The sequence below is a fragment of the Streptomyces sp. NPDC051180 genome, assembly GCF_040689545.1.
GTDB lineage: Bacteria > Actinomycetota > Actinomycetes > Streptomycetales > Streptomycetaceae > Streptomyces.
On the sequence record NZ_JBFBBC010000001.1, the window covers coordinates 618381 to 676051 of the forward strand.

Sequence of the window (57671 nt, forward strand, 5' to 3'; positions counted from 1 at the left end):
TCCCTTGCCCCGGCCCGGCTTCACGGCGGTGACCGCGGGGAGCGCCACGGACGGCGCGGCGGCCGGGGGCAGGGCGGTGGCCTGGGACATGTGGGGCTCCGGTTTCTGTCGGTCGTGCGGCGGTCGGGTGGAGCGGTCCGGGGCGGTCGGCGACGCTCGGCTCCGGTGGTGGTCCGGCGGTCGGATTCGGTGGTGGTCCGGACGTCGGCGCCCACCGAAAACGTACGGATCGGTGATCGCCCGGGGCCATGGCGTCACCACCCGTCCCCGGCAGGGGGTGGCCCGGGGGTCCGGGGTGGGGCCAGCCCCACCCCGGAACCCGTGAGGCGGATCACGGAGACTGATGGCACGTCAACCTTGTGGGGTGAGGTATCCTCGGCCGCTCGGTCCCCCGGTAGTCAAATTTGAGGAATGCGTTGTCGCTGTCGCACGGACCCGATGACTCGGCCCGCGAACCCGCTCCCCCGTCCGTTCGAGAACCCGCACCCGACGCCGCACCCGAACCCGGGTTCTCCCCCGCACTCGCACGCCACGCCGCCGTCTTCCTTCCCGCGGACCCGCCCCGGGCCGGCCGGATCGCCTTCTGGTCTCCGGACGGAGAGGCCCTGCCCGACGGCGGCCCCGCCGGTGACCCCGCCCCGCAGACCACCCCCGCCGCCGCGCCGCTCCACGGCGAGGGGTCGCCGCACGTCGAGATCACGGTCGTGGACGGGGACAGCCTCCAGCCCGTGACCGTGCCCGCCTACGCCGTCCCCGTGCGGGACGCGCTCGCGCTGCTCGCCCGCGCGCGGTTCTCGGAATCCGCCTCCCCCGCGGCGGCGTTCTGGGGCGCCGCGTCGCTCCTCGCGCTCGACCTCGTCTCACGCGGGCTCCTCCTGCCCGGCCTCACCGCCGGAGACCACGACGCATGGCGGGTCGGCCCCCTCGGACCGGAGGAGGTGGCGGAGCTGCGCACGCTCGCCGCGTCCATGCCGCCCGTGGCCCACGCCGTGCCGCTCTCACCGGCCGAGCCGCTCCTGCTGCCCGATCCCGAGGCGCTGCTCCGTGCCTTCGCCGACGCGGTCGCGGACACCCTTCCCCGTACCCCGGCGGCTCCTCTCGCGGCCGGGGGCCCCGCTTTCGCCGCCGACGAACCGCGGCTGCTTCCCGAGCAGCGCGCGTGGGCCGCCGATGTGGCCGCCGTGCACGACGCCGGCGTCCGGCTGTCGCTCCGGCTCGAACTGCCCGGCTTCACCGCCGAGTCCGAGGACGCGCCGGCCTTCCGCGCCGTGCTCCAGCTGCACGGCGTCGCCGACCCGACCCTGGTCGCGGACGCGGCGGAGGTGTGGGCGGGCTCGGGACCGACGGGAGCGGCCTTCGGCCCGAGGGCCCGCATGGACGCCCTGCTCGCGCTGCGGCGCGCCGCGCGCGCGTGGCCGCCCCTGGCACCCCTGCTCGCCTCGGCCGTCCCCGACACCGTCGAACTGGCCGACGAGGAGGTCGCCGAGCTCCTGGGCCCGGCCGCCCGCGCCCTCGCGGCGACCGGCGTGCAGATCCACTGGCCGCGCGAGCTGTCGGACCGGCTGACGGCCCGCGCGGCGATCGGACCCGTCGGCACGGAGCCGGGCGGCATCGGCGCGGACCCGGACGGTATCGGCGGGGAACCCGGTGGCATCGGTGCGGAACCGGCTGGAATCGGTTCCGCGCCCGACGCTGACGGTGAGGGCCCGGCTTCCGGCGCGTCCGCATCGGGGCTGCCCTCCTTCGTCTCCGCCGACGCCCTGCTCGCGTTCCACTGGCGCTTCGCCGTCGGCGACCACGAGCTGACTCGGGCCGAGCTCGACGCGCTCGCCGAGGCGGGCCGGCCGCTGGTCCGGCTGCGCGACCGGTGGGTCCTCGTCGACCCGGCCGAGGTGCGCGCGGCGACCGCCCGGCAGGACCACAAGGTGACGCCCGTGGACGCCCTCGCGGCCGTGCTCACCGGCACGACCGAGGTCGGCGGGCGCACCGTCGAGGTGGCGGCGACAGGCTGGTTGGAGCGGCTGCGCGAGCGGCTGGCCGACCCCGAGGGAGGCCGGCCGGAGATCGGCCCGCCCGCCGCGCTCACCGCGACCCTGCGCGACTACCAGCTGCGCGGACTCGACTGGCTGCACCGCATGACCTCGCTCGGACTCGGCGGCTGTCTCGCCGACGACATGGGGCTCGGCAAGACGATCACCGCGATCGCCCTCCACCTGCACCGTCAGACCGACCCGGCCGCCGCCGGCCCCACGCTGGTCGTGTGCCCCACCTCCCTGATGGGCAACTGGCAGCGGGAGATCGAGAAGTTCGCGCCCGGCACACCGGTGCGGCGCTTCCACGGCGCGACGCGCGACCTGGACGATCTGCCCGGGAGCGGCTTCGTCCTCACCACGTACGGCACCATGCGACTCGACGCCGAGCGGCTCGCCGCACGGAACTGGGGACTCGTCGTCGCGGACGAGGCCCAGCACGTCAAGAACCCGTACTCGGCGACGGCCCGGCAGCTGCGGACCATCGGGGCACGCGCACGCGTGGCCCTGTCCGGCACACCGGTCGAGAACAACCTCTCGGAGCTGTGGGCGATCCTCGACTGGACCACGCCGGGGCTGCTCGGCAGCCTGGGCGCCTTCCGGACCCGGTTCGCCGCCGCCGTCGAGGGCGGTACGGACCCGGCCGCCGCCGAGCGGCTGGCCACCCTCGTCCGCCCGTTCCTGCTGCGCCGCCGCAAGTCCGACCCCGGCATCGCACCCGAACTGCCGTCGAAGACCGAGACCGACCGGGCCGTCTCCCTGACGCCGGAACAGGCAGGTCTCTACGAAGCGGTGGTACGGGAGACGCTGGCCGCGATCGCCGACGCCGACGGCATGGAGCGCCGGGGGCTCGTCATGCAGCTCCTGACGGCCCTCAAGCAGATCTGCAACCACCCCGCCCAGTACCTCAAGGAGGACCGGCCCCGCATCGGGGGCCGGTCGGGGAAGCTCGAACTGCTCGACGAACTCCTCGACACCATCCTCGCCGAGGGCGCGCGCACGCTCGTCTTCACCCAGTACGTGGCGATGGCCCGGCTCCTGGAGGCGCACCTGGCGGCGCGTGGGGTGCGGACGCAGTTCCTGCACGGCGGCACGCCCGTCGCCGAGCGCGAGGCGATGGTCGCCCGCTTCCAGGACGGGGAGGTGCCCGTCTTCCTGCTCTCCCTCAAGGCCGCCGGGACGGGGCTCAACCTGACCCGGGCCGAGCACGTCGTCCACTACGACCGCTGGTGGAACCCGGCCGTCGAGGCTCAGGCCACCGACCGTGCCTACCGGATCGGACAGGACCGGCCGGTACAGGTTCACCGGCTGATCGCCGAGGGCACGGTCGAGGACCGGATCGCGGCCATGCTCGACCGCAAGAAGGAGCTCGCGGACAGTGTGCTCGGGACCGGAGCGGACGCTCCGCGGGAGCTGACCGAACTGACCGACGCCGAACTGGCGGAGCTGGTGCGACTGCAAGGGGACGGACGATGAGCGGGACCGGACGAGGTCACGGGTACGGCGACGGGACCCCGGGCGGCCACGGGCGAACGACGGGCGGCGGTCACGGCGGTGACGAGCGGACGTTCGCGGCGCTGCCGCCGGCGAAGGGCACGGCGTTCGCCCGGACCTGGTGGGGCAGGGCCTGGCTCAAGGCCCTGGAGGACACCGCACTGGACAACGTGCAGCTCAAGGCCGGACGCCGGCACGCGCGCGCGGGCGCGGTGGGCGCCGTGACCGTGCGGCCCGGCCGGCTCACGGCGATCGTCAAGGACCGCGACGGGACGGCGTACCGCAGCGACGTCCTCGTGCGGGAGCTCTCGGAGGACGAGTGGGAGCGGCTGCTCGACCTCGCCGTGGACAGCGCGGGGCACATCGCGGCGCTTCTCGACCGCGAGATGCCGCCCCACCTGGTGGAGGACGCGGCGGCCGTCGGCCTCGATCTGCTGCCGGGCGTCGGCGACCTCGACCCCGAGTGCGGCTGTGACGCCTGGGACCACTGCCCGCACACGTCGGCGCTCTGCTACCAGGTGGCGCGCCTGCTCGACGAGGACCCTTTCGTCCTGCTGCTGATGCGGGGACGCGGCGAGCGGGCCCTGTTGGACCAGCTCCAGGCGCGCAGCGCCGCGCGCGCCTCCGCGCCCGAGGCACGTGGAGGGCGGGGCGGCGACGGCTCGCCGGATGCGGACGCCCCGGTGGGCGTCGGCGGCATGCCGGGAGTGCCGGCCGCCGAGGCGTACTCCGAGGGGTTCCTGCTGCCGCCGTTGCCGGCGCCTCCGACCGCTCTCCCGGCTCCGGGGTACTCGCCCTCCCTGGACACGGAGACGGACCCGGAGCCCGGCGTCGACCCGACGGCGCTGGAGTTCCTGGCGACGGATGCGGCGGCCCGCGCCCATCGCATGCTCGTGACGGCACTCGGTGGTCCCACGGGTCCCCGCCCGGCACCGGGCGTGGCGGGCGCGCGCGATTCCTCGGCCGTGCACGACACGTGGTCCGCGCGTGCCTCCGCCGTGGGCGCTCTCCCCGAAGGGGACGTGGCCGGACCGCGGCTGACGGCCGCCCAGGACGCCGTACGGCTCGCCGTGGACTCCCCCGTGCCGTGGATCACGGCACGGCTCGCCTCCGGCTCCGGCCGCACGCCGACGGAGCTGGACCGTGCCACGCGCGCGTGGCGGCTGGGCGGCGCCGCCGCCCTGTCCGTACTGGAGGACGAGTGGGACCCCGATGCGGAGACCCTGACCCGGGCGGGCGCCCGGCTGTCCGAGGCATGGGAGGACGACGAGCGGCCCGAGCTGCGGCGGTCCGGCTCCCGGTGGTCGGCCGAGGGCACGCGTGCCCAGCTCCGGCTCGGCCCCGACGGTCGCTGGTGGCCGTACGCCGGAGCGGGTGCGGACTGGTCCCCGGCGGGGCCGGCTGACCGGGACCCGGCGGTGGCCCTGGCGACGGCCCTGACGGCCGGTGGCGCGGGCGAGGGCGCGTAGGAAGGCCGGGGCCGGTCCACCAGGCGTCGGGAGGTCCCGCCTCCGGCCTGCCCGACCTGCTAGACCTCCCGGCCTCCGCCTCCCCGGTCCGGACGGGTCGAGCAGACCAGGCGGGGAGGGCGGGTCGGGCGGGGGCGCAGGTGGGGCCGGTGCCGCCGGCGCAGCCGACGCGACTGGCCCCGCCGAACAAGCGCTACAGGCCGAGCTGGCGCTCCGCGCCCTCCACCGTCTGGGCGAGGAGGACGGCGATGGTCATGGGGCCGACGCCGCCCGGCACGGGGGTGATGAGGGAGGCGCGCTCGGCGGCCGAGGCGAAGTCGACGTCGCCGACGTTGCCCGGGTTGTAGCCGGCGTCGATGACGACGGCGCCCGGCTTGATGTCCTCGCCCTTGATGAAGTTCGGCTTGCCGACGGCCGCCACGAGGATGTCGGCCTCGCGGACGACGGAGGAGAGGTCCTTGGTGCGCGAGTGGCAGTAGGTGACGGTGGCGTCCCGGCCGAGGAGCAGCAGCCCCGCGGGCTTGCCCAGGATCGCGCTGCGGCCGACCACGACGGCCCGCTTGCCGCTGAGCTCGACGTCGTACGCGTCGAGGAGGCGCATGATGCCGCCGGGCGTGCAGGAGACGAACCCGGGCAGTCCGAAGCCCATGGCGGCGAAGGACGCCATGGTCACGCCGTCGACGTCCTTCTCGGGGGCGATGGCCTCGAAGGCGGCGCGCTCGTCGATGTGCGGGCCGACCGGGTGCTGCAGGAGGATGCCGTGGACCTCGGGGTCCTCGGACAGGGCCGTGATCGCGGCCACGAGTTCCTCGGTGGTCGTCTCGGCGGGCAGCTCGACGTGCCGGGAGCGGATTCCGGCCTTCGCGCAGCGGTTCTGCTTCATCTTCACGTACGTGACGGAGGCGGGGTCCGCGCCGACGAGGACGGTCGCGAGACACGGGGTGACGCCCGTGCGGCGGGTGACCTCGGCGGCTCGCGCGGCGGTCTCCTCGACCGTACGGCGGGCGAGGGCCGTGCCGTCCATGAGGGTGGCGGTGCTGGTGGACATGGCAACTCCTGGGCGTCGTCTGTGACAGGTGTCTCGCCCAGGCGCACGGCATCGGCGGCACCGCGCCCTCACGACGCGGCCCACCGGGCCGCTCCCCGGTGGTGATCCACCTCAAGCGCCAGTCACGGCCCGAGCCCCACTCTACGTGAGCGGTTCGGGGCGCGTCCCGGACAGGGTGCGCGGACGACGGCGTCCGGCTGCTTGTCGACGGCCCGCGCGGCCACCACGATGGGCCGGACGGGCCGTGACGACCTCGACGAGGAGGCCGAGTTGAGCGACGGATGGGTGACCGGCGGAGCGGGACCGGCGTGGGAGCGGGACGCACGCTTCGGTGCGGACCCGAGCCCCGGACCAGGCCCGGAGACCGGCCGGGACCAGCACCACGAACCGAGCCGGGTCCCCCGGGAGACCCGCCCGGCCGGCGGGGACGCGCGGCCGCTGGTCGCCGCCTCCTGGCGGCGCTCCGCACGCGCGCGCGTGAACCAGGACGGAGCGGCCCGGGTCGAACTCGACGAGGACGAACTCGCCGCCTACCGCGACGGCCATCCGATGGCGGCGGCGATGCCGGTGATCCGCGAGCTGATGGGGGCGTACGCGACGGACGGGGAGCATCTGCTCGCCGTCTGCGACGCGGCGGGCAGGATGCTGTGGGTCGAGGGACACCCGGCCACGTTGCGCAAGGCCCGGGGCATGAACTTCGTGGCCGGGGCCCGCTGGTCGGAGTCGGCCGCGGGAACCAACGCGCCGGGCACCGCCCTCGCCGTCGACCGGCCGGTGCAGGTCGTCGCCGCCGAGCACTTCCGGCACACCGTCCGCGCGTGGACCTGCGCCGCCGCCCCCGTCCACGACCCGCGCACCGGACGCGTCCTCGGCGCGGTCGACATCACGGGCGGCGCCCCACTGGCGCACCCGCACAGCCTTGCTTTCGTGCAGGCCGTGGCGCGGGCCGCCGAGTCCCAGCTGGCGCTGCTCGCACCGGCCCCCCAGCCGGGGCGGATCACGCTGTCGGCGCTCGGGCGTGACGAGGCCGTCCTGTCGGTCGGCGGGCGGCGGGTGCGGCTCAGCCGCCGGCACAGCGAGATCCTGGTGCTCCTCGCGCACCGGCCGGACGGCGTGAGCGGCGACGAACTGCTCACCCTGCTCTACGAAGACGAGTCGGTCACCCCCGTGACCCTGCGCGCGGAACTCTCCCGGCTGCGCTCCCTGCTCGGTCCCGAGGTCCTGGCGTCCCGCCCCTACCGGCTCGCGGACAGCGTGGACGCGGACTTCGCCGCCGTGGACCGGCGACTGGCCTCCGGGGCAGTCGCGGCGGCGGCCGGGGAGTACCCGGGCCCGCTGCTCCCCTCGTCGACGGCTCCGGGGGTCGTACGGCTCAGGGAGCGCCTCGCGGGGCGGCTGCGGGCGGCCCTGGTCGACCGGGGCGATCCCGGACTGCTCGCCGACTGGGCGTACAGCACCTGGGGCGAGGACGACGTGGTGGTCTGGCGGGCCCTGTGCGCCGCGGTTCCGGCGTCCCAGCTGCCCCCCGTACGCGCCCGGCTGCACGCGCTGGAGGCGGAACTGTCCTCCGGTGCAACGGGGTTGCAACGTACAGGTCGCCACACTCGCCGGTGAGCGCCGGCCAGGGACGGCCGGCGCGTCCCAGGGAGGCCAGCCCATGACCCGTTACGCCGCACCCGGTACCGAGGGCGCGCTCATGTCGTACCAGGCCCGCTACGACCACTGGATCGGAGGCGAGTACGTCGCTCCGGCCGGCGGGGGTTACTTCGAGAACCCGAGCCCCGTCGACGGCCGCCCCTTCACGGAGATCGCCCGCGGCACCGCCGAGGACGTGGAGCGCGCCCTGGACGCGGCGCACGCCGCGGCCCCCGCGTGGGGCCGCACGGCACCGGCGGAGCGCGCCGCCGTCCTGCTGCGGATCGCGGACCGCATGGAGAGCAACCTGGAGGCGCTCGCGGTCGCCGAGACGTGGGACAACGGCAAGCCGGTCCGCGAGACCCTCGCCGCGGACATCCCCCTCGCCGTCGACCACTTCCGCTACTTCGCGGGCGCGCTGCGGGCCCAGGAGGGCGCCCTCAGCGAGATCGACGACGACACCGTCGCGTACCACTTCCACGAGCCGCTCGGCGTCGTCGCGCAGATCATCCCCTGGAACTTCCCGATCCTCATGGCGGTCTGGAAGCTGGCGCCGGCGCTGGCCGCCGGCAACGCCGTCGTCCTCAAGCCCGCCGAACAGACACCGGCCTCCGTCCACTTCTGGCTGAGCCTCGTCGCCGACCTCCTCCCGCCGGGCGTCCTCAACGTCGTCAACGGCTTCGGCGAGGAGGCCGGGAAGCCCCTCGCCTCCTCCCCGCGCGTCGCCAAGATCGCCTTCACGGGCGAGACGAGCACGGGCCGCCTGATCATGGGGTACGCCTCCGAGAACCTGAAGCCGGTGACCCTCGAACTCGGCGGCAAGTCGCCGAACATCTTCTTCGACGACGTCTGGGCCGCCGACGACGACTTCCGCGACAAGGCCCTCGAAGGCTTCACCATGTTCGCCCTCAACCAGGGCGAGGTCTGCACCTGCCCCTCCCGAGCCCTCGTCCAGCGCGGCCACTACACCGACTTCCTCGCGGCGGCCGTCGCCCGCACCGAGAAGATCGTCCCCGGCCACCCCCTGGACACCGACACCATGATCGGCGCCCAGGCATCCGCCGACCAGCTCAAGAAGATCCTCTCCTACCTGGAGATCGGCCAGAACGAAGGGGCCAAGATCCTCACGGGCGGCCGGATCGTCGAGCACGGCGGCGACCTCGCCGGCGGCTACTACGTCCAGCCCACCATCTTCGAGGGCGACAACCGCATGCGCGTCTTCCAGGAGGAGATCTTCGGCCCCGTCGTCGCCGTCACCTCCTTCACCGACTTCGACGACGCCGTCCGCACCGCCAACGACACCCTCTACGGCCTCGGCGCCGGCGTCTGGACCCGCGACACCAACACCGCCTACCGCGCCGGCCGCGCCATCCAGGCCGGCCGCGTCTGGACCAACTGCTACCACGCCTACCCCGCCCACGCCGCCTTCGGCGGCTACAAGCAGTCCGGCATCGGCCGCGAGACCCACCGCATGATGCTCGACCACTACCAGCAGACGAAGAACCTGCTGGTGAGCTACTCGCCGAAGAAGCTCGGCTTCTTCTAGGGGCCCGAAAGAAGGCACCTGACCTGTGGTTTTCCCGGGTCAGGTGCCTCTTCGCAAGCAGCGTCGGCCTCCACGGAGGCGCCGGAGAGCAGACCGGTGTCGCTGTCCTGTCCACCCGACTCGGTGTCCGTCGCGCCGCCTCCGTGTCCGTAGCCGCTCGGATGTGTGTCGGCCACCGCGCGGTGGTGTATCAGGCGGGTATCAGCGCAGGTCGGAGGCGTGCCGGCAGGCTTCCGGCGGGGCCGGGGGTAAGTGCGGGTGAGGCATGATGGAGGGCCTGCCCTGTCCCGTGCCCGAGAGATGTTCATGTCTGATTCCGTGTCGGCGCCCGCGCCCGCGCCTGTGACCGTCCTGCTCGTCGAGGACGACGAGGTGATCCGGCGGTCCGTCGCGATGGTCCTGGAGCGCTACGGCTACCGAGTGCTCGTCGCGGCCGACGGACTGACCGGGCTCGAACTGTTCCGGGAGGGGCGGCACGACCTGGTGCTGCTCGACGTGATGCTGCCGAGCCTGGACGGCATCGGGCTGTGCCGGCGCATCCGGGAGACGGCCACGGACCCGATCCTGATGATGTCGGCGCGCGGCGACGCCCTCGACGTGGTGTCCGGCCTGGAGGCCGGGGCCGACGACTACGTGGTGAAGCCCGTCGACACCGCCGTCCTGGTGGCGCGCATTCGTTCGCTGCTGCGCCGGGCCGCCTTCGTGTCCCCGGCGCCCGAACCCGCCGGCCCCGCGGGGCAGGCCGGACCGCTGCTCTTCGGCGACCTCTCCCTCGACCCCGCGGCCCTGGAGGTCCGCAGGGGCGGGGAGCGGATCGCGCTCGCCCCGACCGAGCTGCGGCTGCTGCTCCAGTTCGCCGCGCACCCCGGGATCGTGCTGGACCGTCAGACCCTGCTGCGCGAAGTGTGGGACTACGGCTGGGAGGGCGACACCCGGGTCGTCGACCTGTGCGTGCAGCGACTGCGCAAGAAGATCGGCGCCGAGCGCGTCGAGACCGTCCGGGGCTTCGGCTACAAGTGGAAGCGGTGAGCCGGGGTCCCCGGCGAGCAGTCACGGGCCTCGTACCGCACTCCCGCTCGCTGCGCTGGAAGATCGTCCTCCTGGTGGCGCTCGCCTGTGCCTCGATGGCGCTGACGGTCGGCGTGCTGGTGCACGACTCGGTGCTGCGGCGCTCCATGCACGAGGGCGCGGGCAGGGCCCACACGGCGCTGGCGACGGCCTTGGAGGATGCCTCGGCCGCAGGTGGGGAAGGGCCTCGCGTGTCCCCCGGAGAGCTGCCCGAGGCCCTGCTGAGGCAGGTCGAGCACGGCGGCGAGGCCACCCACTACGAGAACGGGCCCCCGGCCCCCGTCTTCTGGGCGGCCCGTCGGGAGGGTGGGACGTTGTACGCGGTCGAGGTCGACATGACCGCCGACCTGCTGACCCGGCAGGCCCTGGACCGTCACATGTGGAAGTACTCCCTGCTGACCCTGGGCTTCGTCGTCCCCGCCACGGCCCTGGCGACGGAACTGCCCGCCCGGCGCCTGCGCCGGGTGGCCCGCACGGCCCGGCGCATCACGGCGGGCGACCTCGATGCCCGGACGGGAACGGTCCGCGGGGGCGACGAGGTCGCCGAGATCTCGGCCGTGGTCGACTCCATGGCCGACAGCCTCCAGCAGCGGATCGACACCGAGCAGCGCTTCACCGCCGACGTCGCACACGAGCTGCGCACCCCGCTGATGGGCCTGGTCACCTCGGCGGAACTGCTGCCCGAGGGCGAGGTGACGGACATGGTCCAGAGCCGGGTGCGGGTGCTGCGCGACCTGGTGGAGGACCTCCTGGAGATCTCCCGGCTCGACGCGGGCGCCGAGACGTCCCAGCAGGGACCGGTCGACCTGGCCGCCCTCGTCCGCGGCTCCGTGGCGCGGACGGGCCTCGCGGCGCGGGTGACCGAACGGGAGGCGGCGGTGGTCGAGTCGGATCCCCGGCGCCTGGACCGTATCGTCTCCAACCTCGTCGTCAACGCCCACCGGCACGGCGCAGGCCGGGTGGAAGTCGCCGTCGTCGGCCGGACGGTGACCGTCCGGGACCACGGCCCCGGCTTCCCGGCCGACCTGCTGACCCACGGCCCCCAGCGGTTCCGGACGGGCTCGGCCGAGCGGGGGCACGGGCACGGCCTGGGCCTGACGATCGCGTCCGGCCAGGCGAGGGTGATCGGGGCGACCCTGGACCTCGCCAACGCCCGGGACGGAGGGGCGGTCGCGACCCTGAGCCTGCCCCAGGACGAGCCGCCGTCCGAGGTGTGACCCCGTCCCTGTGACGGCCCGCCGGCAGGTGGCCCGGCTGTACCGGGACGGCCTGCCCGCCGGCGCACGACCCTCGCCGTCCAGGGACGGTCGGCGGTCGGCGGTCGGTACGCCCTGCCCCGCGCGGGCACTCCCTCCGCGTCGCTCGGCCGGGCCCCGCACCGCCCGCCCATGCGTCGCACGCGCCGGCCGACGCCCGTCCGCTCGCCGCCACCCCTCTGATACACGACCGATGGGTTCCCGAGCGCGGGCCGCGCTCTCCCGACCGTGGGGCGGAGACCTCCTCCCCGGAGTCTTGCTGCCGTACCGATCCCGTACCGCAGCCCCTGGAGGCGGCCCGTGCCCCTGCCCCGTACCCCCCGTCGCCGCCTCGTCGGCGGTGCCCTGTCCCTGACCCTGCTGACGGCCCTCGGCATCGCCGTCGCCTCGCCCTCCGGCGCGCCTCCGATGACGGGAGACGAGCGACCGCCGGTTTCCGACATCGGCCCGCTCCCGTGGCCGCAGGACGGCCAGAGCGCCGTCGATCTCGAAGGGACCGGTTCGCTGGGCGAGCGGGGCGGGCGGCGGCCTGTGCCGATCGCGAGCCTGACGAAGGTGATGACCGCCTACGTCATCCTCCGGGAGCACCCGCTGCGGCCTGACGAGGAAGGCCCCCTGATCACGGTGGATCCGACGGCCGCGCATGAAGCGGGGGTCGGCGGCGAGTCGACCGTCCCCGTACGGCCTGGCGAGCGCTACTCCCAGCGCCGGCTCCTGGAACTGCTCCTCATCCCCTCCGGCAACAACGTCGCCCGTCTGCTGGCCCGCTGGGACTCCGGCAGCCAGGCGGCCTTCGTGACGAAGATGCGGCGCGCCGCCGGACGGCTCGGCATGAAGGACACGGTCTACACGGGGGCGAGCGGCATCGAACCGACGACCACGAGCACCGCGGCCGACCAGGTGCGGCTGACGCGGGCCGCGATGGAGGACCCGGTCTTCCGGGCGGTCGTGGCCACCCGCGAGACCATCGTCCCCGGCCTCGGGACGATCACCAACACCAATCCCCTGCTGGACACCCCGGGCGTCCTCGGCGTGAAGACCGGCTCCAGCACCCCTGCGGGCGGGAACCTCCTGTGGGCCTGCGAGGTGCGCGTCGGCGGTAAGCCCCGGCTGCTGGTGGGCGCCGTCCTGCACCAGCGGGCGAACACGACGCCCGCCGACGGGCTCCGGGCCGCCGTCGACGCCAGCCGCGGCCTGCTCACGGCCGTACGCGAGCGGCTGGCCGCCGCCGGAACGGAGGGCGGGGAACGATGACGGCGACGACCAGCCCGGACCCCACCGCGGCGCCGGACGGCACGGCGGCACAGACCATGCCTTCCCCCGCGGAGGGCAACACGGCGGTCGGCCCGGACCGCGCTCCCGGAGCCTCGGACACCGGGTCGCGCCGGTGGTGGCGGCGGCGCGGGGCGGCGGTCACGGGCTGCTCCGTCCTCCTCGCGGTCAGCGTCGCGGGCCACGGGCTGCTCCCCGGACTGCCGGGACGGATGAGCAGTCTGGCCGAGACCCTGCTGCCCTGGAGCGCGCTGGCCGTGCCCGTGCTGGTGGCCGCAGCCCTGCTTCGGCGGGCGACGACGGCAGCGGCGGTGGCCCTGGTGGTGCCGGCGGTGGCCTGGGTGGCGGTCTTCGGCGGAGCCCTGGCCGACAAGACGTCCCCCGGTGGGGACCTCACGCTGGTCACTCACAACGTCAACCAGGCCAACCCCGACCCCGACGGCACCGTGCGGAGCCTGCTCGCCGCCGGAGCGGACGTACTGGCGCTGGAGGAGCTGAGCCCGGCCACGGCGCCCGCCTACGAGCAGGCCCTGGCGGAGACCTACCCGTACCACTTCTACCAGGGCACCGTGGGCCTGTGGAGCGTCCATCCGCTGGGCGACGCGCGGGCCGTGCCGATCATGCCGTGGACGCGGGCGATGCGGGCCACGGTGGACGCACCCGGCGGGCCACTGGCCGTGTACGTCGCCCACCTGCCGTCCGTCCGCGTGGGCCCGCGCGGATTCACCGCCGGGGCGCGCGACGACGCGCTGGGCCTGCTGGCGGCGGAGGTGCGGGCGGAGCCCGTCCGGCGCGTCGTCGTCCTGGGCGACCTCAACGGCTCCACCGACGACCGCGGACTCCGGCCCCTCACCGACCGTCTCGTCTCCGCGCAGGCCGCGGCGGGCGCGGGTTTCGGCTTCACCTGGCCGGCGCGCCTGCCGGTCGTCCGGATCGACCAGATCCTTCTCGGGGGCGTCCGGGCCGCTTCGGCATGGACCCTCCCCGCGACGGCCAGCGACCACCTTCCGGTGGCGGCCCGGATCCACCTTTCCCCGGACCCCGCTCCGTGATGACGGGTGGGTGGTCGTCGGGTGCGATGTGGGGCGAAGCGGCGACCGCCCTTGCCCTCGCCGAGCGCGGGGATCCGCCGCGTTCAGAGCCGATGAGATGCGGACGCTGCCCCCTCCGGGCAGAGTGGGAGGGACCTGTTCGTACCGAGGTGGTCCCCTGCGGGCCCGCGGGCTGGAGACCGGGACGAAGTGATGCGAGGGTTCTCGTGACGTCGGAGTGAGCGATGTTCCGCAGACGGCCGGCCGACAACAGCGAGGACCTTCTGGTCCGGCTCGGGTCGCTGACCGCCAGGGCGCGGGAGCTGGCCGAGACACAGCGTTCCCGTGTCGAGCTCGCCGTCGCCCTGCAGCGCGGCATGCTGCCCGCGGAGCTGCCCAGTTTTCCGGGCGCCCGGCTGGCCGTCCGCTACGAGCCCGCCAACCACGGCCTCAACGTCGGCGGTGACTGGTACGACGCCTTCTCCCTGCCCGGCGGGCGGATCGGCATGTCCATCGGTGACGTGCAGGGACACAACATCGAGGCCGCCGCCTTCATGGGACAGGTCCGCGTGGCACTGCGCGCGCTGGCCTCCGTCTCCGGAGACCCGGGAGAGCTGCTCGGGCGCACCAACGACCTGCTCGTCTCTCTGGGCGCCGACCTCTTCGCCACCTGCACCTTTCTGCGGCTGGACCCCGCTGCCGGCACCCTGGAGTGCGCCCGGGCCGGTCACATCCCCCATATCTGGGCCACCGCCGACGGCCGCTCCGGCATCGACGACAGTGAGGGCGGGCCTCCTCTGGGTGTGCTGCGCGATGTCGACTACCCGGCCACGCGCCACCGGCTCACCGCCGACGGCGTCTTCGTCCTCCTGACCGACGGGGTGGTGGAGGGGCCCTCGCTCCACATCGACGAGGGTCTGGACCGGGTGACGAGGCTCGCGGGGATCACCGCCGTCGCCGGACTGGACGTCGACGCGCTCGCCACCGCCGTCATGAAGCTGGCGGCCACGGTGGGGCACGAGGACGACGCGGCCGTCCTGGTCGTCGGCCATGACGGCGGACCGGCCCTGCCGACGGCCGAGGAGTAAGGGGAGAACGGTCACCTCGGGCCGGGTCGGTCCTCGACCCGCACGGGCCCGTGCCGGACGGCGGTGCCCGACACGCAGGGGCCTTGCCCGGTCGTGGCGGCCCGGCCGGTGTCTGATGGCTGACGTGTTGGATACTCGGCAGTTCCGGTCCTCCACGGAGGCGGCTGTGATGTCGCTGGCCGTGGCCGTGTGCTACTACGCGGCCGGACGACTCGGCCTGTTGGGACGCCTCGTCGTCGAAGGCGTGGTGGTCACCCCCATCTGGCCTCCCACCGGCGTCGCCGTCGCGGCCCTGCTGCTGCTCGGCACGCGGGTCTGGCCTGGGATCGCCCTCGGTTCCTTCCTCGTCATCGCCTCCCTCACCACTCCGGGCCCCACCACGGTGGTCACCGTGGTCAGCAACACCGTCGCGCCGCTCTGCGCCTTCCTGCTGCTGAGACGGGCCGGTTTCCGGCGCGACATGGCGCGACTGCGGGACGGACTCTCGCTGGTCTTCCTCGGCGGGTTCGGTGCCATGATGATCAGCGCGACCGCGGGCGTCGGACTGCAGGTGGCGAAGGGTTCCCTGGACAAGAGCGAGTTCTGGCCCGTCTGGCTGGCCTGGTGGGTGGGCGACACGATGGGGGTGCTGCTCGTCGCCCCGCTCGTACTCGCCCTCGCGGGGCCGGCCGGACGGCTCCGGCTGCGGCGCTGGAAGGAGGCGGTCTTTCTGGGGCTGGCGGCCCTGATCCTCATGCCGATGGTCGTACTCAGCTCGATGAGCATGCTCTTCCTCGTCTTCCCCCTGCTGATCTGGGCAGCGCTCCGCTTCCAGCTCGCCGGAAGCATGCTGTGCGCGCTCTTCGCCTCCGTACTCACCACCTTCGAGGCGACCTCCGGGCGGGGCGCCTTCCTCCACCTCACGGACGTCGAGATCATGGCCAAGCTCCAGGCGTTCAACGGTTCCGCCGCCCTGACCGCCCTGCTTCTCGCCTCCGTCATCACCGAGCAGCGTGCGACCCGCCGGTCGGTGCGCCGCGCCTGCCAGGAACTGGCGGAGGTCCTGGAGCACCTCGCGGCGGGCGAGCCCTCACCGGCTCCACCCGGCACCTCCGAGAGTCTGGCGGCCCCACCCGGCGGGCCCCGGAATCCGTGATCCCGCGCCGGAGCCGGCGCGGGGATCGGGAGCCGTACAACGACGACTCGAGCCCCCCCTTTCCGGCGGACCGGGTCCGGCGCTTCACGTGACATGAGGCGTGCCGACGGCGGGTCATAACACGGGTCTTATGCCGACAGGGATGGCTCTCGTTTGCCATGTCCACATCCATAATCGGCGGCGACGAAACCCGACCCCCACGATCGGAGTGGACGTTGAAGCCCACCAGATGGACGGCGGCAGTGGCAACACTGGCGCTGTCCGCGAGCCTCGTCGGCGCCATCGACGGAACGGCATCGGCGGCGCAGCCGGCGACGGCCCAGAAGGACAGCCCCGTGACCCGCGCGGTCGCGGCCGCGGACCTGGCAGTCGACAGCGGTCTCGACACGTTGGTCAACTCGGCCCAGGAACAGTACGAGAGACGCCTCGTCACCCCCTGGGTGAAGGACCTCTACTCGGTGTCGTACGAGCGCAGCTACCGCGGCCTGCCGGTCGTGGGTGGTGATGCCGTCGTACTCGCCGACGGTTCCGGGAGGATCCGCGCCCTCCAGTCCGCCTCCTCCGTACGCATCGACGTGGCGACCCGGCCGTCGGTCACCGCGAAGAAGGCCGAGACGGCCTCGCGAAGGAAGCTGGCGTCGGTCGACAGGGTCGAGAGCAGCCGGCTCGTCGTCCGTCTCAAGGACGACAAGCCGGTGCTGGCCTGGGAGACCGTGCTGCACGGCCGTACGAAGAGCGCGCCCAGCAAGCTGCACGTCTTCGTCGACGCCCGTTCCGGTGCCGTCGTCGACAGCTACGACGACGTGGTGGCGGGCACCGGCAACAGCAAGTGGAACGGGCCCGGCCCCGTCACCATCGACACCACCGCCTCGGGCTCCACCTACTCCCTCCGCGACCCGAACCGGACCGGCCTGAGCTGCGCCGACTACAGCACCGGCGCGGTCTTCTCGAAGTCCTCCGACTCCTGGGGCACCGGCAACCCCACGAGCAAGGAGACCGGCTGCGTCGACCTGATGTTCGCCGCGCAGAAACAGTGGGACATGCTCGGCCAGTGGCTGGGCCGCAACGGCGTCAACGGCAACGGCCGCAGCTTCCCCGCCAAGGTCGGGCTCGGCGAACTCAACGCCTACTGGGACGGCAGCGCGGTGACCATCGGGCGCAACAGCGCCAACGAGTGGATAGCCGGCGTGGACGTGGTGGCCCACGAGTACGGACACGCCATCGACTCCAACACCCCCGGAGGCACCAGCGGTCAGGAGGCAGGGCTCGGCGAGGGCACCGGTGACATATTCGGCGCCCTGACCGAGGCGTACATCAACCAGCCGGCCCCCTACGACGTCCCCGACTACACGGTCGGCGAGGTCATCAACCTCCAGGGGCGCGGCCCGATCCGCAACATGTACAACCCGCCGGCCGTGAACAACGACCCGGCCTGCTACAGCTCGGCGATCCCCGGCACCGAGGTGCACGCCGCAGCGGGCCCGCTGAACCACTGGTTCTACCTGCTGGCCGAGGGCACCAACCCCGGCGGCGGCAAGCCCAGCAGCAGCACCTGTAACCAGAGCACCCTGACGGGCGTGGGGATACAGACCGCCGGCAAGATCTTCTACGGTGGCATGCTGCTCAAGACCAGCAGCATGAGCTACAAGAAGTACCGCACGGCGACGCTCAGCTCCGCCAAGTCGCTCGACGCGACCTGCGGCCTCTTCACGAGGACGAAGGCGGCGTGGGACGCGATCACCGTGCCCGCCCAGTCGGCCGACCCGACCTGCACCCCGAGCGGCCAGAACGACGACTTCTCGATGTCGCTCAACCCCTCGTCCGGCACCGCCCAGCAGGGCGGCTCGGTGACCACCACCGTCGGCACCGCCGTCACGACCGGCGCCGCCCAGTCGGTGACGCTGACCGCCACCGGCCTGCCCGCCGGGGTGACCGCCTCCTTCAACCCCTCGACGGTCCAGTCCGGCCAGTCCTCGGTGCTGACCCTGACCGCCACCGCCAACGCGGCTCCCGGCACGTCCGCGATCGTCGTCAAGGGCCAGGGCACCACGCTGTCGCACACCGCCGACTACACGCTCAACGTCGGCGGGACCCAGCCCGGCAACGACCCGCCGGACGTCGACGTCGCCAAGGTGCAGGCACACCTGACCCAGTTCAACACGATCGCGAGCCAGAACGGCGGCAACCGCCGGGCGGGCAGCGCCGGTCACACCCAGTCCCTGGCGTACGTGAAGGGCAAGCTGCAGGCCGCCGGATACACGGTGACCGAGCAGAACTGCACCTCGTGCACCTACCCGTCGAACAACCTGATCGCCGACTGGCCGGGCGGCCCCGCCGACCAGGTCGTCATGTTCGGTGCGCACCTGGACGGCGTCTCGGCCGGCCCCGGCATCAACGACAACGGGTCGGGCTCCGCGACCCTGCTGGAGAACGCCCTCGTTCTCGCCCAGAAGAACCCGACGATGACCAAGCACGTGCGCTTCGCCTGGTGGACCGACGAGGAGCAGGGCCTCAACGGCTCGGCCTTCTACGTCAACCGGCTCACCGGCGCCCAGCGCGCGACCATCAAGGCGTACTACAACTTCGACATGGTCGGCTCCACCAACGGCGGCTACTTCGTCAACAACCTCAACTCCACCGCCGCCGCGCCCCTCAAGGCGTACTGGACCTCCCTGAACCTGGCGCCCGAGGAGAACACCGAGGGCCAGGGCCGCAGCGACGACTACTCCTTCCAGCAGGGTGGGATCCCGACCTCCGGATACGCGGCCGGCGCGAGCGCCCGCAAGACCACGGCCCAGGCGCAGAAGTGGGGCGGATCCGCCAACACCGCCTATGACTCCTGCTACCACAGCGCCTGTGACACCACGAGCAACGTCAGCGCGACGGTACTGAACCGCAGCGCCGACGGGGTCGCCTACGCCCTCTGGAAGCAAGCCGTCGGCGGCACCACCCCGGCGCAGGACTTCTCGGTCGGCGTGAGCCCGTCCGCGGGCAGCGCGGCCCCCGGCGGGTCCGTCTCGGCGACGGTGAACACCGCCACCGTGAGCGGCGCCGCCCAGACCGTGGGTCTCTCCGTCTCCGGCGCGCCGGCCGGCGTGACCGCCACGCTCACCCCGACGTCGGTCCAGTCCGGCGACTCCTCGTCCCTGTCCGTCCAGGTCGGCGCGAGCACCACGCCCGGCACCTACACCCTCACGGTCACCGGCACGGGCACCACGAGCCACACCACCACCTACTCCCTGACGGTCACGGGCGGCGGCTCCTGCACGCCGCGCCAGCTCGTGGTCAACGGCGGCTTCGAGAACGGCAGCAGCCCGTGGAGCGCGAGCGCCGGCGTGATCACCAACGACTCGCGGCAGGCCGCGCACGCAGGCAGCTACAAGGCGTGGCTGGGCGGACGGGGGTCCAGCTACACCGAGAAGGCCGCGCAGTCCCTGTCCATCCCCTCGGGCTGCGCCTCGTACCGCCTCTCGTTCTTCGTCCACATCGACACGGACGAGACCGAGAGCGTGGCCTACGACGTGGCCACGGTCAAGGTGGGCGGCAGCCAACTGGCGTCCTACTCCAACCTGGACGCGGCCACGGGCTACGTCGAGAAGTCGTACGACCTCTCGTCCTTCGCCGGCCAGACCGTCACCCTCGACTTCACGTCGGTGGAGGACCAGTCCCTGCAGACGTCGTTCGTCCTTGACGACGTCTCGCTCCAGGTGAGCTGACGCCCGGCACCCCTGCACACCGAGGAACACGGCCCGGCCCCGGCATCCCGGGGCCGGGCCTCCGGCGGGGGAAGAGGCTCCCGCGGATCAGTGCCGGGCCGGACCTCAGGCCGACGGCCGGTCGGCCGTCCTCCGAGCGGGTGCGGGGGGTCGTTCGGCGTCGTCGTCCAGGACGTCGTCGCCGTAGAGGGCGCGTACCCAGTTGGACTGGTAGACGGTGTCGAGATAGCGCTCTCCGAGGTCCGGGGAGATCGCCACGCAGGTGAGGTCCTCGTCGTCGTGGCCGTCGAGCCAGTCCGCGGCGCCGCTGACGACGGTTCCGGTGGATCCGCCGAAGAGGAACCCGCGTGTGGCCATGGCGCGGCAGGTACGGATGGTGTCGGACTCGTCGACCCGTACCACTTCGTCGACGTAGGCCCGGTCGAGGAGGGGCGGTCGCATGCTCATGCCGAGTCCGGGGATCATCCGGCGCCCCGGTCGGTCGCCGAAGATCGCGGATCCCGCGGTGTCCACGGCGACGATGCGTACCGGCCGGTTCCAGGTCCGGAAGTAGCGGGCGCAGCCCATCAGGGTGCCGGTGGTTCCGACGCCGACGAACAGGACGTCGATGCGGGGGAACGCCTGGGCGATCGCGGGGGCCGTCAGGTGGTAGTGGGCCTTCCAGTTGTCCGGATTGGAGTACTGGCTCAGCCAGGTGTAGCGGGGGTCCGAGGCGCAGAGGCCACGGACGGTGTTCAGTCTGGCGGCCAGCAGGTTGCTGTCGCCACCGTCCGATACGACGATCACCCGGGCACCGAGTGCTTCCATCATGAGCCGCGTCGTGAGGTTGCACCGTGCGTCGGTGACGCAGACGAACGCGTACCCCTTGCTCGCGGCGATGACGCTGAGTGCCACGCCCAGGTTGCCGGAGGAGGACTCGACCAGGATGGAGTCCGAGGTGAGCACGCCCCTCCGCTCGGCCGATTCGACCATCTCCGCGGCGGCCTTGACCTTGATGGAGCCCGCGAAGTTGAAGCCTTCGCACTTCAGGAAGAGCGGCCGGCCGAGCGTCGGCATCAGGTCGACGTAGAGATCGTCCTCGTTGAAGTCGTGAGGTGCGGTGATGACGGGCACGGTGCTCTCCTCTCGGGCTCGGCGGCCGGTCGGCTTGGCCTCGGGCCTGTCTCAGCCGTAGCGCCCGAGCTCGTCGAAGAAGTCGTCGACGATGACGAGTTCTCCGGAACCCGCCAAGGTGTCGTAGACGTACTTGCCGACGGCGAGGTCGAGGACGCCGAGACCGAACGGCGAGAAGATCGCGGTCCGGTCCGGTGGCACCGATACCCGGCCTGACATCACGTCGGCCAGGGTGCCGTGGACGAAGTCCCTGTTGCCCGTCAGCTTCTCGGTGAGGTGAGGAGACGTCTGGGCACGCAGGCAGTGGTCCGGGTCGTCGACGATGTTCGTGGCGGACAGCAGGACCCGGGGGGCCAGGTCGCGCAGGGAGATGTGGAGGATCACCGGGTGGTGGTCGAACCACGAGGGGTCGCTGATGTGCGGCGTGGCCGCCACGGTGGCGAAGACCAGCAGGTCGCTGTTGCGGACGAGTTGTTCGGGGTCGGTGTGCACGGTGACGCGCCCCTCGGCACCGGACTGCTCCAGATAGAGCCGGAAGCCCGCGGCGCTCTCCGCCGAGCGGTCGTGGACGCCGATGTCGGTGAAGGACCAGCCGGTGCCCCGGAGGTAGGTGTGGACGTAGCGTGCGATGAGGCCCGTCCCGATGAATCCCACGCGCGTCGCCCGTGGTCTCCCCCGGCTGAGCCGGTCGGCGGCGGACGCGGCGGAGGCCGCCGTCCTGACGGCGCTGATGACGGAGCTCTCCATGCAGGCGAAGGGGTAGCCGGTCAGGGGGTCGTTGAGGATGAGGACCGCGGATGCCCGCGGGATGCCCGACCTGACGTTCGCCGGGAAGCTGGAGATCCACTTGAGCCCGTCGACACGGGACGCGCCGGAGAGGGAGGCCGGCAGGGCGATGATGCGCGCGGTCGCCCGGTCGGGGAACCGGAGGAAGGTCGACGCGGGGTTCACCGTCCGCCCTGCGGCATGCAGGTGGTAGGCGGCTTCGACGATGTCCTTCACGGTGGTCTCCGCGCCGTCGAGAACCTGCTTCACCTGGCGCCCGGGGACGACGGCGAAGGGCGGGGCCGAGACGTCCTCCTGCGGCGGGGACTGTTCGGACACGGGGTGCAGGGCGTTCATGTCGCTGCGCTCCCTGTCCGCTCGGCGGGTGTCGTCTGCCGCTTCGGGTCCGCCATCGCGACGACGACCCTGCGGGGGCCCTCGTAGGCTTCTCGGCTGTGTGCGGTGCGGACGTTGTCGACGAGCATCAGGTCGCCCTCCCGCCACGGCCGGCGGACGGTGTGGGCCTCGTACACCTTGTTGATCAGCTCGACGGTGTCGGCCGGGACGGGGTCGCCGTTGCCGTAGCGGGTGTCGAACGGCAGTCCTTCGGGGCCGTACTCGTCGATGAGGAACCGGCGCACCTCGGGGTCCATCGTCCCCTGGTTGAGAAACGCGATCTGGTTGAACCAGCAGCGTCGTCCTGTGTCCGGGTGGGGTACGACGGCTCTGCGGTGCTGCCGGGTGCGCAGAGAACCGTCGGGTTGCCAGTCCGCCTCGATGCCGTTGGCGTGGCAGTAGGTGTCGATCGCGGTGGGGTCATCGGTGCCGAATGCCTGGGAGAGGGGGGTGCCGATCTCCTCGTGGTAGGCCCGGGTGAGGATCCAGCCCTCTTGTTCGAAGCGTCGAACCTCGTCCTCGGGAAGGGCTTCCAGGACGGCGGCGGCGTCGGCCAGTGCGGTCGCGCCGCCCGTGGTCGGGGCCTCGAGGCAGGCGAAGCACAGCAGACCGGGGAATCGTCCGGCGTAGCTCAGCTCGTGGTGCATGCACATGGGGCGCTGGGGCGGCCAGGCGGCCGAGGAGTAGAGGCCGTCGGCGTACGGGGTACGGGGCGCGAAGCCTTCGGTCTCCCTGGCCGGGCTCAGTTGCAGCGTCGCGAGGACGGCGACGACGTCGGAGACCGTGCGGAGACCGAGGCCCGTCACGACGGCCGCTCCGTGTTCGGCGACGACGCCGAGCACGTCGGCGTGGTGCTCCTCCGCCCATGCGGCCGCTCCCGTGGCTCCCGCGGAGCTCTCGATCTGCGGTGTCGCCGTCGGTCCCGGTGCGCGGTGTCCTCGGAACAGTGCGGTCCTCATGTCGCGCTCCTCGTTCGTGTCGTGCCTTCAGGTGGTCTTCGCCTCCATGCGGTCGTCGGCGGAGCGGTCACCCCCCTCATGTGCGTCGATGAGCGTGGCCTGAGCGGCGAGGGTCGGTGATGCCGCCAGATCGCGCAGGGACACGATCCTGTCCAGCGCCACGACGAGCTGGACGGCGGTGAGGGAGGTTCCGCCGAGGTCGAAGAACGAGTCACCCCGCCTGATCGTGGAAGGGTCCGTGCCGAGGACCGCCGCCCACGCCTCGGCCAGCCGTTCCTCCGTCCCCGGGCGGGGGGTGTCACCCTGCGTGTCACCGCGGAGGATCGTTTCGGCGAGGGCGCCGAGCGCCTTGCGGTCGATCTTGCCGTTGGGGGTCAGCGGGAGTCCGTCCCGGTGGTGGCACAGGGTCGGAACCATGAAGGCGGGCAGCATGTCGGCCAGCAGGTGTCGGAGGCGGTCGGAGCCGAGTGCCGGGTCGCCGCTGTGGAACGCGACGAGGTGACGTCCGTGCCCTTCCGCGCCGGTGACCACGACCGCCCCTTCGCGTACCCCTGGTACGCGCAGGAGAGCGGCTTCGACGTCGCCGATCTCCACCCGGAACCCTCGGATCTTGACCTGGGAGTCGCGGCGCCCCAGGAACTCGAGGCGTCCGTCGGGCAGCCAGCGGCCGACGTCCCCGCCCAGGTAGAGGCGCTCTCCGGGGCGGAGGGGGTCGGACCGGTAGCACGCGGCGGTGCGCTCCGGGTCGTTGACGTAGCCGCGGCCCACGCAGACGCCGGAGAAGGCGATGGTGCCGGGGGCCCCGAGCGGGACGGGATTCCGGTTGTCGTCCAGGACGTGGACGCGCGCGTTGCGGATCGGTCGTCCGAGGGGGACGCGGTCCTGTGGGGGCGCGCCGTGCATGACCTCGTGGTTGGTGTCGTCGGACGTCTCGGTCAGCCCGTACGCGTTGACGAGGCTGCTGCCGGGCCTGACGCGGAACCAGCGTCGGACCAGGTCGGCCCGGAGCGCCTCACCGGTCACCGAGACGCATGCGAGGTCGGGCAGTGTGCGGGGGGCCCGCTCCAGGGACGAGGCCAGGACGTCGAGGTAGGAGGGGACGACCTGGAGCACGCCGACCCGCTCTTCGGTGATCAGGTCGAGGAACCGGTGGACGTCCAGGACCGCGTCCTGTTCCACGAGCAGTGTCCGGCCGCCCACCAGGGTGGCGGCGAGCAGCTGCCACAGCGAGATGTCGAAGCACTGCGAGGCCGTCTGTGCCACGACGGATCCCGACCGGACGCCGAGGTCCTCGGTCTTGGCCAGGAGGTGGTTGAGCATGCCCGCGTGCTCGACCATCGCGCCCTTGGGTTCGCCGGTCGACCCGGAGGTGAAGAAGATGTAGGCGAGGGCGTCGGCCGGTACGGGGATGCCGAGGTCGTCGTCGCCGCTGCCGCTCTCCGCGACGGAGGGGGTGTCGATCACGTCCGGGGCCGTCCGTGTGGCGAGTGCCCGGTCGAGGTGTGCGGCGCTGCCCGGTGCGGTGAGCACGACGCGGCATGCGGCGCGTCGCAGCATGGTGGCGATGCGCTCGGGCGGATAGTCCGGATCCACCGGCAGATAGGTGCCGCCGGCCTTGAAGACGGCGAGGACGCCGGCCATCCAGTGCAGGTCACGTGGGAGCACGACGGCGACCGTGTCCTCGCGGCGCAGGCCACGGGCCAGGAGGGCGTGGGCGAGGCGGTTGGCCCGGACGTTGAGGTCGCGGTACGTCCATTCTCGCCCGCGGTGCACGGCGGCGACGGTGTCCGGGTGCCGGTGTGCGCGGTCCTCGAACAGTTCGTGGAACCGCCGGTCCGGCAGGGGCTTTCGCGGTCCGGCGAGGTCGTCCGTCTGGAATCGGATCTCTGCGGGTGAGAGGAGGCATTGGCGGTCGTGGCGGGCTTCCGGGTCGGTCAGGATGCCTCGGAGTGCCTGGAGGTGGTACCCGGCGATCCGCGCGCCGGCGTCGTCGTCCAGTGCGTCCGTGCGGAACCGCAGCTTCAGGGCCGGCCGGCCGGCGTCCTCCGTCACGCCGAGGCACAGGACCGCGTCGGTGGGGAGGTCTGGTGCGTGCCCGTCCGGATCGAAAACGGCCTCGGGGTGGCTCTTCCGGCTCGGAGCGGGAAGGTCGGGGGGCCAGGCCGCTTCCTCGTCGCCCAGCAGCTCTTCCGCGTGAGCGGCGATGCCTACGAGGTCGCGCCACGTGCCCGGCGCGACGGTCACCCGGCACGGCACGTACCGTCCCGGCGCGGTCAGCCGGGCGAGTGCCACAGTCGACTCCCCGGAGAGTGCCGCGAGGACCTTGCTGTACGCAGCCAGGTGGAGCGCCGAGAGGGGCACACCGAGGTCTGCGGCGCGTTCCCGCAGAAGGGTGGACGTGTTGTTCGGTAGGGCAATCGTCCTCTCCGCCCAGCCCCTTACGGGCGTCGTGGTCCAAGGCGGAACCAGCGTCCATGCGGTCGTGGTCGACGTCTCGTCGGTCGGTGCGTCAAGTGCGGCGGTCATCGGAGCTCGCCTCCTTCGTCCAGGTGGTCGGCCGGGTGGGCGGGATTGCCGGCCCACCGGCCGCCGTCCGGCACGGTCTCGCCCTTCATCAGGAAGGAGTCGGTCTCCAGGAGGGCACGAGCCCCGATCTCCACGCCGTAGTGGACGAAGGCACCGACGCCGAGCGTGGTGTCCGGGCCCAGCACGCTCGGTTCCGACTTGAAGGCGCCGTCCTCCTGCGAGTGGCATTGCACGACACTGCCCGCGTTGAGCGTGGACCCGGCGCCGATGGTCACCATCGACCGCTCGGGGAGGCTGCAGCCGTCGTCGAAGACTCCCTTCCCGACGCGGACTCCCAGCATCCGCCAGACCGCGGACTTGAACGGCGTGCCGTTCAGGACACGGAGATACGCCTCGGCGGGGACCTTCCAGTACCGTTCCCGCCTCCAGAACCGCACGTCGTAGATCGAGCAGAACAGCGGCCCGAGCGGACCGAACAGGGTGACGACCCGCTCGACGAGGACGCCGTAGGCGATGGTGCACGGGAGCAGGACCGCATTGGCCAGAGCGAACACCCACAGACCGGCCTGCTGGTACAGGTCCGCGGCGCCGGCGAAGAGCAGGGTGAGGAGGAAGAGGTAGAACCACGTGGTGAGCAGGTACCAGGCCATGGTCAGGGCGTTGTGCCGGCTCTTCGCGGCGAGGCGGCGCGCCAGCTCGTCTTCGGTGCGGACCTCGTCGAACGAATGGTCGCGGAGCACCGAGCGCGGGATCTCGAAGCTGGGGGAGCCCAGCAGGCCGACGTTCTCCCGGATCTTGCCGTCCACGGGCACCATGACCTTGGTGGCGAGGAGGCAGTTGTCTCCGGTCCTCGCTCGCGCGGGGTAGGCGATCAGGTTGCCGAGGAAGCTGTGGGCCCCGATGCGGGTGGGCGACACGCGGAACGAGGTGCTGGAGTAGTCCGCGTTCATGAGGGAGAGGCCGTCGGCGATCATCGTTCCCCTGCCGACGCGGCTCATCAGGGGGCTCTCGTGCTTGACGACGGTCCCGAAGTTCGAGCCCGTCTGCTCCACACGGGAGAGGTCGTATCCGATCCAGCGCAGGTAGTGCACGACGGCGGCACTGTCGCCGAAGAGCCGGGTCAGGCTCCGTCGGTTGGTCAGGACCGTCGCCAGGCGGTGGACCGCGTGGTGGAATCCGTAGAGCGGATAGATCCGACCGGGGACGACGATCCGACCGGCCAGTCGCGACACCACGGGCAGAAGCAGCAGGGCGATCAGGAGCCCGCCGAGGAGCACGAGGGCGGTGAACGCCAGCAGGTCCCCGTAGAAGCCCGGGTCCGAGAGGGCGGCCGGCCCGGGTTCCAGTACGGCCGCCAGCTGCGGGGTCTTGGACAGCAGGACGTCCAGCCCGCCGACCGCCAGGGGCGCGACGACGGCCGTGGCGACGAGGACCTGCCCCACCCCGTGGACGGCTCGGCGTACGGAGCCGCAGGGGGCGGCATCGACGCCCTGGAAGTCGCTGTCGCAGGGCTGTGCGGGCGACCCGTGCCAGTGCTCTCCTCGGGGGACGGACTGCCCGGCATGGAGCGACGAGGCGTGACCGAGCTGGGAGCCGTCGGCCATCACGGTCCCGATGTCGAGCACCGTCGACTCGCTGACGACGACGCCGCGGCCGAGGGTCACGGGGCCGGTCTCGATCACGGAGCCGCGGGCGCGGTAGCAGCTGATCCGGGAGTCCTTGCGGACCACCGTGTGGTCCCCGACGGACAGCAGGTCGGTGCAGACGGGCACGGTCCGGGACAGGACGGTGACGCCGCGGCCCAGGTGGGCGCCGAGTGCGCGCAGGTAGAACGAGTACAGCGGCGTCCCCACCGTCAGGACCAGCGGATTCGCCCGGACCAGCGTCTTGACCAGCCAGAACCGCATGTAGCCGAAGCTCCAGATCCGGATGCGTCCCGGCTTCCACCGTCCGATGAGCAGCCACTTCGCGAGGATCGGCAGGGCGCACAGGATCAGGAGTGCCGCGGCGCCGAAGGCCACGGACCGCAGGTAGTCGTCGAGTGGACCGTCGCCCGCTGCGATCCATGCGTATCCCCCGGTGACGAGGGCGGCGAGGAGGAGCGAGTAGACGAGATAGGTCAGGAGTTGCACCGCACCGCAGACGAGTACGCGGGGGCGGCCGAGAGCTGCGGGCGGCGCCTCGTGCGCGTCGCCCGCAGGTGGGACGGCGGTCGTCTCGTGCGGCACCCTCGGGCGGTCGGGCGGATGCGTGACGGGCGATGCCGTCAGGGCGATGCTCAGGCCGCGGATGGTCGGATGCCGGTAGACGTCCCTCATGGAGAGCGACGGCAGCCCGCTCTGCTTCCTCACCCGCGCGCAGAAGTGCGCCATGAGGAGCGAGTCGGCCCCCAGATCCTGGAAGAAGTCGCTTTCCGGCGCCACGGATTCCAGACCGGCGACCTCGGCCAGCAGACGGCCGAGCAGCTCCTCCACGCCCGTCGCGTCGATCATCCGGTCGCCATGTGCCGGGGCGACGGTGCCGGGGGGCGTCGCCGTCTCCAACGGGTTGCCTCGCATAAGGGCTCTCCCTGACGGGTGTCTGTCGAACGCCGGCGTGCACGGTCGACGTGGACCGCACCGACGCCCCTGCCGGTGGGGTGGGGCTGGTGATCGGTGGACCGTGGCTCGCGGCCGCAGGCTCGTACAGCTGATTCGAGGCCGGGACGCGCCGGGATGTACCGAGGGCACGATTGCCCGGAATCCGCCGGGAGGCCGTGCGCCCCGCATCCCGCCGGGAGGCGGGAAGCGGGAAGAAAGGAGACAGGCGGGGCATGGCGGTCGGCCAGGGCAGGCCCTGCCGACGTGCACGGACGTACGATGAGGTGCGTCCCCACCGGTTTCCCTCAGAGACCCGCAGAGGGCACCATGACCGACCCGGCAGGCTTTCTCCGCATACCGCGGCGACCCGCGCCGTCCAGGCCCGCCGGCGAGCGCGTCGGAGACTGGGACGAGGTGCACACGGGCCAGCCGCTGCTGCCGGTGGTCTCCGCCCAGGCACGACGATGCATGGACTGCGGCGTGCCCTTCTGCCACGGCGGTTGCCCGCTCGGCAACCTCATCCCGGAATGGAACGTGTACGCCGCCCACGGGGACTGGGCCACGGCCTCGGAACGGCTGCACGCCACGAACAACTTCCCTGACTTCACCGGCCGGCTCTGCCCGGCGCCCTGCGAGGACGCCTGTGTCCTCGCGCTGACCGACGACCCCGTGACGATCAAGAACGTCGAGCAGGCCGTGGCCGACCAGGCGTGGGCTCGCGGGTTCGTCGCTCCTCTGCGGCCCACCAAGCCCTCGGGCCGCTCGGTCGCGGTCGTGGGATCCGGGCCGGCCGGACTCGCCGCGGCCCAGCAGCTCACCCGCGCCGGGCACGCCGTCACGGTCTACGAGAGAGCCGACCGCATCGGCGGGCTCCTTCGCTACGGCATCCCCGACTTCAAGATGTCCAAGGAACGGCTGGACTGGAGACTCGCGCAGATGGAGCAGGAGGGCACGCGGTTCCGCCCCGGCTCCGACGTCGGCGGCCCCGTGGACGCGGCTCTGATGAAGGTCGAGTTCGACGCGGTGGTGGTCGCCACCGGCGCGACCGTACCGAGGGAAATGCGCTGTCAGGGACGGCAGTTGGGCGGGATCCATCACGCCATGGAGTACCTGACGGCGGCCAACCGCTCCACGGCGTCCGATCCCGTGCCTGCGTCGCTGTCCGCACAGGGCAAGGACGTCGTCATCATCGGTGGAGGTGACACGGGATCCGACTGCCTCGGGACCGCGCTGCGCCAGGAGGCGAGGTCCGTCGTGCAGATGGACGTCCACCCACGGCCGGATCGCGGCCGCGCGTCCGACGAACCGTGGCCGCTCGTGCATCCGAGGGTCTTCCGGGTGTCCCACGCCCACGAGGAGGCGTGGGCCCGCGACGGCTGCGACCCCCGGGCCTTCTCCTCCGTCGCCGTCCGCTTCGACGGTGACCCGTCGGGCCGAGTCAGGGCTCTGGTGCTCGGCGCGGTGGAATCCGGCGGCAGGGACCCACTGCCGGGCACGACCCGTGTACTCCCCGCTCAGCTCGTCCTGCTCGCCCTCGGGTTCCGGGGCCCCGGCCAGGATCCGGGACTGGTCGGCCCGCTCGGCCTTTCGGTCGGCGCCGAGGGCACCTTCGCCCGGACTCCGGACTTCGCGGCACTGCCGCCTGCCGCCACGCCACCGCTGGAGGAGGGCGCGTCCCCCGGCCGTGCAGTGCAGGCACCGTTCGGCAGTGCCGCCGAGGAGGCGTCCACCGGCGTCTTCGTCGCGGGTGACGCCGGACGAGGTCCTTCCCTCGTGGTCTGGGCCATTGCCGAGGGCAGGGCGGCTGCAGCCGCGACGGACCGCTATCTGCGGGGAGCCACCGAGCTCCCCTCGCCGATCAGGGCCACGGACCGGCCGCTGGTCTGATCCGTCCGAGCCTCAGGACGAGGCAGCACGGCAGGTGCCCGGTGCCGGCCGGCGGCTCGGATCGGCCCACCAGCGAGCCGCTCTGCGTCTCTTCCCTGAAGGAGTGGCCGTGAACGGGATGCGTGCATCCCGCTCCCGCGGAGGAGCAGGTGGCCCCGCGCTCTCCGGCGAGGAAGGGTACGGGGCCACCGGCGGTTCCAGGGTCCTCGGGCAGCCGCTACTTCGGCATCAGGACGGTGTCGATGATGTAGACGTTGGCGTTGGCGGTCTTGACGTTGCCGCAGACCACGCTCGCGGTGTCGTTGACCTTGTAGGACTCGCCCGAGCCGGACGTGGTGATCTTGCCCTTCTCCAGGGTCTCGAAGGAGCCGTTCTCCAGCTGCTTCGGCGTCAGCTTCTGCCCCACGACGTGGTAGGTGAGGATCTTGGTGAGCGTCGCCTTGTCGGCGAGGACCTTGTCCAGGTCGGCCTTCGGGATCTTCGCGAATGCCTCGTTCGTCGGCGCGAAGACCGTGATGTCCTTGGCGTTGTTCAGCGTGTCCACGAGCCCGGCCTTCTTCACCGCGGTGACCAGGGTGGACAGGGCCGGATTGTTCGAAGCGGCCGTGGCCACCGGGTCCTTGGCCATGCCGTCGAACGAACCGGCACCCTCCTTGGGGACACCGGCACAGGCCGGGCCGAAGGGCTGGTCGTCGGTCATGGCGTCGTCCGACGGGGTGGCCGTGGCCGTCTTCGCCTGGTCTCCCGCGGCGGCGCTGGGGGCGGACTTGGTGTCGCCGTCGGAGTCGGAGCACGCGGCCAGGGAGAAGGGCAGCAGGGCTGCGGCGGCGACGGCGATCGCGGTGCGGCGGATCTTTGCGCTGTTCATGATCTTCTACTCCTTGGGAACTGCTGGTGAGGGTGGGGTACCGCGGTGGTGCTTCCGGGGCCGGCGCCCTGGCCGGTCCGGGGGTCTAGGGGACGGTGACGAAGACGCTGTGCCAGCCGCTCGCCCCGTCCGGGATGGTGCGGGTCCGCTGTTCGGTCTGCACCTGGCCGGTGCCGTCGGTGGCGCGGACGGTGAGTGTGTGGCCGCCGGGTGTGGCGTTCCAGCGGTAGGACCACTGGCGCCAGGTGTCGACGGTGTCCTGGGCGGCGAGGTCCGCGTCCCGCCACGGCCCGTCGTCGACTCGGATCTCGACACGGGTGACGCCGCGGTGCTGGGCCCAGGCGACGCCCGCCACGGTCACGATGCCGGCGGCGGGGCGGGCGAAGGGCTTGGGTGTGTCGATGCGGGCCTGCGTCTTGATCGGCGCGCGACGGGCCCACTTTCGCTTGACCCAGTACGGGTCGTAGGCGTCGAAGGTGGTGAGTTCGAGTGACTCGATCCACTTGCAGGCCGAGACATAGCCGTAGAGGCCGGGCACGAGCATGCGGACCGGGAACCCGTGGTCGAAAGGCAGCGGTTCGCCGTTCATGCCGACGGCGAGCATCGCGTCGCGTCCGTCCATCACGTCCTCGACGGGTGAGCCGAGCGTCATGCCGTCCACCGAGCGGGCGACGAGCTGGTCCGCCGTACCGCCCTGGGACGGGGGGCGGACGCCGACGTCCTGGAGGAGGTCACGGAGGGGGACGCCGAGCCAGCGGGCGTTCCCGACGTAGGGGCCGCCGACTTCGTTCGAGACGCACGTCAGCGTGATGTCCCGTTCGATGAGCGGGCGGGCCAGCAGCTGGTCGAGGGTGTAGGTGCGGGGCCGGGCGACTCCTGCGCCGTGGATCCGCAGCCGCCACGTCCCGGCATCGACCTTGGGCACCGTGAGGGCGGTGTCGACGCGGTAGAAGTCGCGGTTCGGGGTGGTGAAAGCGCTGATACCGGGCACCTTCAGCCGCGCGCCGACCGGTACGGCCTGCGCCGGTGAGGCGGGCGCGGGCAGGACCAGGTTCTCCCGCGAGGCGATGGCGCCCTGTCCCTTTCGGCCCGCCAGGTAGCGCCCCAGCACGCCCGCGGACGTCGCCGCGACGGCGGTGAGGCCCGCCGCCGCGAGGAACCCGCGCCTGCCCCACGCCCCCTGACCCTCTTCTCTCTCCGGGGAAGAGGGCGTCAGGGTCGCCCTGCCGGCCAGAACGAAGAGAGTGACGGATCCCGCGAGTGCTCCGACGATCGAAGGGAGCACGTCACCGGCGCCCGTGGAATCGGGGCGGCTCAGCGCGGCTGCGGCGCCGATGACGCCGAACAGCAGCACGCCGGCGGCGCCGAGCCTGCGATGCCGCAGCGCGACGAGGCCCAGGCCGATGGCGATGAGGACGAGGAGTACGAGGATGCCGAGCTGCAGCACGGTCTTGTCGTTCTGGCCGAACTGCCGGATCGCGAAGTCCTTCACAGCGGCCGGCGTCCGGTCGATGACCGCGCCTCCCACCACGGTCACGGGCCCTGCGGCGGGCCGCACGAGCCCGGCGACCAACTCGGCCACGGCAAGCGCCGCGAAGGCGGCGAGAAGCCCGGCCAGGGCGCCCCGTGCGGCGCTGGAGAGGGTGTTGCGGAAGCTGGTCACACTCGGCATTCGGCAGCCTCTGCCCAGCGGATTGGTGCTTCCCCCGGACGAGTGAACTCGACGGCTGATGTTGCCTCATGTGTCCTGACCGCTCACGCCGGATGGACAGAGGTGTGACCAGGGGGCGGGCTCGCCCGTCAACCGGTCGCGCGCGCCACCGTCGGGCCTGTGGTCGCGGAGGGGCAGCGGCCCTCTCAACTGGTGGGCGGTTGCCGCGGGTGGCTGGACCGACAGCCACCCGCGGCCCGACCCGCCCGGCCTGCCTCACCGGCGGGCACCCGGGCCTTCCCGGAGCATCCGCGCGCCCGCGCCGGGTCAGGTCACCGGTCCGCGCCGCCTCGTCGCGCGGCGGACCGGTGGCTCTGGCGGTGCGTCAGGCGTTGACGCAGGTGTTGCCGAACGCCGGGTTCAGCAGCCCGATGACACTGACGGTGTTGCCACAGGCGTTCACCGGGATGTGGAGGGGAACCTGGACGAGGTTGCCCGATCCCACTCCCGGCGAGTACGCGGCCACACCCTGCGCCCCGGCATCAGCCGAAGCCATCGCCCCGCCGCCCATCACGACGGCACCGGCCACGACCGCCACCGCGAGACCACGTCGTACACGAACCATCTCGACTACCTCCTCTGGAGATCCGAGACCGGGCGGGGAATCCGCTCGGCCCGCGGGGAACCCCAGATCCTCAGGCGGTTCCCTCACGCCTGCCTTCGCCGCGGGTCACTCGCCGGCTGGGCGGACGGCGCGCCCTTCCCTCGAACGGGTCAGTCGCCGGAGTCAAGGTGACGAACCGTGCCATCCCCGCACCCGTCCGCTACGAACCACTGCCGACACCCGACCTTCCGGTCGAGATCCGGCTTCGCGACCGCATGAGGGACACCACGTGAAACAGCACGCGACCGATGCGCTCTCCGCCGCCTACGCGCTGGGGGCGCTCGACCCCGGGGAACGCGCGGGCTTCGAGCACCACCTGCGGGCGTGCGAGACCTGTCGGCAGGAAGCCGCGGAGTTCGGCACTACCGCAGCCCTCCTGGGCGCGACTGTCTCCGAGGCTGCGCCGATGTGGTCGAAGGCCCGGGTCATGGCCGCCGTCAAGGCCGTCCGGCAGCTTCCACCGCTGCCTCCCCCACTCCCCTGGTCCTGATGGCCCTCCCCGTCCGACTCTTCGCCTGCGGACCGTCGCGCACGGGGCCGGCGGATCCCTCTCACCCCCCGTGGGCGGTCGCAAGGAACGCGGCCGCCCACGGAAGGTGGCAGAGAGGCGGAGGACTACTTCTGATCGATCGGCAGGGCGATGTCGGTGACCTGGTACTTCTTCGGGAAGGCGCCCTTGTCGGTGGCCTTGCCGACCAGCAGGTTGACGGAGTAGAGGCGGTAGGAACCGCCCGTGCCGATGGTCGCGAAGCCGTGGTTCATACCGGCGGCCGCGTCGAAGTAGATGTCGAATCCGGCGTCCAGGTCGGCGTTGGCGCCGAGGTTGCCGGTGGGGGCGAGGGAGCCGGCGTTGGCGGGTGACTGCAGGGAGATGCGGTCTGCCATGGTGTCGAGGTCGAACAGGGTCGTCGCGGTCGACGCGTTCAGGTCGTTGTTGGTGTAGGCGGCGCCGGTCACGCCCATGGCGGTCGACGGGGGCGTGGTGGGGTTGGTGAGCATGCCGTCGACGGTGGTGGTCAGAGGGGCCGCAGCGTCGTCGATGTTGTGGCGCAGGTTCTGTCCGGTGTTGGAGATGACACGCAGCCGGTTCGCGGCCGGGTTGAAGTCCACGCCGAACGTGGTTCCGGCGAGTGCGACGGTCAGCTGCGACACCTTCATGGCTCGGGCGTTCGTGGTGTTCAGGGTGTAGACGCCACCCCTGTCGCCGACGCCGTACAGCTTCTCGTTCTGGACGCGGAAGTCGATGCCGACGAGCTTGGTGTCACCGGAGAGACCCCACACCTTGCCCAGCGACCAGGTCTTGGACGGCTTCTTCACGTCGAACTCGACCAGTCGCTGGTCACCCGTCAGCCCGATCGCGCTCAGGCCGCCCTTGTGGTCCATCGCAGGCTGCGCCTTCGTGCTTTCGTCGGCCGCCGCGAGCGCGGGCGCCGCGCACAGCGCGGCGAGCACGAGGGCGGTCGCGGTGGTGATGGTGCGGCTTCGCATGTTCTCTCCCAGATCGTTCGGCCCGGCCAAGGTGGCCGACGGCTCCTCGGGGCTTCGTGATCGATGCCGTCCCGGATGGCCTTCTCGGGTGGATGCCACCCGCATGGCGCAAGCAGCAGGGTCCGGGGCGGACCGTTCGGGTGGGATCGTCACCGGCGCAGGCGGACGCCGGCGGGCGGACAGGCGTAGACGGTCGCCCTTTCCCTCACGAGTTCGGGGATGCCCGTGTAGCCGCGGATGCGGCTGGCGCCGAGGTAGGTCTCCGAGGTCCGTCCGGCGGCGAGGTCATGCGTTACCCAGTCACTGGCCACGCGTTTTCACACCTGGAGGCGCCGACTGGCGGCGCGCGTCCTTGCGGTGCCCGCACGGAACGGTTCCGCGCATGAGGCACCGACCAGGGCACCCTGCCCTTTCGCACCTCGAATCCCCCGCCCACCCATATCGCAGCAACGGGAGAATCCTTGAGCCACGGAACGTCACGCCGCGTCGCCCTGATGGCGGCAGTCGGCACCGCCCTCACACCTGTGATCCAGTGCGGCACCGCACACGCCGCCGCCCCTGCCCCTGCCCCTGCCCCTGCCCCTGCCCCTGCCCCTGCCTCACCGAAGCCGCCCGAGGGCACCCCCGTGACCAACCCTCGCCAGCCCGGTGCGATCTACGACTCCGAGGCGGCGCGTCGCCGGCACGCCGAACCACTGAACGCTGCGGTCGGCTGCGCCGCCGAACTCGGGGGACGGAACTGATGGCGACGTTCGTCACCCGGGCCCAGTGGGGTGCACGTGCACCCGAGGGGACCAACAGCAACATCACCCCTGAGCAAGGGGGTGTGGTGATCCACCACATCGACGCCGTGAAGGTGGCTCGGGCCAACCACGCCGACTGCGCGGCGCAGGTGAGAGGCATCCAGAGCTACCACATGGACTCCAATGGCTGGGCGGACGTCGCCTACAGCCACCTCGCATGCGTCCATGGATATCTTTTTCAAGGACGCGGCGAGTACGTTCGAACCGCGGCCCAGGGCACCACTCAAGGCAATGACGACTGGTACGCGATCTGCGCTCTGACCGGCGGCACCGCGAGCGCCTATGACGTCATCTCGGCCCAGCTGATCGACGCCATCCGCTACGGAGTCAACCGCCTGCGGGTGTCGGGCGGCGCCGGCCCGGCCATCACCGGCCACCGGGACCATCACGCAACGGAATGCCCGGGCAATCTCTACAGTCGGGTCCTCAAAGGCGAGGTCAATCCCGGCGGCGGCCCTCTGCCCTACCCCGGAGTCAACTTCAGGCAGAGCCCGCCCACCGTGCACGCGAGCGTGGCGACCTGGCAGTACCGGATGAACAGCGCGCACGGATACTCCCTGACCGTGGACGGCCAGTACGGCGCGGGGTCCGACGCGGCCTGCCGCAGCTTCCAGTCCGGCAAGGGCCTGAGCGTCGACGGCGTGGTGGGACCGGCGACCTGGGCCACCACGTTCGCCTGAGGCACGGATGGATTGTGATGGTCACACGGCATTGCGGGAACAGCGTGCGACCATCACGGTCATCGGCATCCCAGGTCGCCACGAGTGTGCGAGGAGTTCATTCGCGCGGGCTGACGAAGTCGCGTCCGCTGTCGGCGCCGGAAGGGTCGGGAATCTCGCGCTCGTAATTCGCCAGAGCCAAGCCGAGCGCGAAGAAGGTAGGCGCCCATTCTCCGACGAAGATGCCCCATCGGTCAGCGCGTTCCAGGTTTTCCCGCTGGCTCGATGCCAGCCACGACGACAGCGACAGACCGATGGAGCCCACAGCGGCGAGGTAAGCGTGCTCGCTGCGCAGACCGGCTTCGTGAAGCTTCTTGACGATCATGTTGACGTCCTTCCAAGAGCGGCTCAAGGCGCGGAGCGACCGATGCGCCTCAGGCACCGAAACATCGTCATGAACACCGTTGGACATCCACCTCTTCGCCTGTCGAGGCGCGTCTGGATGCGCGATGGACGTGGACGCGTGATGCACCGTGTGGGACGAAGCGGAGCGCCGCTCGCGCCATCAGGGTGCCCGTCGCGGACGATGGCTGCCGTCCCTCCCCCGCTCGATCTGCTCCATACGTGCGGGGCAATCACGAGGTGACGTTCAGATGTGTCAATGCCACGATGGTCTGGAGAGGTTCGGCTCACACTCTCGAGGTGCTCAATGGACGCCTCTTCTCCCCTTCACAGCGGCGGCAAGGTCTTCGATCGGCGCGAGAGTGCGGTCATCGCGGCAGCAGCTCTGTCCATGCTGCTGGTACAGATGGATTGGTTCGCGCTCAACCTGACGCTTCCCGTGATTGCCAAGGACTTTCAGGAACCGACCACCGACTTGCAGTGGCTGGTCAGTGGCTACATGCTCACGCTGGGTGCGTTCATGATCACCGGTGGGCGTGTGGCGGACGTGCAAGGGCGGAAGAAGACGCTGGTTTCCGGGCTCGCCGGCTTCTGCGGCATTTCCGTGTTGTGCGGACTCGCCCCATCAGCAGGCTGGCTGGTCACCGGCCGGATCGTGCAAGGCGTGACAGCTGCCTTCATCTTTCCTGTCGCCGTCGCTGTCGTGACCTCGCATTTCAGAGACGCACGACAGGGACGCGCCGTGGGCACCGTCCTGGCCTTCAGCGCGATCGGAACCGCGCTTGGCCCCTTCATAGGCGGCACCCTTGCCGAGCATGTCAGCTGGCGCGCCGTATTCTTTGTCAACGTTCCGATCTGCTTGGTCGCAGCACTACTGATGATGAAATTCGTCCCCGAAACGCGCGATGCTGAGGCATCAGGGCGACTCGACCTGCCGGGCGTGGCAACCATCGTCGGCGGTCTGACCCTGCTGATGCTGGCCGTCGACCAGGGCGATCAATGGGGCTGGACTTCCTTCGCCACCCTGATGTGCCTGATCGCCGGAATCGCGTTGCTCACTGGATTCGTGATGCTGGAACGCCGCAGCCGCGAGCCCCTTTTGGATCTGGGATTGCTGAAGAACGGGATGTTCGTCATCATCACGCTGGCGGGCTCGGTGTCGAACGTAGTCTATTGCCTCGTGGCGGTGTTCTCCGCGCTCTACTTGCAGCAGGCTCGCGGCTTCAGTCCGTTCGAAGCCGGCATCATTTTTCTGGCGCTGTCCGTCGGCGCCGGCACTGCGAGCTACTGGTCGGGGCGCCTGGCCCAACATTGGCGTCCTGAATTGCTCATGGGGCTTTCGATGCTGCTCAGTGGAATGTCGTTGCTGGTCCTGACGTGGTCTCATCCGATCGGTCTGTACGTAGTGGTCTTCGGCGTTGTCGGGGTCGGAGTAGGACTTGGATGGGCCCTGACAAATGTCGCCACCCAGTCCTATGTACCGGCCTCACGCCTTGCTGCGGCATCGGGATTCGTTCTCACGGCTCTCGTTCTCCTGGGCGCGTTGGCGGTCGCCGTCGCTTCGACCGTGCTGGAGGTCATCAGCGGATCGGCCGCCGCCGCTGCCGCGGACGAGGCGGCCATCAATGCCGTACTGCGAGCGGCTGCGGTACTCACCCTGCTCGGCGGAGTGGCGCTTCTCGGAGCCGTCCGGTGGGGAGCGACGGCGGAAGGGAGCGGGAAGCAGCCGGGCCGACGGCATTCGGCGTCGCCGAGCGCATCCCAGGGGGCTCGCCTGCCGGAAGACTGAGTGGTCGACGTCGGAAGGACTTCTCATGATCGGCAACAACGTCGCCATCCTGGCCGAAGGCGTCTCGAGGAACTTCGGCGATGTCGTGGCTGTCGATCATGTGGATGTAGCCGTCCGCACGGGTGAGATCTACGGTTTCCTGGGACCGAATGGCGCCGGGAAGTCCACCTTGACGAGGGTCCTGTGCACCCTCCTGAAGCCGACGGGCGGCCGGGCTGAAGTCGCTGGACACGATGTTTCGGACAGGCCCGAGATGGTTCGCCTGAACGCTGGTGTGGCACTTCAGGAGGCCGCCCTCGACGACAAGCAGTCGGGTGCGGAAATGCTGGCCCTCCAAGGTCGCTTTTACGGAATGTCGCGTGCTGCCACAAGGGCGCGAATCGGCGAACTCGCGGAGTTGGTCGACCTCGGAGACGCCCTGCAGAGGCGGGTAGGAACCTACTCGGGAGGAATGAAGCGGCGCCTCGACCTCGCGTTGGCATTGATCCATGATCCCTCTGTGCTCTTTCTCGACGAGCCCACAACCGGCTTGGACCCGGCGAGCAGGTCTCGCGTGTGGAGCGAGGTCCAGCGTCTCAATACCGAAACGTCAATGACCGTCTTTCTGACTACGCAATACCTCGAAGAGGCGGACCAACTGGCAGACAGGGTCGGAATCATTCACCACGGAAAATTGGTGGCGGAAGGAACGCCTGATGAACTGAAGAGGTCCATTGGTACGGATCTCGTCGTCGTAACCTTCGAGGGCTCTGCGCGCAGCGCCCGACAGAGTATTGATGGGCTGAAAGAGGTCAAGGAAGCCGGCGGAGACGGCCAGACTCTTGTGGTGAGCGTGACCGACGGGCCATCCGCCATCAGTCCCGTGGCCGTTGCACTGTCGGCGACACCGGAGATCCGGGTGAAGAATATTACGCTGCGCCGCCCCTCTCTGGACGATGTCTTCGCATCCGTGACAGGCGAAAGAATCAATTCACAACCGAGCGTTTCATCGCTGGGAACCGCACCTCAAGACACGGCGGCCACTCAGTGAATGCGACGACCCGGCCCCGGCATGACGCCACACAGACACGCAGGGCGGGATTTGCCTATGACTGCACCTCTGTGGCGATCCGCGCACTTCGTTCCATACCGCGAGACCTCGAAACCGTCATACCGGCCCTGATTGTCCCGGTGTTCTTCTTCGCCGTCAACATCGGAGCGCTGGAGCCGCTGGCCGAGAAAAGCGGGGTAGTCGACTTTCGAGCTTTCCAGCTTCCGGTCGCCATCATCTTCGCTGTCACCGGGATTTCCCGAGCAAGTGGTCTCGTCACCGACATCAGTAGCGGATACTTCGACAGACTGCTCCTCACGCCGATCCGCCGCCCTGCCCTTCTGCTCGGCCTCATGGTTGCCGACCTGGCCCTGGTCATGGCGCTGTGCATCCCCGTCATCCTCCTGGGACTGGCCGTCGGAGTCGGGTTCACGACGGGAGTGCTCGGAGCAGTCACCTTCGTGGTCATAGCGGGGCTGTGGGGACTCGCCTTCACGGGATTCCCCTATGCGATCGCCCTTCGGACCGGAAACCCCGGGGCAGTGAACTCTTCGTTCCTGCTCTTCTTCCCGTTCGCCTTTCTGACGACATCGTTCCTTCCGCAGGAAGCGCTCAGCGGCTGGCTTGCAAAGATCGCCGACTTCAACCCGGTCACCTACCTCTTGGCGACGCTGAGAGCGCTGATCAGCACGGGTTGGGTGTGGTCGGAGATATGGCCCGGTCTGCTGTCCATCGCCGGCGTAGGGGCTCTCAGCTTCACGATCGCTTTCCTGGCCCTGCGCGGCCGGGTCTCCCGCGACTGAAACGGACTGTCGGCGGAACGACAAGTCACCCCGCCGATCGCCGACGGCACTCCCACCACTCCGGAGCCGCCGAACTCGCCGTGTCGAGTCGAGTCGAGCCGGGTCGGGTCGGGTCGGGTCGGGTCGGGTTCAGTAGTCGTGGCCTGCGCGCAGCCAGGCGATGTAGTCGGCGGCCGCTCGATCGGTGTCGTACTCGGGTCGGTAGCCGGTGTCCGCCGTGAGGCGGCTGATGTCGAGAACCAGGTGCGGCGGGCCGCCTCCCGTGTCGAGGTCGACCTGGGCGTCGGGGACCGCCTTCTTGATGGCGCGGCTGATCCGGGCGTTGGTGGTGGCGCGGCCGGATCCGACGTTGTAGGTGCGGTGGTTCAGGATGCGGGCGAGTTGGAGGAGGGCGATCGCCCGTCCGGTGTCCTTGACGTAGGTGAGGTCGAGCCCGTCGTCGGCGTGGGCAGGGTGGAGGAGGTGGCCGAGATCGGCCGCGGTGCCGCGGGCGGCGGCGTGGACCAGGGCGGGGGCGGCGAAGAAGGGGTCCAGGTGCCCGAGCGGGCCCCACGTACCGGAGATGCGGTAGTGGACGATGTCGAGGCCGGTGGTGTCGGCGAGGAAGCCGCCGAGCATTTCCCCGACCTTCTTGAAGGTGGGGATGGAGACGGCCGCGGTCATCGACAGCGGAGCGTCCTCGCGCAGCGGTCCGTCGTTCGCGGCGCCGAAGTAGACGCCGATCGTGCTCGCGATGCCAAGGCGCCTCACGCCCCACTCCTGAGCGGCCTCGGCGATGTTCAGAAAGCCGCCGAGGGCCTTTCGGGTCGCCTCGACGGGCGCGTCGGGGACGGCCGGCCAGGGGTAGGAGCCGGCCAGATGGACGATGCCGGTGATGTCGTGGCGTCGGCCGACGGCCAGGAGGGCCTCGCGGTCGGTGATGTCCGCGTGCTCGACGTGCACCGGTTCTCCGGCGAGTACGGGCGGGAGCGCGCGGGCGTGGCGCTGGACGACGACGCACTCCTCTCCCAAGTCGAGCAGGGCGCGCACGGTATGGGATCCGATGAAGCCGAGACCTCCGGTGACGAGGATCATCAGGTGTCCTTATGCGTAGAGGTGTCGTGGCCGGCGTCGGAGTGGTTGCTCACTTGCTCCTCAACTCCCCGAGCGGGGCGGGCTCTTCCGTCAGTGCGGCGCCCGCGGCCTTCCAGCCGACGTCGTCGCCCAGCAGGGTGTTGCCCAGGAATGCCGTGGTGAGGTGCTGGATCAGGGCGACGCGCGCCGGGTTCTCGTCGGTGGTCTCAGCGACCTGGTGCCCGACGATGCCGCCGAGCGAATGCTCCGCGCCGAACAGGGTGAGCAGGCTCTTGTCGGCGGGGCTGTGGGTATACGGGTCGGTGAACCAGTCCGGTCCGCGGGTCGACAGACGGGACTGGTCCTGGTCGCCGGCGACGATGAGGGCCGGGGTGGTCATCGTCTCGAACGACGGCCTCATGAAAGGGAAGTGCTCGGCGGCGAACGGCGTCAGATCGTCACCGAGGCCGGTCAGCGCCAGGAGCACTCCTGCCTTGACCCGGGAGTCGGACATGTCCTCGCCGGGCGCACCGTCGGCGTCGAGGACGCGGGCACCCAGCAACGTGCTGACCGTCTGTGCTCCCCAGGAATGCCCTGCGACGGCGATGCGGCTCGGGTCGACTCGCCCGTCGAGGCCGGGGACGGACGCCTCCAGGGTGTCGAGATCGTTCAGTACGGACGTGATGTCCTCGATGCGATGGCGTCAGATCCGCGGGGTTCGAGGGTCCTCGGCCGGGATGCCGAGCGTCCGGGAGTCCAGGTGCGTCGGCTGGACGACCACGAAGCCGTGCGCGGCCCAGTGGTCGGCCAGCGGGGCGTAACCGTCCATCGACCAGCCGAAGCCGTGCGAGAAGACCACGACGGGCAGGTCTTCGCCGGCCGCAGGCGCGGACACGCGCACCTGGAGGTCCGTGCCCCGACCACCGGGGGCGGTCAGGACGACCGGCTTCACGGACACCACCGCGGCGGTCGCATCCGCGGGATTCCGGGCGATCAGGGCGTGCGAGTGGGACATGAGAGTGCCTTCCGATCAGAGTCTTCGCCTGTCGGCGCCCCAGCGGCAGACAGGGCTGCGCCGCGGGACCTGCCGTGGCGGGAGCGGGCGGCGCTCACGGGTTCCTCCGCCTCCCCGAGGGGGCGCGGACACCACGAGCTGGCCACCGGCCTCTTGGTCTGACATCATCCAGAGAAACGGAACCTTGTTCCACTTACAATACGGAACACCGTTCCGCTTCGCAAGACCCTCACGTGAAGGAGTGCCGCGGTGAACGAGAGCAGCCCGCGCCAGGGAAGTTCGGCCGCCTCCAAGCGCAAGGACGCCCAGCGCAATCAGCAGACACTGTTGGACGCCGCCGCCGCGGTCTTCGTCACTTCGGGCGTGGACGCGCCGGTACGCGAGATCGCCGCCAAGGCAGGCGTCGGACTCGGCACGTTCTACCGTCACTTCCCCAGCCGGGCCGACCTCGTCATCGCCGTCTACCGCCATCAGGTCGACACCTGCGCCGAAGCCGGACCGGCCCTGCTTTCCGCCGCCCCGACCCCCTTCGCCGCTCTCGAAGGCTGGGTCGATCTCTTCGTCGACTTCCTGGTCACGAAGCACGGTCTGGCCGCGGCGATGCAGGCCGACAGCACCGGCTTCGAGGCGCTGCACGCCTACTTCCTCGACCGCCTGCTCCCCGTGTGCAGCGAGCTCCTGGCAGCCACGGTCGACGCCGGCGAAACCCGTCCCGACGTCGACGCCTACGGCCTCATGCGCGGTATCGGAAATCTCTGCATCGGCACCGACACCGACCCGCGCTACGACCCACGCCGCCTGGTCGGGCTTCTGCTCGTAGGACTGCGACAGTCCCGCTGACGGCAGGGTGCCCGAGCGTCGTGCGTCTCGCCACCGGGTGCCGCGTCCCGCGGTCAGCAGGTGATCGAGACCGCGAAGGGGGCGAATCCTCGGGAGCGGATCACGTGGGGGACGAACAGGATGGCGGCCTCCGTCGCGCGGGCCGTCCTGATCCCGCCGAGGTCGGTGATCCACTCGTCGTGCCAGCCGAGGTCGGTGAGGAGTTCGCGAACGGTCTGCTTGGCCCGGGGGTCCTCGCCCGAGAGGAACACCGTGGGCGTCTGGGTGAGCGTGGCCGGGGCGGTCATCACCGGGAAGAGCATGGTGTTGAGGGTCTTCACGACATGTGTCTCGGGGAGTGCTTCCTGGAGTCGCTCCGCGAGGCTCGCGCCGGGGTAGAGCAGATCGGCGGGCAGGCCGTCCGGTCCGTCGGTGGTGGCGTTGGAGACGTCGACGAGGAGGGTGCCGCGCAGTTCGTCGCGCAGGGCGGCGAGCCGTTCCAGGGAGCCGGCACCCGGGGTGGCGTTGATGACGATCCGGGCGCGGCGGGCGGCGTCGGCGGCGGCGCCGGGCGTGCTGTCCGCGACGGTCACCTCGTGGCCTGCGCGGGTGAGGGCGGCGGCCAGGTTGCCGCCGACGTGGCCCTTTCCGAGGACTGCGATCGTGGTCATGAGGGTGTGGTCCCTTGGTCGTTGGTCGGGTGGGGTGGGGTGGGGTTCGGTCAGCGTGAAAGGGTGCTGACCGCCTGGGCGTGGACACCGGGCGCGGCGGCCAGGAAGCCGGCGCTCTGCGGGGTCCAGGGGCGGCCCTCGGCGTCGGAGATCCGTCCGCCGGCCTCGGTGACGAGGAGCGCGCCGGGCAGCAGGTCCGCACGGGCGCCGGCGAACTGCCAGAACGCGTCGAGCCGGCCGGCGGCCACGTTCAGCAGGTGCAGGGTCGCGGGCACGGAGACGCGGACGACGAGTGCGTCGAAGAGCATCGCGGTGATCGAGGCGCCGACGCGTCGGACGACGCCCTCGTCCTCGTCGGGCCGGGCCTGGCTGGTGGCCACGACGCCCAGACCGAGGTCCGCGGTCTGCGAGACGTGCAAGGGGCGGCCGTCGAGGTGGGCGCCCGCACCCGTGAGCGCGGTGTAGGTCTGGTCGGTCAACGGGAGGTGGACCACGGTGAGCACCGGCTGGTTGTCGCGCACGAGGGTGGCGGTCACCGCCCATTCGGGAAGGGCGTGCAGGTGGTTGACGTTGCCTTCGGCCGGATCCACGACCCACCACTCGCCGGACGGCAGCGCGCCGCCGTCCAGCTCGTCCTCCACCCAGCCGGCCTCCGGGCGCAGGCGCGTGAGGCGGGGGCGCAGGATGCTGAGGGCCGTGTCGTCGTTGGCGGCGAGCGCGCTCATCAGCTCCTCGCGGGTCCGGTACGGAACCACCTCGCCGAACCGCTCGCGCAGCGCCGCACCGGCCTCCCGCACGGCGGCCGCGGTCCGGGCGAGCAGGTCGGCGTCGGAGACGGTGGCGTCAGAGACGGTGGCGTCGGGGGCCTGAAGGAGTTCGGACATGGTGGTACTCCCGTCTGAGCAAGGGTTGTCGAAGAAGACCTCGGGCCAGTCCGTGCGTTCCGTCCTGCGCCGTGGTGACGACGCTACGCACCCCCTGCATTAGCATCAAGTGCATGTCAAACACGTCTGGGATTACTCCCATGCAATTGGACTTGAACCTGCTCACCGCGCTCGACGCACTGCTGGAGGAGGGCAGCGTGGCCGGGGCGGCGGAACGCCTGCACGTCACCGCCCCCGCCATGAGCCGGAGCCTGGGCCGGATCCGGCGTACGACCGGGGACCAGATCCTGGTGCGCACCGGCCGCACCATGACCCCGACGCCCTACGCGATCGCCGTCCGGGCACAGGTGCACGAGCTGCTGCACCAGGTCCGGGACGTGCTGGCACCGAGCCGTGAACTCGACCCGGCGACCCTGGAACGCACCTTCACACTCCGCTGGCACGACTCCCTGGTCGCCCTCTACGCCCCCGCGCTGCTCGCGGCCGTACGCGGACAGGCCCCGGGTGTCCGGCTGCGCTTCGTCGCCGAGTCGAGCACGGACACCCCTGAACTACGGCGCGGCGAGGTCGATCTGGAGGCGAACGCCAATCGCCCGAGCGCACCGGACATCCGCGCCGAGCAGGTGGGCGAGACGCGACTCGTCGCCGTCGTGCGGCAGGGACACCCCCTCACCCGGCACCGAACCGTCACCGCAGAGCGGTACGCCGCCGCCGAACACGTCACCGTCTCCCGACGCGGAAGCCTCGGCAATGCCATCGACGACGCCCTCACTCGGCTCGGCCTCACGCGCCAGGTGGTGGCGGCCGTCCCCACGGAAGCGGCCGCGCTGGAGTTCGCCCGCGGCACCGACCTCGTGATCAGCGTCCCCGAGATCACCACACACACCGCGACCGCCGACCTCGGCCTGGCCGTGCTCCCCCTGCCGCTCGAACTCCCCTCGGCACCTGTGTACCTGTCATGGCACCAGCGCCACGACACGGACCACGCCCACACCTGGCTGCGCGAACTGGCGCGAACCGCACTGACCACGCGCGGAGCGGCGTAACCGACGAGGCATGGGGAGCACTGGAAATCATGCCGGCTTGCTCGGTACGTGCGTCCCAGCCGGGCAGGTAGCGGTCGGGGTCGCCCCTGGTGGCGACACGGACCGTGGGAGCATCCCGAGGGAACCGAGGAGGAGCACGTGCACCTGCGCAACGTCTCGCCGGACGATGTCGACGCCTATGTCCGGATGCGGTGCGATCCCGTCATGATGGCCGACCTGGGTGGGCCTCTCCCGCGTGAGGGGATGGCGGACAAGGTCCGCAGGGATGCCCGGCAGGCGGCAGACGGCCTTGCCTGGCTCAAGATGATCGTTCCCGATGAGAGCAGCCCGGACGTGGTGGCGGGGACGGTGACCATCTGGTCCCACGACACCGGCGACGGGCCGACCTCCGAGATCGGTTGGATGGTTCTGCCTGAATTCCAAGGACAGGGCCTCGGCAAACGCGCCGTCCGCACCCTTCTGGAGCAGGCCCGGGACCAGGACCGCTGGGGCCTGGTGCACGCCTTTCCGGCAACAGACAACGGAGCTTCGAACAGCATCTGTCGTTCCGTCGGGTTCCGCTTCCTCTCGCAGGGCGAGACGGCCTTCGCAGGACGCGTCCTCAAGACCAACCACTGGGTCATCGACCCGGGAAAGGACGTGCGCTGAGGCTCCCCCGGCCCCTCCGGAACGAAGAGGTCGCGGCGGAAGCAGCCGATCCGCCCCTCGGCGCGGCAGGATGAGGCCGTGACCTCGAAATATCCCTGTGTCTGCTGCGGCCATCTGACCATGAAGGGACCGCCGACCTCGTGGGGCATCTGCCCCGTCTGCTTCTGGGAAGACGACGCCGTGCAACTGCGCTGGCCGGACTGCGCGGTGCCGCCCAACGGGATCTCCCTCATCGAGGCCCAGCAGAACTACCAGACCTTCGGATCATGCGACGAGCGGTCCATACGGCAGGTCCGCCCGGCCGACGACGACGAGCCGCTGGACCAGGGATGGCGGCCGATCGATCCGGAGCGCGACCACTTCGAACCCCAGGCCGTCGAACTGGCCCCGTGGCCCGAGGACCGTACGGTCCTGTACTGGTGGCGCCAGAACGACACCGGATTCTGGCGTCGTCCCAGTTGAGTTGATCAGCCGGCTTGTTCGTCGAGCCGGGTCCGCAGCCCGTCGAAGATCCTCTTGGCAGCATCGCGCAGCGAGGTGCGCGCCCAGTCCTTACGCTCCCCGGGTGAACACTTAGTCTCGTGGAAGTGCGTTCGCAACCGGCTGCGGAAGTGGGCGGCCGACGGGGCGTATTCGTCCCGGGCGATTCGCAGTCGTCTGCGGCGGCGTGGGACCCAGGCAGTGATCCCGCAGCCCGCCGACCAGGCCGCGAACCGCAAGCGGCACGGCCGCCGCGGCGGCCGACCACCGGCCTTCGACCGCGAGACGTACAAGCAGCGGAACACGGTCGAGCGGTGCATCATCAGGCTCAAGCAGTAGCGCGACCTGCCCACCCGATACGACAGGACCGCGACTGTCCACGTCGCCGGACTCCACATCGTTGCCCTCTTCATCTGGTCAACCAGGTGACTCCAACGGGGCTACCTCAACCCATCCCTCGTCGAGGCAGATCGTCCAGGCGTCCCCCACTGCGCTGTGAAGTTCCACCAGGGCAGCAACATCCCCGATCGCTGCCGGAGCGTCGGACAGCCGCAACGGGCAATCCGGGACGCCGTTGCGGGTGTAGACCGGCAGCTCGCTGTTGCAGCTGAACGCGTGCAGCGATGGGGGAGCATCGTCGAACCATGCGGGGCAGTTCTCCTCGACCCAGGCAGCCGCGGCGTCGACACGATCCACATGCGCCAGTAGATGCTCAGGAGCAGGCCCGCCGCTGAACTGTACGAGGAAGCCCTGAGCGTCCACTGCCCACCAGTCCCACATGAATCCAGGGCGGGGGTGCCGAAGGATCATCGTCATGCCATCACCGTATCCAGGCCGGGCAAGAGCCCTGAAGGTGAACCGAAAGAAGCGGCCGGGCCGGACGAGCGCGACGCCACACCGCCCTTCGCCTCGGATGAGGCCCGCGACCCGGCCCGGCGGGGGTCAGGGCAAGCGCACTGACCACAGCCCGGTGTCCTTGACGACGAAGACGACGTCGCCGGCGACCAAGGCCAACGGGACCTCGGGGTCGGACAGATCGGGCCAGGAAGTCGGTCGTACGGACGCGATCGGCGCGCCGTCCGTCATGGAGCGGGTTTCGACACCCGATCCGATGATGAGCACGAGTCGGCGCCCAACGATGAGCGCCTGGCCCCGGTCCATGAAGCCGGTCTCGTCCCAGGGCGTGCGCCACAGCACCGTCCCGTCGCGGGAACGGCTCCCGATCAGCTCCCGGAGCTCTCCGGTCTGCGTCTGCGTCTGCGTCTTGTAGAGGCTGACCGCCGTGCTCGCGTCGGCAGTCAGCGGCCGGCCGGGGAAGGCTCCGCGTACGCGGAGGGTTCCCCCGTCCCGGATCTCTGTCGTGTCGTCGTTCATCCGCTTGTAGAAGGTCCCGTCCGGCCCGACGAGTTCGGTGCCGTCTCGCCTCCCGACGACGAGCAGCCGGCCGTCGCGCTGGTCCAGCTGCCAGGTGCCGCCGGGGCCGGTGAGGTACAGGCGGCCGGCCGCCGGCGTCATGCTGTTGGGGTACGCCTCCTTGACCTTGGTCTCCCAGATCCTCTGGCCGTCGCTCTCCCGATAGGCGCGGAACAGCATCTCCCCGGGCAGCCCTGCTCCCCCCGCGCCCTCGTAGGCGACGTAGACCCTGCCGCCCGCCGCGACCGCCAGCTCCGGCAGGAAACCGGCCGCCCCCGGCCAGTGGGCCAGCGGCCGGGCGTCGGAGCGCCGCGCGACGAGGACGCCCCCGCCCTCCGGGAGATACACCCGGTCCCCGGAGAGGCCCGCCGTCATGACCGCACCGCCCGCGCGGACCGGTGCCGTGTGCCGCCACACGAGCTTCCCGTCGGCCGGACGGCGGGCCTCCACGCCTTGCCTGTCGCTGCACACGAGCAGGTCCGCGCCGAGCACGCACCCGTCGACATGGCCACCGGCCTCGGCGTGCCACGGCTTCCAGCCCTTCGGCCGCTCCGCTCCCCGGGTCCCCGGCTCGGGGTAGGCCCAGGTGATCGCGCCGAGGTTGCCCCCGTTCGCCATCGGTTCGACGGGATCGGGCGGCGCGGTGGGCCGTACCGTGGTCGACGGACTCGGTGCCGCCCCCGTTCCCTTTCCGCCGCCGTCGTCCCGGGCGAGCAGCCGCACCCCTACGAGAGTCGCCGTCACCGCAAGCACCGCGGCCACCGCGGCCACGGCCACTCTCACGCGCGTACGGCTCCGCCGCGTGGGCCCTTCCGGCGGCGCCGGTACCGGCAGGGCGGCGGAGGGCGCAGGTGGGACCAGCGGCGCCGCTGCCACGACCTCACGCCTTCTCGTCTCGTACGCGCCGACCAGCTCCCGCACCCCGGCGGGCCACGGGAACGGTTCCTCGGAACGGGCGAAGAGCGCCCCGGGCCGCTCCCCGGCGGCCCGCGGGTCGAAGGCCCTGACCAGGGCGTCCGTCGTGGGGCGTGCGTCCGGGGCGACGGCGAGGCAGGCACCTACGAGTTCCCGCAGGCCGTCCGGTACGAGCCGGAGGTGGGCGTGTCCCCCGGCGATCCGGGCGATCACGGCGGCGGGCTCGGCGTCGTCGAAGGGGCCGCGCCCGGTGGCCGCCCAGCACAGGAGCACGCCCAGGCTGAAGACGTCGGAGGCGGGGCCCACGGACCCCGTGCCGTCCAGTTGCTCCGGAGCCATGAAGCCCAGGGTGCCCACGGCCATGCCGGCGGCCGTCAGGGCCGTGCCGTCGAAGGCCCGGGCGATGCCGAAGTCGATGACCTTGGGACCGGTCGCGGCGCAGATGACATTGGCGGGCTTGAGGTCCCGGTGGACGATCCGCGCCCCGTGGATCGCGCGCAGGGCCCGCGCGAGATCGGCGCCGAGGGCGCGGACGACGTCGAGGGGCAGCGGCCCGTGCCGCGTGACCGCCTCCGCGAGCGAAGGGCCGGTGACGTACTCGGTGGCCAGCCACGGAGGTCGGGCGTCCGGTGCCGCGTCGACCAGGGCGGCGGTGAACGGGCTGCGTACGGCTCGGGCCGCGTCCGCCTCCCGGCGGAAGCGCAGCCGGAACTCCGGGTCGAGAGAGGCGTCCTCACGGACGGTCTTGACCGCCGCGAGGTCGGCGGTGCCCTCCCGCCGGGCGAGGTGGACCGTGCCCATGCCGCCCGCGCCGATCCGGCCGATGAGCACGTACGGGCCGACACGGCGGACGGCGGACGCGTCCAGGGGCTCCAGCACGACGACTCCAGGTTCTCCGGGGATGCGGCGGCGCATCGGGGGTTCGGTGGTGTGTCAGGTCGGCGACGGATCGCGGGTTCAGCGCTCCGGAAGGGTCTGCGCGCGGACGGTGCCGTCGAAGTAGCCGAGCAGGACGATCCCGCCGACCGAGAGCAGGGTCGGAGCACGGCGGGTGCCCGGGCGGGCGGGGGTGCCGTCGGCGGCCCGGTTGCCGGGGGCGCCGGGCACCGGTGCCGCGAACGGCGGCCCCTCATCCTCGGGGGGCACCACGTGAAGGGTGGCGTTGTCCGCGAAGACGGTCCGCTGGCCGATCACGACGGGCGGCGCGAGTGAGGCCGGCCGGCCGTCGTCGCCGCTGAGGATCGTGGTCACCGTCGTCAGCTCGGAAAGCCCGTCGTAGGGTGCTTCATGGACCCGCACGACCCTTCCCTCGGCGGGCAGTTCGAGCACCAGGGGGCTGCCCACGGCGGGCGGACCGAACACGGCGTCCCGCACCGCGACGTCCCCCGCGAGCCGGAACCGATCGCTCGATGAGCTCGTCGTCAAGCCCTCGGCCGCCCGGAAGTGGAGCCCCCGCCCGTCGGAGTCCGGGCACACCAGCTGACCGGCGGAAAGACGCGGATCGGGGCAGTACCGGGTGTCGGGCGCTCCCGACCCGGTCCCGCCGGAGGGCGCCTCGTACAGGGTCTTCCCCGTGGCCGGGCTCCATGCGGCGAGCCCCTCCTCGCCGTTGACGTAGAGCTGGTCCGGTGCGTACGCGAGGACGCCCTGCCGTTCGGCCTGCCCGCCGACCTTCCCCGCGACGAGCCGGGTCCATCGACGGTGGCCGTCGGCGAGTGCGTACGCGTCGCTGTGGATGCCGTCGGAGTCGGCGCGGTTGACGTAGACGGTGGTGTCCACGCCGAGCAGTCGACCCAACGGGCGTCCGGACAGCGGCTTTTCCCACCGGATCGACCCGTCGGCCGTCGCTCGGGCCCGGAGCCGGCCCTCCTCGGCGGTGACGACCACGCTGCCGGCGAGGACGGGTCCCGTGGCGGCCGCACCGGGTTCGGGGGCCTTCGCCGGCGGGACCCGCCAGGTCCGCGCGCCGTCCTTCAGGCGGATTGCCTGGATGCTGCCGTCCGCGAGCCGGCACACCATGACGGAGTGGTCGGCGGCACAGGCCACGGGGCCCGCGGGGAGATGCACGGTCCAGGGGCGCCAGCCCGCAGGACGCAGCGAGGGCGCGGCGTCGAAGCTCCTGCCCCGGTCGGGGCCGCCGAGTTCGTCCACGTACGACGCCTGTGCGGCGGCCGGAGCGGTGCCGCCCCCGGCCCCGGACGGTGAGGCCGACGGCCCTGGGGGCGCCGGGTCGGGCGGCTGCGGCCACGGCCACCGTCCGGTCGCATAGGTCCCGCCGAGCCCCGCACCGGCCAGAAGCGCCAGGGACGCCACGACGGCCACGGCCGGCCCACGGCGCTGCCGCCGGCCCCCGGTGTCGGCCCGGCGGGGCGCGGTCACGGTCGGCAGGTCGTGCAGGCCGGGTGCGGCGATGTTCCCCAACCGGACGTCCAGCTCTTCCAGTGCGGCTTCGCGCAGGGCGAGGGCGCGGGTCACGTGCGCGGGCCACGGGACGTCCGTCGCTCCCCCGCCGCCGGCGTCCGCGGGATCCTCGTCCGCGAGAAGGCGGGCCAGCTCGGCCGTGTCCGGACGGCTCGACGCGTCCTGCGCCAGACACGGCGCGAGCACCTCGCGCAGCCCGTGCGGAAGCCCCGTCAGGTCGGCCTCGGCCCGGGCGATGCGGAACAGGACCGCGGCAAGGGGGCCGTCGCCGAACGGGCCGCGCCCCGTCGCCGCGTAGCAGAGCAGCGAGGCGAGGCAGAAGACGTCCGAGGCGGCGACGACGTGCTCGCTGCCCGCCACGTGCTCGGGTGACATGAACCCCGGCGACCCGACGATCCTTCCGGTGGCGGTCATGGTGCTCGCGCCGAAGGCACGGGCGATGCCGAAGTCGATGACCTTGGGACCGGCCTTCGTGAGGAGCACGTTCGCGGGCTTCAGATCACGGTGCAGGACCCGCGCGTGATGAATGGAGCGCAGGGCGGCGACGAGACCGCGGCCCAGGGCGCGCACCGCCGGCTCCGGCAGCGGACCGCCGCCGCGGACCGCTTCCTCCAGGTTCGGTCCCGGCACGTACTCGGTGGCCAGCCACGGGGGCGCGCCGTCCGCGTCGCCGTCGAGGAGCCGCGCCGTGTACCGGCCGGACACCGCCCGCCCGGTCTCGATCTCGCGCCGGAAGCGGGAGCGGAAGCCCTCGTCGTCCGCGAGGCCACCGTGCACGGTCTTCACTGCGACGAAGGTCCGCCGCGGCGGCCGCCGTTCGTCCGCCGCGAGGAACACCTCGCCCATGCCGCCCGCTCCGAGCCGGGCGACGATCCGATAGGGACCGACGACCCGGGGCGACGCGTCCCGTAAGCCCCCAAGCACTCCTGCAGCCTCCCCCGCACCTGGCACAAGGCGACCATGACAGCACAGGGGCAGAGGCGGAACAAGGCGTGCGAGAGGGCCCTCCTCCCCGACTGGGGGAGGGCAACGCCGAGTACCTCAGCGTGCGGGCCCGCGTCGAGCGCGCCCTTCGGCCGCCCCACCCCTGCGGCCGGCCACGGGACCCCGCGCCCGGAGTCGCCGCGACCCGTGGCGTGGGGTCAGTCCTCGCTGCGGCCCCTGCCCCGGACGGTTCCCCGGTCCCGTGCCGAGGCCACGTGTGCGGCGGCTGCCACCACGGCCTCGATGAGCGGTTCCGTGCGGTTGTCCCTCAGCCAGGCGAGGCCCGCCGTCGACGGGGGAAGGTCGGTGACCTCGACGTAGCGGATGCCGGGGCGCGGGAAGAGGTCGCGGGCGGCGGCGGGCAGGAAGCACATGCCCTTGCCCTGGGCGACGAGGTGCAGGAGGCCCTCGAGGTCCGAGGCGACGGGGCCGTAGCGGACCGGGGTGCCGTCGGGTCGGGGGTCGGCGGCCCAGAAGTCCCACCAGAGGCGTGGCACCTGCGGGGGAACGTCGATCACCGGGTGGCGGGACAGCTCGGAGAGGGTGATCCGGTCGCGGTGGGCGAGTGGGTCGCCGGCGGAGAGGCAGGCCAACCGCGGTTCCGTGGCGAGGTGTTGCACCTCGATGCCGGGCGGGACCGGTGGGCGGAGGAAGGCAACATCGACGTCGTGGCGGAACAGCGCGTCGAAGTGGTCGGCGAAGTGGAGGCTGCGCACGTCGACCTGGACCAACGGGTGCCGTTCGTGGAGCAGGCGCAGCACGGCGCGCGTATAGGGCATCGCCGCTTCCGCGCCGATGGTGCCGACGAGGAGCCGTCCGGAGAGTCTGCGCGCCTGGGTCGAAGCGCTGCGGCTCAGCCGGTCCATGGCCGCCACGACGCTGCGGGCGTCCGCCAGCAGCACCCGGCCCTGCGGGGTGAGCGTCACGGCCCGGCTCGAACGGTCGAACAGCCGCACCCCGAGGCGTCTTTCCAGGTCTCTGATCTGCTGGCTCAGCGCCGACTGCGTGATGAACAGCCGCGTGGCGGCGCGCGAGAAGTGGAGTTCCTCCGCGAGGGCGACGAACAGCCTGAGTTGATGGGCGCTCGGCGTCCGCGGGTCGGGGCCTGTCGGCACGGCACCCCCGTCGGCTGTTTCGCCAGCAACCATGATGAATCCCTTATCGATCGTCTTTCATGTCGCATGGGCACAAGCGATGACATGAGCAGAGTGCGAGTGGAAGGCTCGGCTCTCAAGCGACGCCCCGTGACGACTCTTCGGTTCCGCGGGGCCGTCCGACCATTGTTTTCTCGACAACGGGGGCCGAATCATGTCTGTGAGACGAGTGGTGGCGATGCTCGCCGCCCTCCTGGCCGTACTGTTCGGCGCCGGCGCCGTTCACGCGTCGTCGCCGCAGGCCGGCGCGACCACCCGCGCGGCGCGGAGCGCGCCGCCTCCGGCCGAGGCCGCGCCCTTCGCGGCCCAGGCGTCGTGCACCGCCCGGAACGTCAGTCACTACGACGCGTACACGGGGCGCACCTGGACACGTGACTGGGTGTGCGGCAATCGCGCCGGCGCCCCGCTGTACGGCTGCGCCAGCTTCATCGCCGCCTGCTCGGCGATCGGCTGGATCGACACGTCGACGAGCTGGTTCGTCTGCTGGGGCAGAGGCGCCGCGCACAGCGGCGGCAACAACATCTGGTACTACACCATGGGTGACCGCATCGCTCCCGGTCGCGACGGCAACCACGGGTGGGGCTTCATCCCCGCCGTCGACGTGTGGACATCGACCGATCCCTGGCCCGGCATGACGGAGTGCAACATCCCGTAGGCCGCCGGGAGCCCTCCGCCCGCCCGCTCCGGCGGAGCCCCTCGCGTCCCGCCAGGGGCTCCGCGCCGCGGTCCCGCCGCCCTCGTCCGCCGCACCGTGCCGAGACCCGGGCAGCCCGCTCTCCCACCAAGCGAGGACCCCTCACACCATGCTCCGCATCGCCAGGCACTCCCCCACCACCGCTCGCCGTACGTCTCGGCGCCTGCTCGCCGCCACCGCGGCCTTCCTCTCCTTCTCCTTCACCGGCGCGGCGCTCCCTCACTCCGTCGCGGCCGCGACGGAACCGACGGGTGGCTCCGCGTCCGTCGCGCCCGCGAGCCCCCAGGTGCCCGCCGGGGTCACGGCGGGCGTGGCCGTGTTCGACCGGCAGACCGGGACGTTCACCGAACAGCTCGCCCCTGCCGCCACGTTCCGCTCCGCGTCGGTCGTCAAGCTCCTGATCGCCCTCGACTTCCTGTGGACCCGCAGCCCCGACACCCTCCCGGCCGCCGACCGCACCAGGCTGGACGTCATGCTCCGCAGCAGTCAGGACGCCGCCGCCAACCACTACTGGTCGACCTACGGCGGGCCGGCGATCGTCGAGCGCATGGTCACGCGGCTCGGGCTCGCCGACACCGCTCCCCCGCCGGCGGGCTTCGAGGGGTACTGGGGCTACACGGCCATGTCGGCCCGCGACGTCGTGAAGACCTACCGGCACATCCTGGAGACCGCTCCCGCGCCGGTGCGTGACTTCGTCATGGAGCGCCTGCACCGGTCGACCCGGTGCGCGTCGGACTCCTTCGACCAGCATTTCGGCATCGCCGGCGCGTTCGACCGTCCGTGGGCCGTGAAGCAGGGCTGGTCGGGGACGTACGCGAAGGGGAACTGCGGCCCCGTCGGCACCACTGCGGCTCGTGGCGCCGATGCCTCGGCCCCCGCGTCCGCCGGGGCGGGTGTCGCGAGCGTCGACCTGAGCCGACCGGCGCTGCACACGACCGGCACCGTCGGGGCCGGTGACCGTTCGATCGTGGCCGTCCTCACGCTCCACCCGGACGGCACGTCGTACGGAAGGGCGTACACCGACCTCGGCCGGCTGACCCGTTCCCTGAACGTTCCCGGCGCAACGGCGCCGAAGGGGAGGTGGTACGGGACCTGGGGTCAGGACGTCGCCGTCCGGACGGAACCGGTCGTGGGGGACAACCTGCTGACCCGGCTCCCGGCCGGCGTGGAGGTGCTGGTGGGCTGCCAGAAGAAGGGGCAGCTCGTCTCCGTCCCGCCGTACACCAACGACTGGTGGGCGTACCTGCCGCAGTACGGGGGCTACGTCACCAACATCTACCTCAGCCATCCGGACAACCAGTTGCCGGACGTACCGCTGTGCACGAGTCGGAAATGAACCCGGGGATTCCCGGAGAAGGAGTGACGATGTCGCGTACCCGGCGTTCCCCCCTCGGTGTGGTCGGTGCTCTCCTGTGGGTACTGGTGACCGTCTTCGCTTCGGTCCCGGCCCAGGCGGCGTCCTCGGGCGGACCTCGCGAGGGCGGTGGCGGCCACATCATGGTCATGCCTCCGGCACCCCGGGCCCAAGTGCCGTCCTCGCGTGCCGTGGCGGCCGTGTCGCCCACGGTCTCGCCCTGGGCGGACTACGTGCACACGTCGTCGGGCAGCCCCGTCACGTGCGCGTCGGGCAATCTCTGCACCGGGGTCTGGGACCCGGTGGTGGGCAAGTACAAGGTCTTCTTCCTCTACCGGTGCCACCAGTACGCGCTGTCCCACTGGAACGGCGTGGGCCAGGTAGTGAACAACCAGGTCGGCGCCGCCGCGTTCTTCTACGGCCAGAACGGCCAGGTCCTAGACGTCGTCCTGCCGGAACCCACGCCCTTCACGTACGACTGGACGCCGGTCTGGTCCATCCGGAACTGCTGAGCGGCGCGCGTCGACACCATTCGGGAACCGGGCGGCTCCGCCCGGTTCCCGAATCCATCGAGGGGCCCGGTCGGCCGCCCGTTCAGCGTCGCGGGAACGCCGGCGCCGCCGGAGCGGGCCCCAGCGTCGTCGTGCCGGGGGCCGACCGGTGGCCCAGCCCCGTACGGTAGGCGTCCAGGGCTGCCTCGGTACGGCCACCGCGGCGCAGAAGGTCGCCCAGCAGGCGGCACAGATCGGCGAGGTCGCCGCTCGCGCCGCTGCGCTCCAGCAGCCCCAGAGCCATGACGTAGTGCTCCTCGGCGGTCTCGCCGTCCCCCCGCTCCTCGGCGATGAGCCCGAGCAGCCGGTGCGCACCCCCCGCGTGCACCGCGCCGTGGCGGTCACCCAGTTCGAGAAACGCCGAGAGCAGATCCGACGCCTCGTCGTGCCGTCCGAGCCGCCGGAGGACATCGGCCAGCTCCACCTCCACCTGCGCGGTGAACAGCGCCGCACGCCTGACGTTCAGCATGTCCCGGGCAGCGCGCAACTCAGCTTCGGCCGAGGCCAGTTCTCCGGTCTGAGCCAGGACGTAGCCACGCATCCAGTGGCAGTGCGCGAGGTCGGTGCGCAGGCTCAGCTGTTGGTAGATCGCCTGCGCCTTGGCCAGTGAGGCGTCCGCTTCGGCGGTGCGACCCTCGGCGAGGAAGGTGCGGGCCACCTGCCGGTGCATGCCGGCCACCAGTGCCGGATCGTCGACCTGTGGAGCCAGCGCCAGCGCGAGCTCGGCAGCGTGGGCGGCCCGCGCGTGGGCGCCCATGTCCATGTACGGACCGATGACGGCGGCGTACAGCACGACCAGCGCTTCGGGGTCGGCCAGGCCGCTCGCTCCGAGCTCGTCGATGGTGGACTCAAGGAGGTAGCAGGCGTACCGCAGCTCGCCGGCCAGGAGGTGCGCGACGGCACGGCCCCGGATCGCGCGTGCGCGGCGCGGCAGCGGCTCATCGGCGAGGAGCCGCTCGGCGGCCTGGAAGTGGTGGCCCGCGTCGACCAACTGACCGGTCTCCAGGGCACAGTCACCGAGTCCGAGCAGCGCCTCGGCCTGCTCGGGCCGGAGATCGAGGTGCTCCGCGTCGGTCAGCAGACACCGGTAGCGCACGGCGGCCTCCTCCGCCGTCCCGGTGGCCAGCTGTCTGCGCGCCTCGACCAGGGCGAGCCGCAGCTCGGTGGCGAGGTGCGCGGGCCTGCCGGTGGCCAGCTCCTCGTACGACGTGCCGAGCCGCTCCGCGAGGTAGCGCAGGGCGGTCTCGGAAGGTCGGACCCGGCCCGACTCCAGCGTCGACACGTACGCGGGGGTGTACGAGGGTTCGGCCAACTGCCTCTGTGTCAGCTTGCGTTCAGCACGCAGTCGCTGCACTCGGCGGCCGATCGTGGCCGGATCGTCCATCAGGACCCCCTGGTT

General features: G+C 71.6%; 45 protein-coding genes, 2 pseudogenes and 1 riboswitch (1 of these 48 only partly in view). Of the genes and pseudogenes, 25 read left to right on the forward strand and 22 right to left on the reverse strand.

The features are described from left to right. Positions 1-90: the start of an acyl-CoA desaturase gene (locus AB0424_RS02760; protein ID WP_366301636.1), read on the reverse strand. 1023 nt of this gene lie to the left of the window's left edge; the window shows 90 of its 1113 coding nt (coding positions 1-90); it begins with the start codon at positions 88-90; the stop codon falls past the left edge of the window. A gap of 326 nt (positions 91-416) precedes the next feature. Between AB0424_RS02760 and AB0424_RS02765 the strand changes: the two genes are divergently transcribed. Both AB0424_RS02765 and AB0424_RS02770 read left to right on the forward strand, forming a co-directional pair. Beyond that, positions 417-3506, forward strand: a complete 3090-nt coding sequence (locus tag AB0424_RS02765) for an SNF2-related protein (protein ID WP_366301637.1) — start codon at positions 417-419, stop codon at positions 3504-3506. Continuing rightward, positions 3503-4993, forward strand: a complete 1491-nt coding sequence (locus AB0424_RS02770) for an SWF or SNF family helicase (RefSeq protein ID WP_366301639.1) — start codon at positions 3503-3505, stop codon at positions 4991-4993. Before AB0424_RS02765 ends, AB0424_RS02770 begins: the two co-directional genes overlap by 4 nt. 193 nt (positions 4994-5186) lie before the next feature. Here AB0424_RS02770 and AB0424_RS02775 read toward each other — a convergent pair whose 3' ends face one another. Further along, on the reverse strand, positions 5187-6041 hold the full coding sequence (locus AB0424_RS02775; protein WP_366301641.1) for a bifunctional 5,10-methylenetetrahydrofolate dehydrogenase/5,10-methenyltetrahydrofolate cyclohydrolase: 855 nt from the start codon (positions 6039-6041) through the stop codon (positions 5187-5189). Positions 6042-6069: 28 nt separating this feature from the next. After that, positions 6070-6177, reverse strand: a riboswitch (ZMP/ZTP riboswitch). A gap of 65 nt (positions 6178-6242) precedes the next feature. Here AB0424_RS02775 and AB0424_RS02780 point away from each other — a divergent pair. The 9 genes from AB0424_RS02780 (at position 6243) to AB0424_RS02820 (ending at position 19788) form a co-directional block, all read left to right on the forward strand. After that, positions 6243-7655, forward strand: coding sequence for a GAF domain-containing protein (locus AB0424_RS02780; RefSeq protein WP_366301643.1), 1413 nt, complete (start codon positions 6243-6245; stop codon positions 7653-7655). A 43-nt stretch (positions 7656-7698) separates the two neighbouring features. Then, the gene (locus AB0424_RS02785) at positions 7699-9222 is read left to right on the forward strand and encodes an aldehyde dehydrogenase family protein (RefSeq protein ID WP_366301645.1); all 1524 of its coding nucleotides are present in this window, start codon (positions 7699-7701) and stop codon (positions 9220-9222) included. Positions 9223-9522: 300 nt separating this feature from the next. Continuing rightward, positions 9523-10251, forward strand: a complete 729-nt coding sequence (gene cseB, locus AB0424_RS02790) for a two-component system response regulator CseB (protein WP_366301647.1) — start codon at positions 9523-9525, stop codon at positions 10249-10251. Continuing rightward, on the forward strand, positions 10248-11507 hold the full coding sequence (locus AB0424_RS02795) for a HAMP domain-containing sensor histidine kinase (protein ID WP_366301648.1): 1260 nt from the start codon (positions 10248-10250) through the stop codon (positions 11505-11507). Before cseB ends, AB0424_RS02795 begins: the two co-directional genes overlap by 4 nt. Positions 11508-11846: 339 nt before the next feature. Further along, on the forward strand, positions 11847-12800 hold the full coding sequence (locus tag AB0424_RS02800) for a D-alanyl-D-alanine carboxypeptidase (RefSeq protein WP_366301649.1): 954 nt from the start codon (positions 11847-11849) through the stop codon (positions 12798-12800). After that, the gene (locus AB0424_RS02805) at positions 12797-13870 is read left to right on the forward strand and encodes an endonuclease/exonuclease/phosphatase family protein (RefSeq protein ID WP_366301650.1); all 1074 of its coding nucleotides are present in this window, start codon (positions 12797-12799) and stop codon (positions 13868-13870) included. The genes AB0424_RS02800 and AB0424_RS02805 overlap by 4 nt, the downstream gene beginning before the upstream one ends. 224 nt (positions 13871-14094) lie before the next feature. Then, positions 14095-14937: a PP2C family protein-serine/threonine phosphatase gene (locus AB0424_RS02810; RefSeq protein WP_366301652.1), complete on the forward strand. Its 843-nt coding sequence runs from the start codon at positions 14095-14097 to the stop codon at positions 14935-14937. A 169-nt stretch (positions 14938-15106) separates the two neighbouring features. Further along, positions 15107-16072, forward strand: coding sequence for an MASE1 domain-containing protein (locus tag AB0424_RS02815; protein WP_366301653.1), 966 nt, complete (start codon positions 15107-15109; stop codon positions 16070-16072). A gap of 242 nt (positions 16073-16314) precedes the next feature. Next, the gene (locus tag AB0424_RS02820; protein WP_366301654.1) at positions 16315-19788 is read left to right on the forward strand and encodes a M28 family peptidase; all 3474 of its coding nucleotides are present in this window, start codon (positions 16315-16317) and stop codon (positions 19786-19788) included. A gap of 105 nt (positions 19789-19893) precedes the next feature. On the opposite strand, the gene sbnA is transcribed toward AB0424_RS02820, so the two are convergent. From sbnA to AB0424_RS02845, 5 genes are all read right to left on the reverse strand, one after another. Next, positions 19894-20901, reverse strand: coding sequence for a 2,3-diaminopropionate biosynthesis protein SbnA (gene sbnA / locus AB0424_RS02825; RefSeq protein ID WP_366301656.1), 1008 nt, complete (start codon positions 20899-20901; stop codon positions 19894-19896). Between the two features lie 51 nt (positions 20902-20952). After that, a complete protein-coding gene (gene sbnB, locus AB0424_RS02830; protein WP_366301658.1) occupies positions 20953-22023 on the reverse strand; it encodes a 2,3-diaminopropionate biosynthesis protein SbnB in 1071 nt (356 codons plus the stop codon). Next, positions 22020-23021, reverse strand: coding sequence for a TauD/TfdA family dioxygenase (locus AB0424_RS02835; RefSeq protein WP_366301659.1), 1002 nt, complete (start codon positions 23019-23021; stop codon positions 22020-22022). Before AB0424_RS02835 ends, sbnB begins: the two co-directional genes overlap by 4 nt. Before the next feature lie 27 nt (positions 23022-23048). Beyond that, entirely contained in the window at positions 23049-25313 is a 2265-nt protein-coding gene (locus tag AB0424_RS02840; RefSeq protein ID WP_366301660.1) for a non-ribosomal peptide synthetase, read from the reverse strand. A 230-nt stretch (positions 25314-25543) separates the two neighbouring features. Next, on the reverse strand, positions 25544-28105 hold the full coding sequence (locus tag AB0424_RS02845; protein WP_366301661.1) for a Pls/PosA family non-ribosomal peptide synthetase: 2562 nt from the start codon (positions 28103-28105) through the stop codon (positions 25544-25546). Positions 28106-28453: 348 nt separating this feature from the next. Here AB0424_RS02845 and AB0424_RS02850 point away from each other — a divergent pair, with 348 nt between their 5' ends. After that, positions 28454-30013, forward strand: a complete 1560-nt coding sequence (locus AB0424_RS02850) for a glutamate synthase subunit beta (RefSeq protein WP_366301662.1) — start codon at positions 28454-28456, stop codon at positions 30011-30013. Positions 30014-30230: 217 nt separating this feature from the next. Here the strand turns inward: AB0424_RS02850 and AB0424_RS02855 are convergent, their stop codons facing one another. The 3 genes from AB0424_RS02855 to AB0424_RS02865 form a co-directional block, all read right to left on the reverse strand. Next, positions 30231-30881, reverse strand: a complete 651-nt coding sequence (locus AB0424_RS02855; protein ID WP_366301663.1) for a fasciclin domain-containing protein — start codon at positions 30879-30881, stop codon at positions 30231-30233. A gap of 85 nt (positions 30882-30966) precedes the next feature. After that, complete coding sequence (locus AB0424_RS02860; protein WP_366301664.1) at positions 30967-32553, reverse strand: molybdopterin-dependent oxidoreductase; 1587 nt, start codon at positions 32551-32553, stop codon at positions 30967-30969. Between the two features lie 364 nt (positions 32554-32917). Beyond that, entirely contained in the window at positions 32918-33157 is a 240-nt protein-coding gene (locus AB0424_RS02865; RefSeq protein ID WP_366301665.1) for a chaplin, read from the reverse strand. A 268-nt stretch (positions 33158-33425) separates the two neighbouring features. Between AB0424_RS02865 and AB0424_RS02870 the strand changes: the two genes are divergently transcribed. Beyond that, positions 33426-33686 (forward strand): zf-HC2 domain-containing protein, encoded by a 261-nt coding sequence (locus AB0424_RS02870; RefSeq protein WP_366301666.1) that lies wholly within the window; start codon positions 33426-33428, stop codon positions 33684-33686. Between the two features lie 125 nt (positions 33687-33811). On the opposite strand, the gene AB0424_RS02875 is transcribed toward AB0424_RS02870, so the two are convergent. After that, complete coding sequence (locus tag AB0424_RS02875) at positions 33812-34684, reverse strand: DUF4394 domain-containing protein (RefSeq protein ID WP_366301667.1); 873 nt, start codon at positions 34682-34684, stop codon at positions 33812-33814. Positions 34685-34833: 149 nt separating this feature from the next. Continuing rightward, positions 34834-34995, reverse strand: a complete 162-nt coding sequence (locus tag AB0424_RS02880; protein ID WP_366301668.1) for a hypothetical protein — start codon at positions 34993-34995, stop codon at positions 34834-34836. A gap of 431 nt (positions 34996-35426) precedes the next feature. Here AB0424_RS02880 and AB0424_RS02885 point away from each other — a divergent pair, with 431 nt between their 5' ends. Further along, complete coding sequence (locus AB0424_RS02885; protein WP_366301669.1) at positions 35427-36167, forward strand: peptidoglycan-binding domain-containing protein; 741 nt, start codon at positions 35427-35429, stop codon at positions 36165-36167. A 97-nt stretch (positions 36168-36264) separates the two neighbouring features. Here AB0424_RS02885 and AB0424_RS02890 read toward each other — a convergent pair whose 3' ends face one another. After that, positions 36265-36531, reverse strand: coding sequence for a hypothetical protein (locus tag AB0424_RS02890; protein ID WP_366301670.1), 267 nt, complete (start codon positions 36529-36531; stop codon positions 36265-36267). Between the two features lie 324 nt (positions 36532-36855). Between AB0424_RS02890 and AB0424_RS02895 the strand changes: the two genes are divergently transcribed. The 3 genes from AB0424_RS02895 to AB0424_RS02905 all read left to right on the forward strand — a co-directional run bounded on the left by AB0424_RS02895 (position 36856) and on the right by AB0424_RS02905 (position 40170). After that, positions 36856-38337, forward strand: a complete 1482-nt coding sequence (locus AB0424_RS02895) for an MFS transporter (RefSeq protein WP_366301671.1) — start codon at positions 36856-36858, stop codon at positions 38335-38337. Between the two features lie 25 nt (positions 38338-38362). Further along, complete coding sequence (locus AB0424_RS02900; RefSeq protein ID WP_366301672.1) at positions 38363-39367, forward strand: ATP-binding cassette domain-containing protein; 1005 nt, start codon at positions 38363-38365, stop codon at positions 39365-39367. Positions 39368-39438: 71 nt separating this feature from the next. Continuing rightward, positions 39439-40170, forward strand: a complete 732-nt coding sequence (locus AB0424_RS02905; RefSeq protein WP_366301674.1) for an ABC transporter permease — start codon at positions 39439-39441, stop codon at positions 40168-40170. 129 nt (positions 40171-40299) lie between these two features. Here the strand turns inward: AB0424_RS02905 and AB0424_RS02910 are convergent, their stop codons facing one another. Beyond that, positions 40300-41244, reverse strand: a complete 945-nt coding sequence (locus tag AB0424_RS02910; protein ID WP_366301675.1) for an NAD(P)-dependent oxidoreductase — start codon at positions 41242-41244, stop codon at positions 40300-40302. 49 nt (positions 41245-41293) lie between these two features. Further along, positions 41294-42238 (reverse strand): annotated as a pseudogene (locus AB0424_RS02915) (chlorophyllase). A gap of 249 nt (positions 42239-42487) precedes the next feature. Here AB0424_RS02915 and AB0424_RS02920 point away from each other — a divergent pair. Continuing rightward, positions 42488-43078 (forward strand): TetR/AcrR family transcriptional regulator, encoded by a 591-nt coding sequence (locus tag AB0424_RS02920; protein ID WP_366301676.1) that lies wholly within the window; start codon positions 42488-42490, stop codon positions 43076-43078. Positions 43079-43131: 53 nt separating this feature from the next. Here AB0424_RS02920 and AB0424_RS02925 read toward each other — a convergent pair whose 3' ends face one another. Next, positions 43132-43728 (reverse strand): NAD(P)-binding domain-containing protein, encoded by a 597-nt coding sequence (locus AB0424_RS02925; RefSeq protein WP_366301677.1) that lies wholly within the window; start codon positions 43726-43728, stop codon positions 43132-43134. Positions 43729-43778: 50 nt separating this feature from the next. Next, complete coding sequence (locus tag AB0424_RS02930; protein WP_366301678.1) at positions 43779-44612, reverse strand: 3'(2'),5'-bisphosphate nucleotidase CysQ; 834 nt, start codon at positions 44610-44612, stop codon at positions 43779-43781. A gap of 140 nt (positions 44613-44752) precedes the next feature. Here AB0424_RS02930 and AB0424_RS02935 point away from each other — a divergent pair, with 140 nt between their 5' ends. From AB0424_RS02935 to AB0424_RS02950, 4 genes and pseudogenes are all read left to right on the forward strand, one after another. Beyond that, positions 44753-45658, forward strand: a complete 906-nt coding sequence (locus AB0424_RS02935; RefSeq protein WP_366301679.1) for a LysR family transcriptional regulator — start codon at positions 44753-44755, stop codon at positions 45656-45658. A 138-nt stretch (positions 45659-45796) separates the two neighbouring features. Further along, on the forward strand, positions 45797-46306 hold the full coding sequence (locus AB0424_RS02940; RefSeq protein ID WP_366301680.1) for a GNAT family N-acetyltransferase: 510 nt from the start codon (positions 45797-45799) through the stop codon (positions 46304-46306). 78 nt (positions 46307-46384) lie between these two features. Next, positions 46385-46768, forward strand: a complete 384-nt coding sequence (locus tag AB0424_RS02945; protein ID WP_366301682.1) for a CPCC family cysteine-rich protein — start codon at positions 46385-46387, stop codon at positions 46766-46768. 153 nt (positions 46769-46921) lie between these two features. Next, positions 46922-47215 (forward strand): annotated as a pseudogene (locus AB0424_RS02950) (transposase); the annotation flags it as partial. On the opposite strand, the gene AB0424_RS02955 reads toward AB0424_RS02950, so the two are convergent. The 4 genes from AB0424_RS02955 to AB0424_RS02970 form a co-directional block, all read right to left on the reverse strand. Then, the gene (locus AB0424_RS02955; protein ID WP_366301684.1) at positions 47204-47602 is read right to left on the reverse strand and encodes a hypothetical protein; all 399 of its coding nucleotides are present in this window, start codon (positions 47600-47602) and stop codon (positions 47204-47206) included. The pseudogene AB0424_RS02950 and the gene AB0424_RS02955 overlap by 12 nt on opposite strands. A gap of 126 nt (positions 47603-47728) precedes the next feature. Next, positions 47729-49993 (reverse strand): serine/threonine-protein kinase, encoded by a 2265-nt coding sequence (locus AB0424_RS02960; RefSeq protein ID WP_366301686.1) that lies wholly within the window; start codon positions 49991-49993, stop codon positions 47729-47731. 78 nt (positions 49994-50071) lie between these two features. Beyond that, positions 50072-52459, reverse strand: a complete 2388-nt coding sequence (locus AB0424_RS02965; RefSeq protein WP_366301687.1) for a protein kinase — start codon at positions 52457-52459, stop codon at positions 50072-50074. Between the two features lie 218 nt (positions 52460-52677). Continuing rightward, on the reverse strand, positions 52678-53667 hold the full coding sequence (locus tag AB0424_RS02970; RefSeq protein ID WP_366301689.1) for a LysR family transcriptional regulator: 990 nt from the start codon (positions 53665-53667) through the stop codon (positions 52678-52680). 160 nt (positions 53668-53827) lie between these two features. Between AB0424_RS02970 and AB0424_RS02975 the strand changes: the two genes are divergently transcribed. From AB0424_RS02975 to AB0424_RS02985, 3 genes are all read left to right on the forward strand, one after another. Further along, positions 53828-54328: a hypothetical protein gene (locus AB0424_RS02975; protein ID WP_366301691.1), complete on the forward strand. Its 501-nt coding sequence runs from the start codon at positions 53828-53830 to the stop codon at positions 54326-54328. Positions 54329-54476: 148 nt separating this feature from the next. Beyond that, on the forward strand, positions 54477-55703 hold the full coding sequence (locus AB0424_RS02980; RefSeq protein ID WP_366301692.1) for a hypothetical protein: 1227 nt from the start codon (positions 54477-54479) through the stop codon (positions 55701-55703). Positions 55704-55732: 29 nt separating this feature from the next. Beyond that, positions 55733-56233, forward strand: a complete 501-nt coding sequence (locus tag AB0424_RS02985) for a hypothetical protein (protein WP_366301694.1) — start codon at positions 55733-55735, stop codon at positions 56231-56233. An 82-nt stretch (positions 56234-56315) separates the two neighbouring features. Here the strand turns inward: AB0424_RS02985 and AB0424_RS02990 are convergent, their stop codons facing one another. Further along, positions 56316-57656 carry a helix-turn-helix transcriptional regulator gene (locus AB0424_RS02990; RefSeq protein ID WP_366301695.1) on the reverse strand — a complete coding sequence of 447 codons (1341 nt, stop codon included), beginning with the start codon at positions 57654-57656 and terminating at the stop codon, positions 56316-56318. Positions 57657-57671 lie beyond the last annotated feature (15 nt).

Bases quoted from the DNA above. Each gene is read 5' to 3' on its own strand.
- AB0424_RS02770 (WP_366301639.1), top strand. From the start codon at position 3,503: ATGAGCGGGACCGGACGAGGTCACGGGTACGGCGACGGGACCCCGGGC.
- AB0424_RS02775 (WP_366301641.1), bottom strand. From the start codon at position 6,041: ATGTCCACCAGCACCGCCACCCTCATGGACGGCACGGCCCTCGCCCGC.
- AB0424_RS02785 (WP_366301645.1), top strand. From the start codon at position 7,699: ATGACCCGTTACGCCGCACCCGGTACCGAGGGCGCGCTCATGTCGTAC.
- cseB (WP_366301647.1), top strand. From the start codon at position 9,523: ATGTTCATGTCTGATTCCGTGTCGGCGCCCGCGCCCGCGCCTGTGACC.
- AB0424_RS02805 (WP_366301650.1), top strand. From the start codon at position 12,797: ATGACGGCGACGACCAGCCCGGACCCCACCGCGGCGCCGGACGGCACG.
- AB0424_RS02810 (WP_366301652.1), top strand. From the start codon at position 14,095: ATGTTCCGCAGACGGCCGGCCGACAACAGCGAGGACCTTCTGGTCCGG.
- AB0424_RS02815 (WP_366301653.1), top strand. From the start codon at position 15,107: ATGTCGCTGGCCGTGGCCGTGTGCTACTACGCGGCCGGACGACTCGGC.
- sbnB (WP_366301658.1), bottom strand. From the start codon at position 22,023: ATGAACGCCCTGCACCCCGTGTCCGAACAGTCCCCGCCGCAGGAGGAC.
- AB0424_RS02835 (WP_366301659.1), bottom strand. From the start codon at position 23,021: ATGAGGACCGCACTGTTCCGAGGACACCGCGCACCGGGACCGACGGCG.
- AB0424_RS02845 (WP_366301661.1), bottom strand. From the start codon at position 28,105: ATGCGAGGCAACCCGTTGGAGACGGCGACGCCCCCCGGCACCGTCGCC.
- AB0424_RS02850 (WP_366301662.1), top strand. From the start codon at position 28,454: ATGACCGACCCGGCAGGCTTTCTCCGCATACCGCGGCGACCCGCGCCG.
- AB0424_RS02855 (WP_366301663.1), bottom strand. From the start codon at position 30,881: ATGAACAGCGCAAAGATCCGCCGCACCGCGATCGCCGTCGCCGCCGCA.
- AB0424_RS02860 (WP_366301664.1), bottom strand. From the start codon at position 32,553: ATGCCGAGTGTGACCAGCTTCCGCAACACCCTCTCCAGCGCCGCACGG.
- AB0424_RS02865 (WP_366301665.1), bottom strand. From the start codon at position 33,157: ATGGTTCGTGTACGACGTGGTCTCGCGGTGGCGGTCGTGGCCGGTGCC.
- AB0424_RS02875 (WP_366301667.1), bottom strand. From the start codon at position 34,684: ATGCGAAGCCGCACCATCACCACCGCGACCGCCCTCGTGCTCGCCGCG.
- AB0424_RS02885 (WP_366301669.1), top strand. From the start codon at position 35,427: ATGGCGACGTTCGTCACCCGGGCCCAGTGGGGTGCACGTGCACCCGAG.
- AB0424_RS02890 (WP_366301670.1), bottom strand. From the start codon at position 36,531: ATGATCGTCAAGAAGCTTCACGAAGCCGGTCTGCGCAGCGAGCACGCT.
- AB0424_RS02895 (WP_366301671.1), top strand. From the start codon at position 36,856: ATGGACGCCTCTTCTCCCCTTCACAGCGGCGGCAAGGTCTTCGATCGG.
- AB0424_RS02900 (WP_366301672.1), top strand. From the start codon at position 38,363: ATGATCGGCAACAACGTCGCCATCCTGGCCGAAGGCGTCTCGAGGAAC.
- AB0424_RS02910 (WP_366301675.1), bottom strand. From the start codon at position 41,244: ATGATCCTCGTCACCGGAGGTCTCGGCTTCATCGGATCCCATACCGTG.
- AB0424_RS02925 (WP_366301677.1), bottom strand. From the start codon at position 43,728: ATGACCACGATCGCAGTCCTCGGAAAGGGCCACGTCGGCGGCAACCTG.
- AB0424_RS02930 (WP_366301678.1), bottom strand. From the start codon at position 44,612: ATGTCCGAACTCCTTCAGGCCCCCGACGCCACCGTCTCTGACGCCACC.
- AB0424_RS02935 (WP_366301679.1), top strand. From the start codon at position 44,753: ATGCAATTGGACTTGAACCTGCTCACCGCGCTCGACGCACTGCTGGAG.
- AB0424_RS02955 (WP_366301684.1), bottom strand. From the start codon at position 47,602: ATGACGATGATCCTTCGGCACCCCCGCCCTGGATTCATGTGGGACTGG.
- AB0424_RS02970 (WP_366301689.1), bottom strand. From the start codon at position 53,667: ATGGTTGCTGGCGAAACAGCCGACGGGGGTGCCGTGCCGACAGGCCCC.
- AB0424_RS02975 (WP_366301691.1), top strand. From the start codon at position 53,828: ATGTCTGTGAGACGAGTGGTGGCGATGCTCGCCGCCCTCCTGGCCGTA.
- AB0424_RS02980 (WP_366301692.1), top strand. From the start codon at position 54,477: ATGCTCCGCATCGCCAGGCACTCCCCCACCACCGCTCGCCGTACGTCT.
- AB0424_RS02985 (WP_366301694.1), top strand. From the start codon at position 55,733: ATGTCGCGTACCCGGCGTTCCCCCCTCGGTGTGGTCGGTGCTCTCCTG.
- AB0424_RS02990 (WP_366301695.1), bottom strand. From the start codon at position 57,656: ATGGACGATCCGGCCACGATCGGCCGCCGAGTGCAGCGACTGCGTGCT.